Annotated in this window: 39 protein-coding genes and 1 tRNA gene; 34 read left to right on the top strand and 6 right to left on the bottom strand. The window is 42.3% G+C overall.

Features of this window, described 5'->3' with window-relative positions; genetic code table 11:
- The 17 genes from PG418_RS00405 to PG418_RS00325 all read left to right on the top strand — a co-directional run.
- Positions 1-934 (top strand): hypothetical protein (locus tag PG418_RS00405; RefSeq protein WP_498836921.1); only part of this gene is annotated, 934 nt, incomplete at its 5' end.
- Positions 935-968: 34 nt separating this feature from the next.
- Positions 969-1,184 (top strand): hypothetical protein, encoded by a 216-nt coding sequence (locus tag PG418_RS00400; protein WP_498836920.1) that lies wholly within the window; start codon positions 969-971, stop codon positions 1,182-1,184.
- A 628-nt stretch (positions 1,185-1,812) separates the two neighbouring features.
- Positions 1,813-2,001 carry a hypothetical protein gene (locus tag PG418_RS00395; RefSeq protein WP_044998872.1) on the top strand — a complete coding sequence of 63 codons (189 nt, stop codon included), beginning with the start codon at positions 1,813-1,815 and terminating at the stop codon, positions 1,999-2,001.
- Between the two features lie 12 nt (positions 2,002-2,013).
- On the top strand, positions 2,014-6,585 hold the full coding sequence (locus tag PG418_RS00390) for a SpaA isopeptide-forming pilin-related protein (RefSeq protein WP_498836919.1): 4,572 nt from the start codon (positions 2,014-2,016) through the stop codon (positions 6,583-6,585).
- 110 nt (positions 6,586-6,695) lie between these two features.
- On the top strand, positions 6,696-8,237 hold the full coding sequence (locus PG418_RS00385) for a SpaH/EbpB family LPXTG-anchored major pilin (RefSeq protein ID WP_498836918.1): 1,542 nt from the start codon (positions 6,696-6,698) through the stop codon (positions 8,235-8,237).
- An 88-nt stretch (positions 8,238-8,325) separates the two neighbouring features.
- A complete protein-coding gene (locus PG418_RS00380) occupies positions 8,326-9,195 on the top strand; it encodes a class C sortase (RefSeq protein ID WP_498836917.1) in 870 nt (289 codons plus the stop codon).
- A gap of 33 nt (positions 9,196-9,228) precedes the next feature.
- The gene (locus tag PG418_RS00375) at positions 9,229-10,095 is read left to right on the top strand and encodes a class C sortase (protein ID WP_055261867.1); all 867 of its coding nucleotides are present in this window, start codon (positions 9,229-9,231) and stop codon (positions 10,093-10,095) included.
- Between the two features lie 28 nt (positions 10,096-10,123).
- The gene (locus tag PG418_RS00370) at positions 10,124-11,137 is read left to right on the top strand and encodes a DUF5979 domain-containing protein (protein WP_498836916.1); all 1,014 of its coding nucleotides are present in this window, start codon (positions 10,124-10,126) and stop codon (positions 11,135-11,137) included.
- A gap of 15 nt (positions 11,138-11,152) precedes the next feature.
- Positions 11,153-11,653 (top strand): hypothetical protein, encoded by a 501-nt coding sequence (locus tag PG418_RS00365; RefSeq protein WP_498836915.1) that lies wholly within the window; start codon positions 11,153-11,155, stop codon positions 11,651-11,653.
- A 12-nt stretch (positions 11,654-11,665) separates the two neighbouring features.
- A complete protein-coding gene (locus PG418_RS00360; RefSeq protein ID WP_498836914.1) occupies positions 11,666-12,421 on the top strand; it encodes a hypothetical protein in 756 nt (251 codons plus the stop codon).
- A gap of 13 nt (positions 12,422-12,434) precedes the next feature.
- Complete coding sequence (locus tag PG418_RS00355; RefSeq protein ID WP_498836913.1) at positions 12,435-13,190, top strand: sortase B protein-sorting domain-containing protein; 756 nt, start codon at positions 12,435-12,437, stop codon at positions 13,188-13,190.
- 4 nt (positions 13,191-13,194) lie between these two features.
- Complete coding sequence (locus PG418_RS00350) at positions 13,195-14,193, top strand: hypothetical protein (protein ID WP_498836912.1); 999 nt, start codon at positions 13,195-13,197, stop codon at positions 14,191-14,193.
- Positions 14,194-14,223: 30 nt separating this feature from the next.
- Complete coding sequence (locus PG418_RS00345) at positions 14,224-14,751, top strand: signal peptidase I (protein ID WP_498836911.1); 528 nt, start codon at positions 14,224-14,226, stop codon at positions 14,749-14,751.
- A 141-nt stretch (positions 14,752-14,892) separates the two neighbouring features.
- A complete protein-coding gene (locus PG418_RS00340) occupies positions 14,893-15,996 on the top strand; it encodes a PucR family transcriptional regulator (RefSeq protein ID WP_117835936.1) in 1,104 nt (367 codons plus the stop codon).
- 11 nt (positions 15,997-16,007) lie between these two features.
- Positions 16,008-18,299, top strand: coding sequence for a hydratase (locus tag PG418_RS00335; protein ID WP_498836910.1), 2,292 nt, complete (start codon positions 16,008-16,010; stop codon positions 18,297-18,299).
- Between the two features lie 119 nt (positions 18,300-18,418).
- A complete protein-coding gene (locus PG418_RS00330; RefSeq protein WP_008371152.1) occupies positions 18,419-18,886 on the top strand; it encodes an RNA polymerase sigma factor in 468 nt (155 codons plus the stop codon).
- 28 nt (positions 18,887-18,914) lie between these two features.
- Positions 18,915-20,924, top strand: coding sequence for a beta-propeller domain-containing protein (locus PG418_RS00325; protein WP_498836909.1), 2,010 nt, complete (start codon positions 18,915-18,917; stop codon positions 20,922-20,924).
- Positions 20,925-21,209: 285 nt separating this feature from the next.
- Here the strand turns inward: PG418_RS00325 and PG418_RS00320 are convergent, their stop codons facing one another.
- Positions 21,210-22,619, bottom strand: a complete 1,410-nt coding sequence (locus tag PG418_RS00320; RefSeq protein ID WP_022219923.1) for an amidophosphoribosyltransferase — start codon at positions 22,617-22,619, stop codon at positions 21,210-21,212.
- Positions 22,620-23,934: 1,315 nt separating this feature from the next.
- Between PG418_RS00320 and PG418_RS00315 the strand changes: the two genes are divergently transcribed.
- Both PG418_RS00315 and glgB read left to right on the top strand, forming a co-directional pair.
- Complete coding sequence (locus tag PG418_RS00315) at positions 23,935-26,649, top strand: tetratricopeptide repeat protein (protein ID WP_498836908.1); 2,715 nt, start codon at positions 23,935-23,937, stop codon at positions 26,647-26,649.
- Between the two features lie 180 nt (positions 26,650-26,829).
- Positions 26,830-28,875 carry a 1,4-alpha-glucan branching protein GlgB gene (gene glgB, locus PG418_RS00310; RefSeq protein ID WP_227084805.1) on the top strand — a complete coding sequence of 682 codons (2,046 nt, stop codon included), beginning with the start codon at positions 26,830-26,832 and terminating at the stop codon, positions 28,873-28,875.
- A gap of 60 nt (positions 28,876-28,935) precedes the next feature.
- Here glgB and PG418_RS00305 read toward each other — a convergent pair whose 3' ends face one another.
- On the bottom strand, positions 28,936-29,259 hold the full coding sequence (locus PG418_RS00305) for a thioredoxin family protein (RefSeq protein ID WP_055248763.1): 324 nt from the start codon (positions 29,257-29,259) through the stop codon (positions 28,936-28,938).
- 342 nt (positions 29,260-29,601) lie between these two features.
- Positions 29,602-30,258, bottom strand: a complete 657-nt coding sequence (gene trmB, locus PG418_RS00300) for a tRNA (guanosine(46)-N7)-methyltransferase TrmB (protein WP_008371128.1) — start codon at positions 30,256-30,258, stop codon at positions 29,602-29,604.
- Between the two features lie 215 nt (positions 30,259-30,473).
- On the opposite strand from trmB, the gene PG418_RS00295 reads away from it, so the two are divergent.
- From PG418_RS00295 to PG418_RS00250, 10 genes are all read left to right on the top strand, one after another.
- The gene (locus PG418_RS00295; protein WP_008371126.1) at positions 30,474-30,785 is read left to right on the top strand and encodes a hypothetical protein; all 312 of its coding nucleotides are present in this window, start codon (positions 30,474-30,476) and stop codon (positions 30,783-30,785) included.
- Positions 30,786-30,788: 3 nt separating this feature from the next.
- Positions 30,789-31,835, top strand: coding sequence for a V0D/AC39 family V-type ATPase subunit (locus PG418_RS00290; RefSeq protein ID WP_498836907.1), 1,047 nt, complete (start codon positions 30,789-30,791; stop codon positions 31,833-31,835).
- Complete coding sequence (locus tag PG418_RS00285; protein WP_498836906.1) at positions 31,832-33,766, top strand: V-type ATP synthase subunit I; 1,935 nt, start codon at positions 31,832-31,834, stop codon at positions 33,764-33,766. The genes PG418_RS00290 and PG418_RS00285 overlap by 4 nt, the downstream gene beginning before the upstream one ends.
- 25 nt (positions 33,767-33,791) lie before the next feature.
- On the top strand, positions 33,792-34,226 hold the full coding sequence (locus PG418_RS00280; RefSeq protein WP_008371120.1) for an ATP synthase subunit C: 435 nt from the start codon (positions 33,792-33,794) through the stop codon (positions 34,224-34,226).
- A 2-nt stretch (positions 34,227-34,228) separates the two neighbouring features.
- Positions 34,229-34,537 carry a V-type ATP synthase subunit F gene (locus PG418_RS00275; RefSeq protein ID WP_008371119.1) on the top strand — a complete coding sequence of 103 codons (309 nt, stop codon included), beginning with the start codon at positions 34,229-34,231 and terminating at the stop codon, positions 34,535-34,537.
- Positions 34,538-34,562: 25 nt separating this feature from the next.
- Positions 34,563-35,153 (top strand): V-type ATP synthase subunit E, encoded by a 591-nt coding sequence (locus PG418_RS00270; protein ID WP_008371117.1) that lies wholly within the window; start codon positions 34,563-34,565, stop codon positions 35,151-35,153.
- The gene (locus tag PG418_RS00265) at positions 35,104-36,915 is read left to right on the top strand and encodes a V-type ATP synthase subunit A (RefSeq protein ID WP_498836905.1); all 1,812 of its coding nucleotides are present in this window, start codon (positions 35,104-35,106) and stop codon (positions 36,913-36,915) included. The genes PG418_RS00270 and PG418_RS00265 overlap by 50 nt, the downstream gene beginning before the upstream one ends.
- 14 nt (positions 36,916-36,929) lie before the next feature.
- On the top strand, positions 36,930-38,303 hold the full coding sequence (locus PG418_RS00260; protein ID WP_008371111.1) for a V-type ATP synthase subunit B: 1,374 nt from the start codon (positions 36,930-36,932) through the stop codon (positions 38,301-38,303).
- A gap of 12 nt (positions 38,304-38,315) precedes the next feature.
- Positions 38,316-38,933, top strand: coding sequence for a V-type ATP synthase subunit D (locus PG418_RS00255; protein ID WP_008371109.1), 618 nt, complete (start codon positions 38,316-38,318; stop codon positions 38,931-38,933).
- 121 nt (positions 38,934-39,054) lie between these two features.
- The gene (locus PG418_RS00250; RefSeq protein ID WP_008371107.1) at positions 39,055-39,669 is read left to right on the top strand and encodes an adaptor protein MecA; all 615 of its coding nucleotides are present in this window, start codon (positions 39,055-39,057) and stop codon (positions 39,667-39,669) included.
- 188 nt (positions 39,670-39,857) lie between these two features.
- Here PG418_RS00250 and PG418_RS00245 read toward each other — a convergent pair.
- Positions 39,858-39,930: transfer RNA gene (locus PG418_RS00245), tRNA-Lys, on the bottom strand.
- A 215-nt stretch (positions 39,931-40,145) separates the two neighbouring features.
- Entirely contained in the window at positions 40,146-41,513 is a 1,368-nt protein-coding gene (locus tag PG418_RS00240) for a sodium-dependent transporter (RefSeq protein WP_055155987.1), read from the bottom strand.
- Positions 41,514-42,335: 822 nt separating this feature from the next.
- Between PG418_RS00240 and PG418_RS00235 the strand changes: the two genes are divergently transcribed.
- Together PG418_RS00235 and PG418_RS00230 are read left to right on the top strand one after the other, a co-directional pair.
- Positions 42,336-43,568, top strand: a complete 1,233-nt coding sequence (locus PG418_RS00235; RefSeq protein ID WP_498836904.1) for a replication initiation protein — start codon at positions 42,336-42,338, stop codon at positions 43,566-43,568.
- A 335-nt stretch (positions 43,569-43,903) separates the two neighbouring features.
- Positions 43,904-44,476: an HD domain-containing protein gene (locus PG418_RS00230; RefSeq protein WP_498836903.1), complete on the top strand. Its 573-nt coding sequence runs from the start codon at positions 43,904-43,906 to the stop codon at positions 44,474-44,476.
- Between the two features lie 181 nt (positions 44,477-44,657).
- On the opposite strand, the gene PG418_RS00225 is transcribed toward PG418_RS00230, so the two are convergent.
- Positions 44,658-45,422, bottom strand: coding sequence for an IclR family transcriptional regulator (locus PG418_RS00225; protein ID WP_498836902.1), 765 nt, complete (start codon positions 45,420-45,422; stop codon positions 44,658-44,660).
- Between the two features lie 314 nt (positions 45,423-45,736).
- On the opposite strand from PG418_RS00225, the gene ilvD reads away from it, so the two are divergent.
- Genes ilvD through PG418_RS00210 form a run of 3 tightly spaced genes read left to right on the top strand, consistent with a single transcriptional unit; the run spans position 45,737 to position 49,665 of the window.
- Positions 45,737-47,416 carry a dihydroxy-acid dehydratase gene (gene ilvD / locus PG418_RS00220; protein ID WP_498836901.1) on the top strand — a complete coding sequence of 560 codons (1,680 nt, stop codon included), beginning with the start codon at positions 45,737-45,739 and terminating at the stop codon, positions 47,414-47,416.
- A gap of 48 nt (positions 47,417-47,464) precedes the next feature.
- A complete protein-coding gene (locus PG418_RS00215; RefSeq protein WP_498836900.1) occupies positions 47,465-48,382 on the top strand; it encodes a dihydrodipicolinate synthase family protein in 918 nt (305 codons plus the stop codon).
- Between the two features lie 17 nt (positions 48,383-48,399).
- The gene (locus PG418_RS00210) at positions 48,400-49,665 is read left to right on the top strand and encodes a GntP family permease (RefSeq protein ID WP_498836899.1); all 1,266 of its coding nucleotides are present in this window, start codon (positions 48,400-48,402) and stop codon (positions 49,663-49,665) included.
- The last annotated feature ends 1,030 nt before the right edge of the window (positions 49,666-50,695 follow it).

The raw sequence follows: 50,695 nt of genomic DNA, 5'->3' as shown, positions 1-50,695 counted from the left end.
AAAACAAAAGAAGAAATCTCGCCATAGCAAACAAACCCACAACCGGCAATATAAGGACCGGTTATGGAGAATGGTCTTTAATAACAAAGAAGATCTGCTGCAGCTTTATAATGCGATCAACCACACGGACTATCAGAACCCTGATGACCTGGAAGTAAATACATTGGAAGATGTCCTTTATCTATCCATGAAAAATGATGTATCCTTCCTGGTCGGCGGAACCATGAATCTGTATGAACATCAAAGCACTTTTAACCCAAACATGCCGCTTCGCGGAGTCTTTTATTTCTCCCGGTTATATGAAGGGTATGTTGCAGATAATAATCTGATGATCTACCATGAAAAAAGAGTCCGGCTTCCAAAACCGAAATATATTGTCTTTTACAATGGTACAAAAAACCAGCCAGATTCCATGGAGTTAAAGCTTTCAGACTGCTTTGAAAATACAGATAACGAAGCACCTTGCCTGGAATGCACCGCAACCATGTTGAATATCAACTATGGTCACAATCAGGAACTGATGAAGCACTGCAGAAGGCTTGAAGAATATTCCATATTCGTCCAATGTGTCAGGGAATATATACAGTCGGAACCTTCTGTGGAAGATGCATTAGAAAAAGCAATTGATATCTGTATTACTCAGGACGTGTTGGCAGATTTTCTCAAGAAACATCGAGCGGAGGTGACAAATATGATTCTGACGACATATGATAAAGACTTATATGAGAAAACCTTGAAGGAAGAGGCCAAAGAGGAAGGCAGAGAGGAAGGTCTTACGAAAGGACGCGCTGAAACCAGAGCAGAATTAAACCAGTTAACCATATGTCTTCTAAATGCCAAACGCTACAACGATCTGGAACATGCCGCAAAAGACATTGAATACCAAAAGAAACTATTAAAAGAATTTGGCATTGAATTGAATGAAACTAAGTAATTTATCTACGTTCTGCCAAACGGAGGTGACAAATATGATCCTGACGACATATGATAAAGACTTGTATGAAAAGACTTTGAAAGAAGACGCAAGAGAGGAAGGTTTTAAAGAAGGCTTTAAAAAAGGCTTAGATGAAGCACGTGCTTTAAACAAATATCTCCTAAAAGCCAAACGCTACAGCGACCTTGAACGTGTTGCCGAAGACATCGAATACCAAAAGAAACTATTAAAAGAATTAGGCATTGAATAAAAACTAAATAACCCTTACCCCCATCCCGTGACTGATCACCGTCTAAGATGCAGTGCATCTCCCCCCTATATCAGTCACGGGATCTTTTTGTCCGGAAAATCCCTCTCCCTCACCGCTATAACCAGCTTACTCCTTTTCTATGCGCTCCCCACAATCTATTCTTTTTGCACTTCCATCACATTATTCCCCACTTTTACTTCTATTCTAATATCCCAATACATATAGTAGAGTCAGACACAAATATTACGCACTCCTACAAATCATGATGTTGGGGTAAAAGGTATTTTGCCCCCTTTGATACCAGATTACTACGTGCTTTGCACTCTCGCAATCCTCAAAAGCATTCGTAATCCGCTCATTTTTCTTTGAAAAATGGCTACTTACTCATGTTTTTAGCGGATCAAGAGGTCAAAAATCCTCTCGCAAGCAAGCTTGCATCGGCTTTCTGACCTTTTGACCCTGATATCAAATCATTATATTATTACAAAAACATTACTATTTCTTGTTATAACTTAAAAAAGTTAATATTTTCCGTTATTGGTAATGATTCACGTAATGCTTTGTCAGATACAATACCTATATAAGATAAAAAAGTCTAAATAATTAGGAAGGGCAGATGAAAACTGACATGAATAAAAAGCAAAAAAATACAAGAACTTTTTTAATAAAAATCATGGATCAGCAGAACGGTACCTGGCAGGGCAGTGTTACTTGGGTGGAAGAGCAGCGAGAGCAGCATTTCCGCAGTGCCCTTGAATTATTGAAGCTGATAGACGGAGCACTTGATAACAATTATGAAGTCAGAATTGAGGAATAGAAGGAGGACGCCATGAAAAGTAATACAAAGAAACGTTTAATAGCATTCATGCTTTGCATGGTACTTGTGCTTAGCAGTGCGACATCAGCATTCGCTGATGAGCCACAGAACACAGACAGCCAGAGCCAGACCGAAGCAGTAGCAGAACCGGCGGCAGATGAGGCTACAGGAGATGAGGCAGCGGTGAACTCCTCAGAACAACAGCAACAAGAGGAACAGCAACCGGAACAACAACAAGAACAACAGCAACCGGAACAACAGCAGCCTAAGACAGAAGCTCCTACAGTTGAGGCACCGGCTGAACAGCCGGCAGCTGAAGAGGCACAGCCGATCCAGCAGCTTACTTATGAAGATGATAATGTAAAGATTCATGTATCTGCAAAAGCAGAAGGAATTATTCCTGAAAATGCATCCTTGAAGGTTGTACCACTTGTAAAACAGGATGTTACAGCTGGTATGACAGAAGAAGAAGTACAAAGCATTAATGAAATCAATGATCAGTATGATGTAGTTGAACAGAAACTGAACGAAAAAGCAGACGAAGAAGAATATGACATTGGTGGTTTCCTTGCTTATGATATTTCCTTCGTAGATGCAGACGGAAACAAAGCAGAACCCAATGGTGATGTAAAAGTCACTATGGAATATAAAAATGCAGTTCTTCCGGAAACAATAGAAAAAGAAAATGCATCAGATATGGATGTAACTGTTATGCATTTGGAAGAAGATGCACAGGGAAACGTAAAGCAAGTTGTAGATATGTCTCAGGAAAATAATAAAATAGAAACAATTGAGACAACCGATACCCAGGAAATAAAACAGGCAGTATTTGAAACAAATAGCTTTTCAGCATATGCAATTACATGGAAGAACGGTATAACAGATGTTGAAGGCAACAGAATTTATGAGAATACATATAGGCAATATCTCAATGCAATGAAAGCTGAAGTTGAAGGAACCCAAAATGGTAACCTTCCAATAACAGACTGGAAACGATCATCTAAATATATGAATGCGGATGTGGATCTGACGACAGAAGCACAGGACGTCAGTGCATCATCAGTAAATCAGAGTTGGTGGAAAAAAGTTTCTGGATTGGAGCTGGATGTATCAGATCAATCTCAAGTATGGGATGGATCCCGCAATTCAAAGCATAATTATACAGGATATTTAGCTGATAATAAGTTGTCAATATATCGGGGAAAATTATATGATTCAGCAACTTGGAAAGATTATCATAATGGAAAAAATAATGGATCTGTATATCGCTTTCAGGGAACATTTAATATAGGAAACGGTAATCCTAATAATTATGCTTATACTATTCAACAGGTAACAGGAAATGACAGACTATACATAAACGATGATATGTGGGTATTCATATATCCCAAAGGTACTACTTTAAATGAAACAAACTTTATGAATTATCTGGCATTCTGGACAGGAACAAGAAACCAAAATAATTCTGTAAAATATTTTAATACCCGTTTGGGAACGGCTGCAACAAGAGATGGAAATGCTAATTCAAACAATAACTTGACAAAGTTAACAGACGGTTGGAACATGGTTTCTGTAACAGATAATGCGGGAGCAATTATTCAGAGTATTTATAACAGCGGAAATCATGCAACAGAATATGTGATGGATGTCTTTGTAGATGATAATGCCGCTGGTGGTGGAACATATCGTCTGACAGTCAACAAGCAACAGGTAGTGAAAACACCGGTACAGATTAAGAAGATATCTTCCACAGGTGTAGCACTTCCAGGAGCCGAATTTTCTATAGATGATGCTTCAAATAGCTTACATTACACAGCAACATCTGATGCGAATGGTATAGTTAGTTTTAGCTTGATGGATGGAACATATACACTGAAAGAAACAAAGGCGCCTTCAGGTTATGTTAAGACATCAGGTACATGGACGGTTACGGTTAGCAATAACAGCTATGAAATTTCAGGTTTAACAAAAGGAACTGACAACCTTTATACCGTTACAAATAATTCTGAAAAAGAAGAGGCTTTGAAAGGACTTGAAACTTCCAAAACAGCAGAGGTAACAGATTACGATAACAGAACTTACAAAATAAAATTAAATGCTTCCACAACAGGTCAGAGCCCTGACGAAGATGCAACAGGCGCAAGCGTAGTTCTTGTATTGGATAAAAGCGGATCTATGGGAAGTTTAAATACGATACAAACCGCTGCAAAGAGTTTTGTTGATGAATTAAAAAAATCATCAGATAAAAGTGAAGTGTCTGTGATTTGGTATAGTGGAACAGAGGGAAATTCTCCTACTGTTACAGACTCTGGTTTTAAGGAGATTAAGAGTAATTATCAGCAAATTAATGATGCAATTGGAAGCACGGGGGATGGCTCCGGTGGAACACCAATGGGTGTAGCTCTACAAACAGCAAAGACAAGGTTGGGGTCTGCTAAGTACAATGATAAGTATGTAATATTGTTTACGGATGGAATGCCTGGTCATCTAGATAACAACGATAATTTTAACTGTATGGTTGCAAACAATGCATATAACGCAGCACAGGAGATAAAAAAACAAGCTGTGTTATACACCGTAGGGTATAAACTTTCAGGAACATTGACATGGGAGCTCGGCCACAGTGCTGAATCGACGAGTGGCTATGATCATAATGGAAAATACTGGGGTGGATACCATACGAAAAATACATCTGCACCTGATTTCCTTAAAGAGTACATTGCGACGGAGAAAAGTGGAAAACATGAGTATGCATATACCACAAGCGACACCACCGAGTTGCAGAAAATTTTTAAAAGTCTTGCCGGAGATGTTGGTGCTCTGTATTCGATTCAACCATCAAAGATTGTAGATGTAATTGATGCAAGATTCAAACTTACGGATGAACAGAAAAAAGAGTTTGATAAAAACGATGAAATTACCTACGAAGAGAACAATGATGGCACAACCACCATAACATGGACAGGATCGTCAGCACACATAGGTAATAAAAACAGTACTGATAACACTAATAAACCTTGGTCAGCCACAGTTGATGTTGTAGCGAAAGATGATTTCATCGGTGGTAACGCAGTTCCAACCAATACAGGAACTTCTGGAATCTATATTACCGACACGGATGTAAGGCATTTTGATAAACCAACAGTAAATGTCAAGCTCTTAAGTATGGAAATGACCGGTAAAGAGATAACAGTATATAAAGGTGATCCGGTAAACAGTTCTGAGTTCTATTCTGAATTGGCAAAGACATTAACTATTAAAAAGCTGGGTAAGGGTGAAACTCTCACAGCTGTACAGCCAGTAATCAATGGAAAAGTTACTTTACCGAATTTGGAAGCTGCTCAGTTGGCTACTTTAAATGGAAATAAAACCTTAGTACTTGGCATAGATCAAATAGATCAATCTTATAAGTACACTTATCCAGGAACTACAGATGCAGTCGGATATTTCACATACACTTATAAAATTTCGGATAATCCAGGTGGAAATGCAAGTAATCATACAGCTGGAGATCCTGGAACACCTGCAGAACAGTACACCTTAGAAGTGACATTTATTCCGTATACTGTTAATGAAAGAACTACAGCAAACGGAACATCTACACCAGCAGCAAATGGTGGAACTGTTGTATCACAAAACTTGACCGCATCAGCTGATTACAAGGTGAACATCATAGCAGGATCAATTGAGATAACAAAAATTCTCGATGTTGACAAAAATCAGAATGTGCCAGCAGGAACAACATTCACATTCCATGTAGATGGCCCTGATAATTTCAGTAAAAATATTGTATTAACTGTCAGCCATGATGAAAGTACTGGACAATACAAAGTAACTTATACGGGCGATGAATTAAAAAATCTTGCCAGAGGTGCTTATACAGTAAGTGAAGTTGCGACAGATAATTATCAGGTCAAAGATAATCCGATAATTGGAAAAGGTACAAATACCTGGTATACAGAAGATACTGAACATGACAAGGTGACATTTGAACTTGGATATCACAAGGGTGAGAAGGACAAGAAAACAGATGTAATTGTGAATCAGAAGTATAACTCCTCAGATGGGGGTGTACTTGGTCAGGTTACTTATACCAATGAAGCAGTATACAAGAATTGGTCTGTGATTAAAGTTAGTAAATCAAGCAATGATCAGAAGTTGCAAGGAGCAGAATTTACACTTTCAAAAGACCATACTACATACTACGGTAGATCTGGCAAAGATGGAAAGGTACAGTGGTATAAAGATGCTAAGTTTGAGAAACCGGCTGATTCAATTTCAGCAGGAACTTATACATTAAAAGAAGTTAAGGCTCCGGCTGGATATGTATTGACAGAAGATACTTATACATTTGTTATTACAAAGAATGGAGCACTGAAGGAAGTTACAAAAGATAATCAAAAAGTGCAACTGACTGCTGATAATAATGAATATAAAATTTATATTCAAAACCAAACACTCTATTCCCTCCCATCAGCCGGAGGCACCGGAATTTACTTGTATATGATTGGCGGCATGTTACTTATGTTTGCGGCCGTATGGATCTTATACAAAACCAAATGCAAGGAGGTGCTGGAAAAATAATTGTAAGAATTAATTTTTCAGTGGCTTCTTGCCACACAAAAACGTTATTATCCCATATGAGGGGACAATAAAAAATGGGCAAAGCCCTTAAAAGAAAAGGAGACAAAAATATGAAGAAGATGAGAAAAATCTTTGCAGTGTTATTAACACTGGCAATGGTACTCGGAATGAGCATGACATCATTTGCAGCTGATCCAACTGCAAAAATTACAGTTAGTGGATTAGATACAAATGCAACTGTAACCTACAAACAGATTATTAGACCGAATACTCAGACAGCAACCGGTTGGGAATTCGTAGATAAAGCAGATATTATAGCATTTGGCTATACACAGGCTGACGAACAGACAGTTCTCTGGAAACTGATCAAAATGGTAAGTGGAGATACTCCTGTACAAAATATGCCAGCTAATACAGTTGCTTTTTCTACATCAGAATTTCAGACAGCTGTAGGCGAGATTACTACTAACAAAACTCCTGGAACTACTGAGAATGTAAATACTGTTAACGCAGCTGATGGTAAAAGTAAAACTATTAGCTGGGATGTTACATCTGCTGGTGTATATGTAGTAAATGCAGATTCTAAAAATAACGAGGAAAAACCTACCGCATATACATACAGTCCAATGGCTGCATATATTTCCTTTGGTGGTTATGATACAACAACAGGCGTTCCTTCTTCATTAGAGGCTGCAAATATTACTGCCAAAAGTACCACTGTAGATATTACAAAGAGCGATAGTGAAACAGACAAAGTAGTTGAAGTTGGAAAAACCGTTACTTATGATGTAACAACAAAAATGCCTTTTGTAAGCGCAACTAATAATATTACATCCTTTAAATTAATTGATACAATTGACGGTGCTGAATATGTTAAATACAACAACCCTGATAACGAAAACGATCCTAATAATGGCAAAGTTCATGTAACAGGAACTATTGGAACAACAACATTTGATCAGTATGTAGACATTGTAAAAGATAAAAATGATAAAGATACTATTACCATAGATTTATCAAAGTATCTTGAAAACAATGCTCACGCAAACCAGACTGTTAATCTTTCTTATGATGCCACAGTTACTTCTCTTGAAGTAAACAACTCAGTTATTCCAGCTGATGGAAAGAATAATTATAAACCAGCAGAAGATAGACTTTATACAGGTACTGTTACTTTAACTAAAACAGGAAAATCTAACGAAAAGTTAAAAGATGCTAAATTTGTATTAAAGAGAACTGACAAAAAAGAATATGCTATAGTTTCTAAAAATAATGACGGTACTTATTCAGTAACTGGTTGGACTTCAGCTCTTGCAACAGCAAAAGAAAGTGGTTTAATGGTTACAGATAAGAATGGTAAAATCGTATTAAAAGGTCTTGATGATAGCAAAAACTACGAATTCAAAGAAATTGAAGCTCCAAAAGGATATTCTATTAACGAAACAAATTCTACAGTTTCTTGGGATACTGAAGGTACCGGTAAAAATGCTGCTACACGTGCAGGTTCTGCCTCAATGGTAGATAGCAAACTTTCCGCATTACCGGCAACCGGTGGTATCGGTACAACAATCTTCACAATCGCTGGATGCGTTATCATGATCGCAGCAGCTGGTCTGTTCTTCGCAAGCCGCAAGAAATCAGACAACAAATAATTGCAATAATTATTTATAATCAGATATTGAATCCGGGGCAGGTCGCCCCGGATTCCTAAAAAATAATACAACAGCAAGGAGAGTTCGGATGAAACGCAAAACAAACAAACTTATTATTGGCATCATATTTTTAGCCGGGTTGTCCTTACTGCTGTATCCATTCGTTGCAAACCAGTGGAATAACTACAGGCAGAAGCAATTGATCAGCAGTTATGAACAGACTGTATCCGAAAAGGATGCAGCACATGAGATTGATTATGACGCAGAACTGCAGAAAGCAGAAGCTTACAACGAAGCATTACTTCCAAGTATCCTTCCTGATTCATTTGCAGTAGCCGCAGCCAGTGACAAAGAAGACCAGTCCTACATGGATGCTCTGAATATTGCCGGTGACGAGATGATGGGAATCGTGGAGATCCCGAAGATTGACATCAAGCTTCCGATCTACCACACTACCGACGAAGATGTTCTCAAACAGGCAGCCGGACATCTGGAAGGAAGCTCTCTTCCAATCGGCGGTAAAAGTACACACGCCGTTATCTCCGCACACCGTGGACTTCCGAGTGCGTCTCTTTTTACCGATCTGGATCAGCTGGAAGAAGGCGATCATTTTCTGATCCATGTATTAAACGAAACATTAAGTTATGAAGTCGACAAGATTTCCGTGGTCAAACCGGAGGAAACTTCCTCTCTTGCAGTAGAAGAAGGAAAAGATCTTGTAACACTTCTTACCTGTACTCCATACGGAGTCAATACCGAGCGGCTTCTGGTCCGTGGTCACAGAGTACCTTATGTGGAACAGGAAGTTGCCGATGAGAAGACACCGCTCAGCGGAATCAGTCTTCATACAAATTATCTTTTATGGGTAATTATTGGTCTTGTAATTACCGCAATCTTCATCCTTGTGTTATACTTAAAGGAGAAGAAGCTTCAAAAGAAGAAAAATGAGACCTCTTAAAAAGAGAATAAGAACGAGAAAGGGAATATGCCTATGAAAAGAAAAATCTCAACCTTCCTTTTCGGTCTGTTATTCTTGATAGGATTTGGGATTCTGATCTACCCGACGGTATCCAACCAGTGGAACACCTACAGACAGAATCAGCTGATCAGCAGCTATGACAATACAATACAGGACATGGAATCAGAGGACTTCACATCCGAGTGGGAGAAAGCAAAAGCTTTCAATGATACCATTCAGCAGAACAACCTCTACGGAGATGTATTTGGTGAAGATGAAAATGACATCAAAGACACCGAATACTGGAAGATCCTGAACGTTGCAGATGACGGAGTAATGGGATATCTTTCCATTCCGAAGATCAACATCAAGCTTGCCATTTACCATGGTACCGGTGACAAGGATCTGCAGACCGGTGTCGGACATCTGAACGGCACAAAGCTTCCGATCGGAGGGGAGAGTACCCACAGTGTTCTCGCAGCTCACCGTGGACTTCCAAGCGCAAAGCTTTTTACCGATATCGATCAGCTTGAAGTTGGCGATAAATTTTACATCCATGTACTGGACGAAGTCCTTGCCTACAAGGTAGACCAGATTCTTCCGATGGTAGACAAAGACGATCATGAAACACTGGAGAAAGCACTCCAGATTGAAGAAGGAAAAGACCAGGTAACTTTATTTACCTGTACACCATATGGAGTCAACTCCCATCGTCTTCTCGTAAGAGGAACCAGAGTTCCGTATAACGGCGAAGAAGATGCTACCGAATCAGTTACAGATTCTATGGTAAAATCCATTCAGAATTATTATATGCTCTATTTAATTTTAGGACTTTCAATCACGATTCTTGTGATCATTCTCTTGCGATTCCTTTCCAAGAGAAAAGCTCACAAAGAATAACCAAGATTTTTAAGGAGGACATGAGGCGATGATGAATAAACGATTAAAACAGGGAAGCACTTTTCTCTTAGCTGTCGCTCTTACATTTCCACTGCTCACTCTTCCGGGTGCGAAAGCCGCAAGCGCGATCAATACCGGACAGAAGTGTTCTATCGAATTCGACATTAGTGGGAACAGCAGTGAACTTCTAAGCGCAAGCATTCCGGTAAACCTGTATAAAGTTGCTTCGGTTGATGAATCCGGCAACTATACCGGAATCGGTGCATTTTCAAAACTGGATCTTTCATCCGTAAGTGCTGATAACCTGGATGCGGCAGCTGCTACCTGGGCAGAACGTGCAGCAGAAGCGAAGAAATTGCTGAAGGATGACACAGAGCCAACTACAACCACACTGACACAGGGAAGAGGTACTGCAACAGGACTGGATACAGGACTTTACCTTGTAGATACACCAAAAGTAATTACACCAAATTACACTTATACTTTTACTCCTTACCTTGTATCACTTCCGACCAATAATTACTACAGTGGTAACGGTGCAAGTGATGACTGGATCTACGATCTGACCAAAGAATACAACAGTGCAGTTGGTCTGAAACCGGAACAGCACGTAAGATACGGTAATCTGGTGATCAACAAGGAACTGGTAGATCACAATGCTACCTTCGGTAACAATGCAACGTTCGTATTCCAGATCGATATCACAACACTGGATAAGAAGACCGAAACCAGAATCGAAGAGCTTACCTTCAATGCAGCAGGCAGCGATTCTGTAACAATCAAGAAGATTCCGGCAGGATCTAAAGTCGTTGTAACAGAGATCTACAGCGGTGCAAGCTACAAACTTACTTCTGAAAATAAAGTGAAAGCTACCATCGTTGCCAATGATGAAAAAGAAGCAGGTCAGGCAGGCGAGACAGCAGTGGTTTCATTTACCAACGAACATGATGGACGTACCAATGGCGGATACGGCGTAAAAAATAATTTCAAACTCGATGAAAATGATCAGTATCAGTACACCAAACCGGCAGAAAAGAACTAGAAAGGGGGAATCGGAATGAGAAAGTTACATAAAAAACCACTTATCATGGCAGCAGCAACACTTGCTCTTACCGGAACCCTGGCAGTTGGAAGCGCGATGGCGTATTTTACAACTTATTCGACAGCCGGTGGCGGTGTGAAAATGAATATGGGATTTACTGAGACAGTCCCGAAAGAAGAAGTTGATGAAAACGGAAAGCACATTACAATTAAAAATACCGGTGATTATGATTGTTTCGTAAGAGTCAAAGCATTCGCACCGGTAGAGCTTACTTATAACGCACCAGACGGCGGATGGACAGACCGCGGTGACGGCTACTGGTATTACGATGAAGTACTTCCGGCAGGAAAAGAAACGGAAACGGAACTCAACATCAAATACACATTCCCGTCAGGAGATGACAAACCGGAAGAATTCAACATCGTAGTCATCCAGGAATGCACACCTGTTCTCTACGACGAGAACGGTAATCCAGTCTATGATTTTAAAGACGACAGCACACAGACGACAGAGTAGGAGGTAATGAGAATGAAAAAGAAAAAGAAATCATTTCCAAAGAAACCTGCCCTGATCCTGACAGCCGCAGCACTCCTGCTGGTTGGAAGCACTGTCGGCAGTACACGCGCCGCACTCACTTACTACAGTGAGAATTATTCCGCACAGATGAATATGCAGAGTATCGGCGTATCTCTTCTGGAAAATGACAAAGTAGTCAGCAGCCGGGATTATGTATCGAACAATGAATGGAAGGGAACCTCAGAGGGTACACTTCTCACAAACCTTCTTGGAAAGGATGAGACATTTACACCCGGCAAGAAATATAACGAAGCAATCAGCGTCAAGAACAGCGGTACGATCGACACCTTTGTACGTGTGATCATCACAAAAAGCTGGCAGGACGAAAAAGGCAATAAGAACAGGAACCTTTCACCGGATCTGATCGAGCTGAACTTCCTCACAGACAACGGATGGCAGGTTGCAGATGCACAGTCCACGAGAGAGCGTACCGTTCTTTATTATACCAAAGCTCTCAAAGCGGGTAAACCGACACCGGCATTATCCGATACACTCCGTATCAATCCTTCGATTGCATCGGATGTAAAGCAAAATGTCTCTGAGGATGGCAAAACCATCACTTATACTTATAAGTACAATGGCTACACCTTCCACATTGACGCAGAGGTGGATGCAGTTCAGACACACAACGCAAAGGACGCGATCAAGAGTGCCTGGGGCGTGGACGTAAATGTATCAGACGACGAAACAACAATGAGCTTACAGTAGGGAGGTACAGAGTATGAAAAAGAAAATTTTGTGCCTCGCCATGACAGTGATAATGGCAGCAGGGGTACACACAACTGCATTTGCAAAGGATTATCAGGGAGCCGACGGATGGCAGGTTAATTTCACCGGCGGCAAGATGGGAAGTAATTTTAAAAGCTCCGATGTGACTGACGAGCTGGCAAATATCCAGCCGGGCGACAGCATCGAGCTCAAGGTTCAGCTTAAGAACTCCGACAGTACGGATACCGATTGGTACATGACCAACGAAGTGATCCAGACGCTGGAGGATGCACAGTCTTCCGCAGAAGGTGGTGCTTACGAATACAAGCTGACCTATGTTGGAAGTGATAATGCCGAAAAGGTACTCTATGACAGTACAACTGTCGGAGGGGAAGGCGCTTCCAAAGCCGGAGAAGGTCTGAAGCAGATTGATAACTCAACCCAGGAATATTTCTACCTCGGAAGACTTGCTTCCAATAATACCGGAACGGTACACCTTACCGTCGGTGTTGAAGGTGAGACACAGGGCAACGGTTATCAGCTCACACTCGCAAAGCTCCGTATGAACTTTGCAGTAGAAAAGGTTTCAGCCGGCAAAACCATCACCAAGAATAAGATTGTTAAGACAACCAACACCGTTAAGACCGGTGATACCGCAAGAGTTCTTCTCTTCTGTGTGCTTGCACTCATCAGTGGACTGATCCTTCTTGCATATGGTATCTACACACTCAATAAGAACACAAAAAGACGCAGACAGAAAGGAGAGTAAGCAGATGAAAAAATGGAAAAGATTACTGGTTTCTCTTCTGACTGTATCCATGACACTCGGTGCATCCACAATGAGCGTTATGGCAGATGATACTACACCGTATACCTACAAGGTAACATTATCCGCAGGTAACAAAGGAACAATTAACGGACAGAACAAGTTCGAGCAGGCAGACATCGCTTCCGGTTCTACCGTTACTTTCAATCTGAATGACATCCAGGTAACAGACGACAAGTATTATGTCAAGGGAATCCGCCTCAGCGGACGTGACAATGACGAAGCACTTGCGGCTCCTTCCTTTACCGTTGATAAAGATGCCGACTATGTAGTCGCTTACGGAATCAAAGGCAACATGGTTGCCTATACCGTAAATTATCAGGATGCATCCGGCAATTCACTGGCAGAGAGCCAGACCTTCTACGGCAATGTCGGTGACAAACCGGTCGTTGCTTACCGTTACGTTGAAAATTATATCCCGGATGCTCTTGCACTTACGAAGACTTTGAGTGATAATGAATCTGAGAATGTATTTACGTTTACCTACACACCGGGAGCTACAGACCGTATCGTTGAGACAACAACTACCGTCACAACAACAGTTCCTGGAACCGCAACTCCTGCCGGTGCAGCAGGTACAACCGGAGCTGCCGGTACAACAGGTGCAGCCGCCGGTACTGGTACAGGTACTACAGCGGGTGGTACTACAGTAGGTGGTACTACAGCAGGTGGCACTACAGCGGGTGGTACTACAACAGGCGGTACTGCCGGTGGTACAACGAATGCAGACAATTCTCAGGATACGACAGACGATACGACCACCGCACCGGATGAACAGACACCAAAGTCTCTGGTAGATCTGGATGATGAAGACACTCCAAAAGGAAATATCGATGCGAAAGACAAGACGAGCAAAACTCCGATCGCAGCAGGGATCGGCATTATCGTTGTTGCGGTAGCAGCTCTCGCAGGACTGATCGTATTCTTGAAAAAACGTGCAAAATAAAAAAGCGCGGCACTAAAGGAGAAGTCTTTTTTGAAGAGAACGAAGAAAAAGAAAAGCCCGGTGGCTGCATTTTGCAGTGCACTGGGCACTGTTTTACTGACAGTACTGATTCTTGCCTGTATTCCGCTGACGCTTCCGAAAGCTTTTGATTTTCAGATATACACCGTGATCAGTGGGAGCATGGAACCGGCGATCCCGACGGGAAGCCTGGTCTATGTCCGGCATGAAGAACCAGACACGATCGTCAAAGATGATGTCATTGCTTTTTACAGCAACAATGCAGACGGCTCGATCATCACCCACCGTGTAGTATCCAACAGCCCGGCGATGGGACAGTTTATCACCAAAGGGGATGCCAATGAGGAAAAAGATATGAATCCGATCCCTTACAACAACTACATTGGAAAAGTAAAGCTTTCTGTTCCGGTTGTCGGCGGTATCGCACAGGCAGCCACCGGTACATCCGGCAAGATTGCTGCCGCATCCATCATCGGTCTTGCTGTGATTCTTGAAATCGTTGCTGCCATGCTTGACAGATGCGATGACGAAGACGAATAAGAGAGAACGTTTTTCATTTTAGCTTGCTAAAGTGTGAAACATTTGCTAAAATAATATCAGATTGTATTGTCAGAAGAAGATGGGGGAATTTCACAATTCTCCCATTTGTCATATATTGAAAAGAATGGAGAGGTGAACGGATTGTTATCCAACCAGATTTTACAGAGAACAATCAATGAAATAGGGGATATCATCGAGTGTAACTGTTCCATCTGGAACACAGACGGAGTGATGCTTGCAGCTGTAGGTAAGGAGAAGCCTGCAGTAAAAAAAGCTGTCTGCTCATTTTTAAAAGAGCTGGAGGTTACCGGCGTATCGGAGGAGCACCTGGATGAATGCTATGGTCTGTTTCCGGTTTATGATGATGATGAACTGACTTATATTTTCGTGATCGAGCACAATAATGAGATTGATGTGCATACCAGCGGGCGCTTAAGTGTCTGCCAGCTGGAGAGCCTTTTAAGATCCGGAAGCGAACGTCTTGACCGTAACCGTTTTATCCAGAACCTGCTCCTGGATAACCTGCTTCTCGTAGATATCTACAACCAGGCGAAAAAGCTTGGTATTACAGTGGAGCAGCGCAGAGTCGTCTATCTGATCGAACCGAAGAATCCGGATGACACGATCGTCCTGGATATGATCCGTGGGATTTATTCCTCGGGAACCGGTGATTTTGTTACTGCCGTAGATGAGGGACATATTATTCTGATCAAGTCCCTTGACAGTACGGATGATTATGATACGATCCGTTCGACTGCCGATATGCTAGTGAATGCGATCAACACCGAAGCTATGGTCAATGTCCGGCTTTCCTTCGGAACCATCATTCCCGAACTCAAAGAGGTCTCACAGTCTTACAAAGAAGCTGGCATGGCTCTGGATGTGGGACGTATCTTCTATCCGGAACGTAATATTTTATCCTACCGCGAACTCGGTATCGGACGGCTGATCCACCAGCTTCCCGTTTCCTTATGCGAGATGTTCCTGGAAGAAGTATTTGCCGGAAATACCGTTGATCAGTTTGACGAAGAAACCTTATCCACAGTTGATAAATTTTTTGAAAACAGCCTGAATATTTCGGAGACAGCGAGACAGCTTTTCGTCCACCGGAATACGCTCGTCTACCGGCTGGAGAAGATCCAGAAGCAGACCGGGCTGGATGTCAGAGTCTTTGAGGACGCCCTGACATTTAAAATTGCTTTGATGGTCGCAGACCACATGAAATTCATAGAAAACAGAAAATAGGAGGACATAATATGGTGAAATTATACGAAGGCGGTGCTTATCTTTTACACGGTACTGAGGTAATTGCAGATGCACCCGATGCACTTGCTGCCGTAAAAAGCAAGACAGGGATTGAGACAACAAAAGAAGCTGCTGCAAAAGAGACAATGGCTTATGGGATTTTAAGTGCGCATAATACTTCCGGTAATATGCAGCAGCTTCAGATCAAATTTGACAAGCTGACTTCGCACGACATTACCTTTGTCGGAATCATCCAGACTGCGAGAGCATCCGGACTGGAGAAATTCCCGATCCCTTATGTTCTGACAAACTGCCATAACTCTCTGTGTGCAGTCGGCGGTACGATCAATGAAGATGACCACATGTTTGGACTGACCTGTGCGAAGAAGTACGGCGGTGTCTATGTTCCGCCTCATCAGGCCGTTATCCACCAGTTTGCCCGTGAAATGCTTGCAGGCGGAGGCAAGATGATTCTTGGCTCTGACAGCCACACTCGTTATGGTGCCCTCGGTACAATGGCAATGGGCGAAGGTGGACCTGAGCTTGTAAAACAGCTTCTGAATAAGACCTACGATATCAAGATGCCGGGCGTTGTCGGAATCTATATGGACGGCGAACCGGTGAAAGGTGTCGGACCGCAGGACGTTGCCCTTGCGATCATCGGCGCAACATTCGGCAATGGCTATGTCAATAACAAGGTCATGGAATTTGTCGGACCTGGCGTTGGCAAATTAAGTGCAGACTTCCGTATCGGAATCGATGTTATGACGACAGAGACAACCTGCCTTTCTTCTATCTGGAGAACCGATGACAAGATCAAAGAGTTCTACGATATCCACGGAAGAAGTGATGACTTCAGGGAACTGGAGCCTGGCGCAGTCGCTTACTATGACGGTCTTGTATACGTCAACTTGAGCGAGATCAAGCCTATGATCGCCATGCCGTTCCATCCGTCCAATGTCTACACCATCGAGGATGTCAATGCCAACCTTGCAGATGTTCTCCATGATGTAGAGCAGCGCGCGCTGGTAAGCCTGGACGGTGCTGTGGATTACTCTCTTCAGGACAAGATCGTAAATGGTAAGCTTTATGTCGATCAGGGTATCATCGCAGGCTGTGCCGGCGGCGGTTTTGAAAATATCTGTGCTGCCGCAGACATCATCCGTGGCAAATACATCGGATCAGATGAATTTACCTTCAGTGTTTACCCGGCAAGTACACCAATCTACATGGAGCTTGTGAAAAATGGTGCGGTTGCTGACCTGATGGAAGCCGGTACGATCGTGAAGACTGCCTTCTGCGGACCATGCTTCGGTGCAGGGGATACTCCGGCAAACAATGCATTTTCCATCCGTCACTCTACCCGTAACTTCCCGAACCGTGAAGGAAGCAAGCTGCAGAGTGGACAGATTGCATCTGTTGCCCTTATGGATGCACGTTCCATTGCCGCAACTGCTGCGAACAAAGGTTTCCTTACTCCGGCAACAGATTTTGATATTGAATACAAGAACCCGACCTACCACTTTGATTCCAGAATTTACGCCAACCGTGTATTTGACAGCCACGGCGTTGCTGATCCTTCGGTTGAGATCAAATTCGGACCGAACATCAAAGACTGGCCGGCAATGAGCGCTCTTCCTGAGAATCTGATCCTGAAGGTCGTATCTGAGATCCACGATCCGGTTACAACGACAGACGAACTGATCCCGTCCGGCGAGACTTCTTCTTATCGTTCCAACCCGCTTGGACTTGCTGAATTTGCACTTTCCAGAAAGGATCCTGCCTATGTAGGACGCGCGAAAGAGGTCCAGAAAGCCCAGAAAGCGATTGAAGCAGGTACTTGTCCACTGGATGTACTGGATGAATTAAAACCGGTGATGGCCGCAATCCAGAAGTCTTATCCGGAAGTCGGCAAGGGAAATATCGGTGTCGGAAGTACCATTTTCGCGGTCAAACCTGGTGATGGTTCTGCCCGTGAACAAGCTGCTTCCTGCCAGAAGGTTCTCGGCGGCTGGGCGAATATTGCGAATGAGTACGCAACCAAACGTTACCGCTCGAACCTGATCAACTGGGGCATGCTTCCGTTTATTACCGAAGAGGAACACACAAAGCTTTCTTTCAGGAACGGTGACTATCTCTTCGTGCCGGATATCCGCAAAGCAGTAGAAGATAAAGCTTCCACGATCAAGGCTTATGTCGTAGGCGATGATCTGAAGGAGATCGATCTGAAGCTCGGTGATCTGACGGATGCAGAACGTGAGATCATCCTCAAAGGATGTCTGATCAATTATTACAGAGGTTAATTTTTCTCAGACAATGATATGATTTAAAAGGGACGGAAATTTTTCTGTCCCTTTTTGCAACACTTCCGACTTTTTTATACTCTTATATACAAAGAACCTGTTATGAGAGGAGGGACTTTATGATCGATGCAATTGCATTTAAAGAATTATATAAAACGGTTTATCAGGATCTGTATCGTTTTGCGCTCTGCATGATGCATCATCCGCAGGATGCAGAAGACGCCGTCAGTGAAGCCGTTCTTTCCGCCTATGAGAACATACATAAATTACGCAAAGAAGAAGCATTCCGTTCCTGGATCTTTCAGATTCTGGCAAATGTGTGCCGCCGGAAGTTAAAGAGCCGTGAACGAACCGAGACCGAGCTGAAAGAAGATCATGCTTCTGCCACATACTGTGACGGACTCCGCACAGATGTCGAACGTGCTTTTCTTATTCTCGATGAAGACGATCAGCTGATCATCGGCTTATCCGTCTATGGCGGTTACAACAGTAAAGAGATCGGAAAAATGCTAAGGCTGAACCCGAATACAGTCCGCTCCCGCAGAAAGCGTGCCCTCGAAAAGATGAGCTGGCTTCTGAAAGAGTAGGATAAAAGAGTAATAGGAGGTGTTTCATATGACAGATCACGAAAAAGAAATACTGGATAAAATAAAACAATCTACGGAAAAAACTCCTGTTCCGGAAAGCCTTGCACCGGATCAGATTATGAAAATGCTGGAAGAGCATAACAGCACTCAGGCTTCCGGACATATCCCGAAAAAGCATGGATTTTCCCGCGGTCACCGGATGCGCGGAGGACTTATTGCTGCCGCACTGGTACTGGTTGTCGGCATTGGTGCCCACATCCGCCAGCAGAATCTTTCTTCAAACTCAGCCACTTCTTCCACAAAAGGCAGTTCTTCAATCGGTACATCCTCCGGTAGGCTTGCCTCTTCCGATACTTTAGAGACGGCAACCGATTATGATGAAGTCTACACATACCTGCAATCTTATCAGGATGAGTTGGATTCTTCATCTGTTACCGGTTCAACCGACAGCGGAATTGTCATGTATTCAACTGAAACAGCCGACAGTGGTGCACGTACCGATAGTTCCAGCTCCTCTTCGGATTCTTCAACAGCCTCTGCACGTGCTGTGGATACTTCATTTTCCGATACCAACGTCCGCACAGAGGGCGTCGGTGAAGCAGACATTGTAAAAACGGATGGAAGTTATCTTTATACACTGAAAGCAAACTCACAGGAAATTTCCATTGTAGATATCCGGTCTGATCAGATGAAGGTTGTTTCCGGTATTTCGCTGAATGAGAATTTTCAGGCATCCGAATTTTACCTGAGTGACCAGAAGCTTTTTGTCCTTGGCAACATGCAGAACACGCAGGTTGATTCTGACAGTAAAACCTTGTACCGCGGCAGCTGTACCCGTATCCAGACTTATGATCTGGCAGATATCAACAATCCGAAATCCATCGGAACCGTGGATCAGAGTGGTTACTACCGCACTTCACGTTTTAAAGACGGATATCTGTATGTATTCAGCGACTATTATATTTACGATACGATCACCAAAAAAGATTATCCTTCCTATGTTCCGCTTGTTGGTGACAATCTTCTGAAGCAGTCGGATATCTACCTCCCGACGAACCATGCAGCAGACCAGTACCTTGTTGTCAGCTCCGTTTCCGCTTCCAGTCCGGATAAGGCAGCAGACCAGAAAGCAGTCATGTCTGAGAATGGCGAAGTCTATGTGAGTGAGAACAACATTTATATTTACGAGTATGCGAACAGCAGTATCCTCGCAGATAATCTTGCGGCAAAGAATCAGACGATCCTCCGCAAACTGTCTTACAATAAAGGAAAACTTTCCGGCTCTGCCCAGGGCAAAGTAAAAGGATATCTGAACGATTCCTTCAGCATTGATGAGTATGACAATACGCTGCGGCTGGTGACAACGGTTACGCATAATGTCGGAAGCTCTTCACAGTCCAATTCAGTCTATGTGCTGGATGCAGATTTGAAAACAATCGGTAAGATCGAGGATCTTGCCAAAAATGAACAGGTCTATTCCTCAAGATTTTTGGGCGATACCGGTTACTTTGTAACTTATGAACAGACAGATCCTTTATTCTCCGTAGACTTTTCCGATCCGGAGAATCCGAAGATACTTGGCAAGCTGAAAATTCCCGGCTTTTCGGAATACCTGCATTTTTACAGTGATAACCTGCTTCTTGGCATCGGTATGGATACCGATGAAAATGGCATTACAAACGGGGTAAAGATCTCCATGTTTGATATCAGTGATCCTTCGGATGTGAAGGAAGTCAGCAAGTACACACTGGATCAGTACTATTACTCGGATGTTTTTTCTGACTACCGTGCAGCACTGGTTGATCCGGAAAAGAATCTGATCGGCTTTCCGCTTTCCGGATCTGCCAACCAGTATGTGATCCTTTCTTACGATAAAGATCAGGGTTTCCAGGTACAGATGCAGGAGGAAGTCAACGGTAATTCTTATCTTGGAACCCGCGGTGTGTATGCAAACGAAAAGTTCTATGTGATCAATGGAAATGCAATTGAAGCATACCGGATGGGAGACTATGTGAAGATAGATGATCTGCTGCTATAGTGCAGCTTTGCAGAAGGAGCTGCCACTCCGCATGCTTTGTACACCATTCCACATCACCTTATACACCAAAATCGTATATAATCGAGTAGGCTGACTCCTACTCGATTCTTATACTTTGTACATCATCTCGCTTAACAGCTCGATGATGTACATTCGCCAAATGCAGATCCTTGTGCAAGCACAAATCTGCACTTGGCTCATCGTATACACAAAAACAGGTGCCCACTGGGATATATCACTAAGATATACTTACGTGGACACCTGTTTTATATTTTCATTTACCTGTTATTCCACACCGTTAAAGCAGTAGGTACATACCTGGCATGCATCAATCCCGATTGATTTGATCAGATCATCCAGTCTGTGATAACGAAGTGAAGTGAAATTCTGTCTCTTGCGGATTTCCTCCAGCATTGCTGCATACCGGTCACTGTTCGGATCCGCATATTCACTCAGTACATTGACATCATTGTCGCCTTCCCACTCACGGATGATCCTTCTTGTGATCAGATCCAGGTCTGATTTGGAACGGGAGAAGTTCAAATATTTGCATCCGTACAAAAGCGGTGGACATGCCGGGCGGACATGCACTTCTTTTGCGCCACTCTGATACAGGAACTCTGTCGTCTCACGGAGCTGTGTGCCACGCACGATAGAATCATCGATCAGCAGCAGGCTCCTGTCTTCGATCAGACTATGTACCGGGATCAGTTTCATTCTGGCGATCAGATTACGCTGACTCTGTGTTGTCGGCATGAAGGATCTTGGCCAGGTCGGAGTATATTTGATAAATGGTCTTGCATACGGAATACCTGATTCATTTGCATAACCTATCGCATGAGCAATACCCGAATCCGGAACTCCTGCAACAATATCCACGTCGATCGAATGGTCATCTCTCTGTGCTAAAAGCTTTCCACAGTTGTAACGCATTTCTTCTACACCAACCCCTTCATAAGAAGAAGTAGGATATCCATAGTATACCCACAGGAACGAACAGATTCTCATCTTTTCACATGCAGGACTTACAGTCTCCACAGATTCCGGTGTCACGTAGACGATTTCTCCAGGTCCCAGCTCTTTGTAATCTGTGTATCCAAGGTTGATATATGCAAAGCTTTCAAAGGAAACGCAGTATGCATTCTCTTTCTTTCCGATCACAACCGGTGTACGTCCGAGAAGGTCTCTGGCTGCATAAATTCCATTCTCTGTCAGAAGCAGAAGTGTCATCGAGCCTTCAACTACTGACTGCACATAACGGATTCCCTCAACAAACGAATCCTTTTTACAGATCAATGCCGCAACCAGCTCTGTAGAATTGATCTGTCCATTGGTCATAGACTGAAAATGTGTATGTCCATTTTCATAAAGATTCCGGATCAGCTGATCCGCATTATTGATCTTACCTACTGTCGTAATTCCAAAGCACCCCAGATGCGACTGGATCAGAATTGGCTGTGGATCATAATCTGAAATACATCCAATTCCAATATTTCCCTTCATTGTATCAACATCTTTTTCAAATTTTGTACGGAACGGCGAATTTTCAATATTATGAATTGCTCTCTTCCAGCCATCACTTCCGTAAGTAGCCATACCTCCACGGCGGGTTCCAAGATGCGAATGATAATCTGTTCCATAAAAAAGATCCAGATTACATGCTTCTTTTGATGCAACGCCAAAAAATCCTCCCATATCTGTAGATCTCCTTTCTTTATCCCAATGCCATAGCCTGTATTTTTCATCTATTTTTTAGTGTATCATGTATTTATGGACGGAAACAATAGCAAAACCCCGAATATATTGCAAATGGCTATAACTATTTCTAATCGTATTTATAATTGTTTGAATTTTCTGATATATATATTACAATTTCAATTCTTTCTAATTTTATCAAAATTATTTTAAAATTATATTGACAAATAAGTATTTGAGTGTTATTATTAAATCAATCCAAAAGAAAAGAAGTTCCTGACGAGAAAGGGAATTTCAAAAAGATATTTTTTTAATCTGTTACATAGTTTCATATATACTCGCCAAGAGTATAAGATGAAGAACCAGATCAGAAAAGGGTAACAAGAATAATTGTTATTTGAAGGTTAGAAAGTTTTTAAAAAGCAACTATACATTTTGGTTATGAGCGTTTTGTAAGCGGAGTGTGTAGAGAACAATTTTTAAAATTGATAATTTATAATAATAAGAGAAAATTGATATCTGACTTCTGAACAGAAAAAAGTATAAGAGAAAAAGAATATCCGGATAAAATTTTGGAACGAGAACGAAAGGAAGGAGGCTTTGACCGTTGGATATTTCATCATCTAAAACTCAATATGTTAATGGTATGGCAAATGTAAATTCCTGTGAGATGAGCCTTAACCATAGATTATAATCCGGTAAGAGAAAAGTTAATGATAAAAAGGTCGGAGTAGTAGATAAACCGGAAGCGATTATAAGATATAAAAAGATTCAGCATTTGTTGACATATTGAAGTAAATACCACAGTAATTCAAGATCAGAAAATGTGTAAAGAAACATTCATTGATAAGTAAATTTAACAGTGACGAGAAAGCTGATAAATACCAAAATTGGATTACCTGATTATATAAAATAACGAACGATCAGAATTGATCAAAATCGATTCATATGATTTCATTTTTATAAATTTTATAAAATCTGAATATCATATGAAATGCTCAAAGAACTTACAGGAATAAGAATTACTTAATTCCTCCGATATAAAAATAAAAATTACAATTGAATATTCCGAGACAGCCATTCAAAAGATGGCTGTCTCCTTTTTTTCTGTTACCAGCTCCCAATTTGTGAATTTTTTGTAATATTTTTTTAACATTTCTGAAAAATATCAGCCGTAATTTTTGACATTGACAACGCTCTATGATACACTTAGTAAGTAAAATTATAAGACTTTTGTTTTCCGTTTCTGGTACAAAAGTCAGACTTACTGAGGAAAAGTAAAATAATTAATAATAATCATATGAGGTGAGAAACGTTGGATAAATATGAATATCGCGCAAAGACAGAGCAGATGCTTGCGTATGCCGAACAGAAGTCTTACCAGAAAGCGATGTCGATTGCAGATACGATCGACTGGCGTAAAGTAAAAAATACCGCCATGCTCTCTACCGTAAGCGAAATCTATGAAAATGCGGGGGAACTTGGTAAAGCACGTGATACCTTATTTATTGCGTATGATAAAGCACCTTCCAGCAGAAAGGTTGTATACCGCCTGGGAATTATTTCTCTGAAGCTGGGACATTTCGATGAAGCAGCTGATTGCTACGAAGAATTTGTCAAGCTTGCTCCGAAAGATCCAAACCAGTACATTCTCCGGTATAAGATCTTAAAAGCACAGAAAGCGCCAGTCAAAGAACAGATTGAAGCTCTTGAAGATTTCAAGCATTCTGAATACGTTGAAAAATGGGCATATGAACTTGCCAGATTATACGCTGAAGCTGGTATGACTTCCGAATGTCTTGATGAATGTGATGATCTGATTCTCTGGTTCAGCGAAGGTACTTATGTATACCAGGCAATGGAACTTAAAATGAAATACAAACCGCTGACTCCACTTCAGCAGGAAAAATACGATCATCGAAATGATGGTATCGACCGTAAGGATTCTTCCAAGAGAAAACCTTCCTTCCGAAAATCCAAAGAACGTCCGGCACCGAATCCACGAATTGCAGACAAGGTCTGCAAAGATGTACATGTCACAGACAGTATTGATCTTCCGGATCTTCCAGAACCAATGGCCCGGACACATGCTTCCGAACCAGAAGCTGAGTCACAGCCAAAAACCCGGATTCGAAGCACTTCCGATATTTCCACAACCATTTCCGGTGCTTCCCTTTCAGATGCCCTGAAAGCCGGTGTTGCCGTTGCAAGTGGTGCAGTTGCTCCTGAATCTGCTTCAGACGATTCACAGATGACCGGTAAGATGAAGATTGAAGAAATTCTTGCCAACTGGGAAGCAACTCAGCGTGAAAATGCAAAGATTCTTGAAAAGAGCCAGGAGGAAGCTGAGAAAGAAAAAGCCCTGCGCGAGAAGAAGAAAGAAGAAGAAGAGGAAGTTCTTGGAGCTACAAAACCAATCCTTTCTGATGATATCCGCAAACTGATGGAACAGCTTGAAAATGGTGAAGAGCCTGAAATAACCGATGAAGATGCTGAAGATTTCGTTGATGATGAAGAGGATGAAGCGACTGAAAGCCCGGAAGATTCATCCAAAGAAGCTTCAGACACTGACGAGGAAGCTCCGGAAGAAAATGATTTTGAAGAAATCGTTGACTCCGAAGAAGATGATGAATCGGATGCGGTTTACGATGAAGAAGCTGAATACGAGGATGAGGATGATTCCGAGTATGACGACGACGAGGAATACGAGGATGAAGACGATTCCGAGTATGATGACGAGGAAGAATACGAAGATGAGGATGATTCCGAGTATGATGACGACGAGGAATACGAGGATGAAGATGATTCCGAGTATGACGATGACGAGGAATACGAGGATGAAGATGATTCCGAGTATGACGATGAGGAAGAATACGAGGATGAAGACGAAGATGACTACCAGATCGATGATGAATTAGATGAAGATCATAAAGAGGATTTTGATTTTGAAAAAGAATCTACTCTCGATATCAATGATCATGATTCTGACGAAGATGATGGTGATTTTGCAGACCTTGATTCCTTTGAAGATGAAGAAGAATTAGATAGCAGTGATGATTATCTTGATCTTGAATTTGACGAGAAACCGGCTCCTGAGCCAGAGAAAGAAACTTCAAAATCAGCGCCAACTCCTGATATTGACGAAGTTCTTGAAATCGAAGAACCGTCAGAAGATGAAATCACCGAACGCATGGGTAAATTCGATACCGGATTCGTTGTACAGGGTCGTTACGATCTGAGTGCAACAAGTGAGATCGGACTGAAGCTTGGACTTACTGAAGAGCAGAAGCAGCTGTTCTCTTACTTTGTACCGATCCGTGGTGTCAGTGAACAGCTTGTAGAAATCCTTGATAACGACAAACGTTGCCGTAACCGTTATGGAACTTCCCGCACAGGCAACATCCTGATCCTTGGCCGCAAGGGAAGCGGAAAAACAGTCCTCGCAGTTGATATTGTAAAAGCAATCCAGAAACAGCGCAGACTCAAACAGGGTAAAGTTGCAATCGTAACCGGTGATTCTCTGAACAAAAAGGACATCGGAAGTATCATCGATAAACTGAACGGTGGCGCACTGATCATCGAAAAAGCTTCCAAGATGAATGACAGAACCATCCGTGAACTGAATGACATGATGGATGAACAGACCGGCGAACTTCTCTTCCTTCTGGAAGACCAGAAGAAACCGCTGGAAAGAATGTTTGCATCCCATCGCGAATTCAAACGTAAATTTACTTCCAGACTGGAGCTTCCGGTATTCATCAATGATGAACTGGTTACATTCGGTCAGACCTATGCTAAGGAAAACGGATACCGTATCGATGAAATGGGAATCCTTGCATTATACAGCCGGATTGATATGATGCAGAGAGAAGATCATGCGGTTACTGTTGCAGAAGTAAAAGAGATCATGGATGAAGCAATTTCACATTCCCAGAAAGCAAATGTAAAACATCTTGTGAAACGGGTATTTGGAAGAAGCACTGATAATTCAGACCACATCATCCTGAAAGAAGAAGATTTTAAAGCATAAGATTTCTACAAAGAACGCGCTTCCGGCGCGTTCTTTTATATATGCAGACAAAACCGATAACTATAAACAAAGAGTTTTAGACATCTTACATAAGAAATGTATAAGTTGTCCAAAACTCTTTCTTTTTATCGCTATTTCTAGTATAATATTCCTAAATATCTTTGATAGAAGGTGAATGGGATGGCAGTAAAAAAAACAACAGCACAACAGACCAACACGACCCGCAAGACGGCCGTAAAAAAATCTACTGTAAAAAAACCGGCAGCTGCTAAAACTGCTGCTAAAAAGTCTACAGCTAAAAAGTCTGTAAAAACTGTAACAACAGATAAACCCGCTGATTATAGAATCGGCGAATTAGATCAATATTTATTCGGACAGGGAACCCATTATGAAATCTATAAAAAAATGGGTGCACATTTTGTAAAAGATGGAAAAAAAACCGGCGTATATTTCGCAGTATGGGCTCCACACGCCAGATCAGTTGCCGTAGTCGGTGAATTCAACGGCTGGAGTGAAGATGCAAACGTTATGAAGCGTCAGGAACCACTTGGAATCTATACCGCATTTGTTCCGGAAGCACAGCTCGGACAGCTTTACAAGTACTGTATCGAGACACAGACCGGAGATAAGCTTTACAAAGCTGATCCATTTGCGAACAGTGCAGAGTTGAGACCGGGAACTGCCTCAAGGATTGCTGATATCTCCCATTTAAAATGGAGTGACAGTGTCTGGATGAAGCACCGGGCAGAATGGGATTTCCATTCCTCACCGATTTCCATTTATGAAGCACATATCGGTTCCTGGATGCGCCATCCGGGACGTGAAGATGATGGGTTCTACAGCTACCGTGAATTTGCGCATGCAGCTACAGACTACATAAAAAAGATGGGGTATACTCATATCGAACTGATGGGAATTTCAGAATACCCATTTGACGGCTCCTGGGGATATCAGGTGACCGGATATTATGCTCCGACCTCCCGTTATGGTACGCCGGAAGATTTCGCATATATGATCAATTACTTCCATAAGAATAAGATTGGCGTAATCCTTGACTGGGTACCGGCACATTTTCCACGCGATGCACACGGACTCGCTGACTTTGACGGCACAGCTACCTTTGAATATGCAGATCCTAAGAAAGGGGAACATCCGGACTGGGGAACCAAGATCTTCGATTATGGTAAAGCAGAAGTTAAGAACTTCCTGATCGCCAACGCACTGTTCTGGATCGAACATTATCACATCGATGGTCTCCGCGTAGATGCTGTTGCTTCCATGCTGTATCTTGATTACGGTAAAGAAGACGGTCAGTGGATCGCCAACAAATACGGCAGCAATGAGAATCTGGAAGCAATCGAATTTTTCAAGCATCTGAATTCCGTTACTACCGGACGTAACCCTGGCGCACTGATGATCGCAGAAGAATCCACCGCATGGCCAAAAGTAACAGGCAAACCGGAAGATGATGGTCTTGGATTCAGCCTGAAGTGGAACATGGGATGGATGCATGACTTTACCGAATACATGAAGCTGGATCCATATTTCCGCAAAGGCGACCACTACGGTATGACATTTGCCTTAACCTATGCATACAGCGAGAATTATATTCTTGTATTATCACATGATGAAGTAGTACATCTAAAATGCTCTATGCTCAATAAGATGCCTGGTCTTGGATTTGAGAAATTCGCCAACCTGAAGGTCGGTTATGCTTTCATGATGGGACATCCTGGAAAGAAACTTCTCTTCATGGGACAGGATTTCGGACAGCTCCGCGAGTGGAGCGAGGCGCGTGAGCTTGACTGGTATCTCCTTGCCGAGCCGGAGCATCAGGCACTCCAGAATTTTTACCGTGACCTGCTGCATCTTTACACACACAACAAAGCCATGTATGAACAGGATACCTGCATGGAAGGCTTTGAGTGGGTCAATGCAGATGACAGCTCACGAAGTATTTACAGCTTCATCCGTCATTCAAAGGGCGCAAAAAAGAACCTTTTATTCGTATGTAACTTCACACCGATCGAACGACCGGAGTACCGTGTCGGCGTACCGCGCGGCAAACAGTACCGCCTGGTACTGAACAGTGATGAATTGCAGTATGGCGGAAGCGGAAAAGCCCGCCCGGCAGTATATAAAGCAAAGAAACAGGAATGTGATGGAAGACCATATTCATTTGGTTATGATCTTCCGCCATACGGTGTTGCTGTATTCGAATTTTAACATAGCAAGTCAATGCAATCTGCGCAAAATATTCATCATACGAATAATTGATTCCACCAATTATTTTCTTAACATTTCCCGGATTCGTTCTTCCAGAGTTTCTTCTGGAAGAACTCCGGTTGTATATCCACAGATTTTTCCATCTCTGTACACCACAAACGTCGGTACAATCTCAATGCCTATATACTCTGCAAGCTCTTTCGATATATCAATATCAATCTTATAAAAAATCCATTTTCCCTGATACCGGCTGGCAATCCTTTCCACAACAGGATACATCATTCCGCACTTTGGACACCATGATGCGTAAAACTCCACAATTACCGGCATCCTCTGCTTTCCGACTGTATTTTCATAATCCTTCGTGATCAATGCGATACCCATACACTTTCCTCATTTCTGCCATCTCAGGCTATGTAAAAAGGACTGGATTTAGTGGCATCCGCATTTCGGGTTTAAGATTTTATAGACTTCCTGAAAAGAATTTCTGAAACATATCAGCTTTTTATTAAATCTTGGATTCTTATAGCAAAACCCCCGCATACAATTCTGAAAATGATGCTTTTTCCGCATATCTGTTCCTTCCTGACTTCCTCTTTCTACAATATATGCAAAAAGACAGCCGATGTGCGGATTGCTCCGTATCTGCTGTCTCTTATATTGCCAGGAATCATCTTACGCACTCAGCGCCTTTATGATCTGCCTGTTGCATTTTATTCAATTGTCTTACTGGCGCATTGCGATCAGTTTATGGATCGGATGTCCCTGCCCGGAAAATTTCTCCTCGTACTCAGTCATAACATTCCCTCTGCTGAGTGTCGGATCATTGTGAAGATCATAGGTCTTCGCCAGAAGTACCCAGCCTGCCAACTCCACCTGCTCCAGTGAAAAGTCAAACAGCTCTCTGTTGTCTGTCTTAAATTCAACGACTCCGTCAAAAGCAAGGATCTTGTCATACCGCTCAAAAAACTGCTTGGAAGTAAGTCTGCGCTTTGCATGACGTGCTTTCGGCCACGGATCTGAAAAATTCAGATAAATCTTGTCAATCTCTCCGACAGCAAAAACCTCCGGCAGATTTGTCGCATCCATACAGATAAAACGAATATTGTTGACATCCTTGTATTCCTCGTCATTGTCAAAGCGTTCCAGCGCCCGAAGCAGTACGCTTGAATAACGTTCGATACCGATATAGTTGATGGATGGATTCTCCTTTGCAAGCGTCAGAAGAAACTGTCCTTTTCCCATCCCGATCTCAATATGGATCGGATTCTCCGGATTCTGAAAAGTCTCTTTCCAGGTGCCGCGATATCTGGTCTCATTTTTAATTACAAGGGGATGAGCTGTCAGATAAGCATCTGCTCCCGGTACATTTCTTAACCTCATATATCTTTCTCTTCCTTTAGTGAAAATATGTATAACCTTATTTATTTTATACTATTCTGAAATATTTGAAAACCCAAAAATATATTTTATAAGTTTTGTATAAAATATTCTTATGATATTCTCTTATTTTTTAGTAGATTTTTCCAATTTAAAGTAGTAGAATATGTATGCATTATTAAAAATGTATAAATTATTTCTAAGAAAGGAGTCGGACAATGGATCATATTGTTAAAAAGCTCTCCGAAATCGAACACGCAGCCGAAGCTGTTGTGGAACACGCGGAACTGGAAAAATCAGAACTGGAAGAACGCATTCAAAATGAACGCAATCAGTTCGACAAACAACTTGAAGATCACACCCAAAAGGAGCTGAACGATATCCACAAAGGATTAAATCGTCAGATGGATGAGATTCTTGCAAGGCAGAACCGTAAGAACCAGACAGCGATCGAAGAACTTAAAAAAGATTTTGAAGAGAAGCATACGGCATATGCCGAGAAAATTGTCAGACGTATCATAGAGGGATAGCATATGGGAAATTTACTTGCATACAGTGGCATCGTAACAAAAGTACGCGCCATGCAGGCGAAACTGCTCACTGATGAAGATTTCCGGAATATCGCCGCATTTCATACAGTAACCGAAGTTGCTGCTTATCTCAAAGAACATCCCGGATATCGGAATGTCCTTGCAGATATGGACGAAAACCGTCTTCACCGCGGTGAGATTGAGAAGCTTCTTGTGCAGTCACTTTACAGTGATTATACACGCCTGTACCGTTTTTCCGGAATGGATCAGAAAAAATTCCTGGAGCTTTATCTGAAGCGCTACGAGATGAATCTGATCAATTACTGCCTGCGTATCGTATTTAATCATTATGAAAAGCCTTTTGATCTGGATCATAAGAAAATATTCTTCGACAAATATTCGGATCTCTCCATCGATAAACTGATCACTTCGGGGAATATCGGTGAGCTGGTGGAAAATTTAAAGGGCACAGAATACTATGCGCCGTTAAAACGTCTGGAAAATGCGGAGAACCCTACTCTTTTTGATTACGATCTGGCACTGAATCTGTACTATTTTACAACCATGTGGAAGAAACGCAAAAAGATTCTGAAGCATAAGGAACTGGAAATTTTCACCAGAGATGCCGGAGCAAAGATCGACCTGCTGAACCTGCAGTGGATCTACCGTGCAAAAAAATATTACAACATGCTTCCGCCGGATATTTCCACACTGCTGATCCCGATACACTACCGGATTCATGTAGATCAGCTGAAGGATCTTGTAGAAGCACCGTCTGTCGATGAATTTTTAAAGCTGGTTACCAGAACGCCTTATCTGCATCACACCGATACTCAGACACCAGCGTCCATCGAGACGATTTACAAAGACTGCCTGTACCGTCTCTACCTGGCAGACAGAAGAAGTAACCCTTATTCCATCGCAACCGTGAATACCTATCTTTTTCTGAAAGAGGAGGAGCTTGATAAGCTTACAACTGTGCTCGAATGTGTTCGCTACGGACTTCCTGCACGTGAGACATTAACTTATATAGGAGGAACAGCGAAATGATTGTTAAGATGAAGTTCCTGAGCATTACCGGACCACGCGCCGACATCGACCGCATGACAAACCGGTATCTTTCCAAATATGAGATGCAGCTTGAAAATGCACTCACGGAGCTCAAGACAGTAGATAATCTGATGCCATTTCTGGAAATGAACCCTTACCGTGATCCACTCGCAAAAGTGACACAGTTTCTGGGATATATGAAAGACATGCCAGCAGAGCCATCCTTTGATCAGAGCGAAGACGAGATCCTTGAGATGATTCGTTCTATCAATCATGACTACATGGATCTGCAGCAGCAAAAAGAAGAACTGAAAAAAAAGAGAGAGCATATCCAGGCACGTATGAAAGTCCTGGAACCTTTTACTTCTCTGGATTTTGACCTGCATGAGATCATGCAGTACAAATACATCCGCACAAGATTTGGAAAAATCAATGTGGATTATTATCACCGGCTGGAAAAAGCGCTTCTTGAAGACATTGATGCATTATTTCTGGAAGGCTCCAGAGATGCCTCTTATGTCTATGGCGTTTATTTTGTATCGGATGCTGATGCAGGAAAGGTCGATTCGATCATGCGGTCTCTCCACTTTGAAAAAGTCGATCTGCTGGAAGACTTTGGCGGAACCCCGCTGGAAGCTTACCGGAGCCTGGATAAAGAAATCCAGAATCTGACCGATGAAATCCAGGCAGTGAAGGATAAACGTCAGGAGATGTTCCGCAAGAACGCTTCCAGACTACTCGGTGCAAGAATTCAGCTGGAACGTTTTTCCGATAACTTTGATATCCGGAAATTTGCGGCACGAACCGAGACAGACGAGCAGGAAGAATACTACATCCTCTGCGGCTGGATGTCCGAAGAAGATGCAAATGCATTTATCAAAGAGGCACAGGGAGATGACAAGGTTTATATCGTAGTAGAAGAGGACCGGGAACAGTATTTTGGAGAACCTCCTACCAAGCTTGAGAATCCAAAGCTTTTCAAACCATTTGAAATGTTCATCAAGATGTACGGACTTCCCAAGAGCGGTGAGATGGATCCGACCATTTTTGTAGGTATCATGTACAGCTTTATCTTCGGCGCCATGTTCGGGGATGTCGGTCAGGGGCTGCTGCTCTTTATCGGCGGTGCGATCCTGTATTTCACAAAGAAAATGAACCTTGCCGGAATCGTATCACTTGCCGGAATCTTCTCCACCTTCTTTGGATTTATGTTTGGAAGTGTGTTTGGATTTGAAGACATTATAGAAGCCAAATGGATCCGACCGATCAATCATATGACCACCTTACCGTTTATCGGAAAGCTGAATACCGTATTTATCGTATCGATTGCTTTTGGTATGGGAATCATCCTGATTTCTATGATCTTCCATATTATCAACGGCATCCGTGCCAAAGATACCGAAGCAACCTGGTTTGATGCAAACGGCGTGGCAGGGCTGATATTCTACGGGGCAGCAGTTACCTGCATCGTTCTTTTCATGACAGGTCACTCTCTGCCGGGTGGAATCGTTCTTGCAGTGATGTTCGGAGTACCGCTTCTTCTGATCGCACTGAAGGAGCCGCTGACGAACAAGATCAAAAAGAAAACCGAAAAAATGGAACAAAGCAAAGCAATGTTTGTCACCCAGGCATTCTTTGAATTATTTGAAACCCTGCTCAGCTATTTTTCAAATACGCTTTCCTTTATCCGTATCGGTGCATTCGCAGTCAGCCACGCTTCCATCATGGAGGTTGTACTGATGCTTGCCGGTGCCGAAAGCGGGCATATTAACTGGGTAGTGATCGTACTCGGCAACCTGTTTGTATGTGGATTCGAAGGACTGATTGTTGGAATCCAGGTCCTGAGACTTGTCTATTACGAGATGTTCAGCCGCTTCTACAAAGGCAGCGGCCGCGAATTTAAACCTTATACAGGTACTGCAAAAAATTAGTTTTTCATTTTAGGAGGAAATTATCATGACTTTAGCAACTAAACTTATTCTCATTGCCGCACTGGTTTTAAGCATTTTCATTCCATTCGGATATTACCTGCTCGGAGAAAAAAATAAAGGACGTTATAAATGTGCACTTGCCTTCAATGTTCTTTCTTACTTTGGAACCTTCCTTGTAGCAGGGATCATGCTCTTTGGAAGTGTACCGGTACATGCGGCAGATGCCGCTGCCTCAGGCGCAGGCCTTGCAACCGGTCTTGGTTACATTGCAGCAGCTCTTGTTACCGGTCTTTCCTGCATCGGTGGCGGTATTGCCGTAGCAAGTGCAGCAAGCGCAGCTCTTGGAGCTATCAGCGAGGATTCCAGCGTCCTTGGTAAATCCCTTATCTTCGTAGGTCTTGCAGAAGGTGTATGCCTGTACGGTCTTATCATCTCCTTCATGATCATCAGCAGACTGTAATCATGAAAATGTATCTGATCAGTGACAACGTGGATACTTATACCGGAATGCGGCTTGCCGGCGTGGACGGTGTCGTAGTTCATGAAAAGCAGGAGCTGCGTGATGCGCTGGAAACTGCCATGAACGACAAGTCGATCGGTATCATTCTTCTGACGGAACGCTTTGGAAGAGAATTTCCGGATCTCATCGATGAGATCAAGTTAAAAAGAAAGATGCCTCTTCTGATCGAAATTCCGGACAGACACGGAACAGGACGTAAAAAGGATTTCATTACCTCATACGTCAATGAAGCGATTGGACTGAAACTTTAACTAGAAAGGCATAGAAGGTGAGACAATGACGCTTGAAGAGAAAATAGCGCATTTACAGGAAACGGTCATGACTGAAGCCCGTTCTGAAGGGAATGCGATCATTGACAATCACAAAAAAGCGCTTGAATCTTTATTTGAAAAGCATAAAAAAGAAGCGACCGCACAGTCTGAGGTCCGTATCAAATCCGAGACCTTAAGAGCCAGAAGGCAGGTAAATCAAGCTGCGGCAAAAGCCGAAACCGAACTGAAACGTGCTCTTGGCCAAACACAGAATGAATTAAAAGTCAGGCTGTTTGATGAAGTAAAGGAGCTTCTTTCTGACTTTACAAAAACAGACGAATATCTGGACTATCTCTGCAGCAAAATCCGCGAAGCCGCACGCTTTGCAGATGGCGAGGAGATGACCATTTATATTTCTCCTTCTGATAAGGAGAAACAGACAGAACTGGAAAAACGTACCGGCATGACGATCACCATCAGTGAATATGATTTTATGGGCGGTATGCGTGCTGTAATCCGAGGCCGTAATATTCTGATCGATCACAGCTTCCAGGCGGCAGTCGATTATGAATATCATCAGTTCAGTTTTGCAGCAGGAGGTGCAGGAATTGAATAAGACAGCAACTATTTATGGAATAAACGGTCCGGTCATCTATCTGAAGGGTGACACCGGATTCATGATGTCGGAAATGGTCTATGTGGGAAAGGAAAAGCTGGTTGGCGAAGTCATTTCCCTGGACAAAGACATCACGACTGTTCAGGTCTATGAAGAGACTTCCGGGCTGAAACCGGGAGAAATCGTAGAGGCTTCCAGAAGTCCGGTATCTGTAACTCTGGCACCCGGAATCCTGAACAATATTTTTGACGGAATCGAACGCCCGCTTGAGCAGATCGCAAATGTGGGCGGCGGTGCATTTATCACCCGCGGCGTCAGCGTTGATTCGCTTGACCGCGACAAATTATGGGATACCCACATCACCGTGGCCAAAGGAGATTACCTTCATGGCGGAGATATTATAGCAGAGGTTCCGGAGACCAGTGCGATCGTACACAAATGTATGGTTCCGCCGGATGTGGAAGGTGAAGTAATCTGCTGCGCGTCGGACGGAGAATACCGGATTGAAGATACACTTGTCACTCTGCGGCTTTCCGACGGAACAGAAAAACAGCTCAACATGATACAGCACTGGCCGATCCGTAAGGCGCGCCCGACAAGCTACCGTTTCCCGGCAAGTGTCCCTCTGATCACCGGACAGCGGATCCTGGATACCATGTTCCCGATCGCAAAGGGTGGAACTGCCGCAATCCCAGGCGGATTCGGTACCGGAAAAACCATGACCCAGCACCAGATCGCCAAATGGTCTGATGCCGATATTATCATCTATATTGGCTGCGGCGAGCGTGGAAATGAAATGACACAGGTGCTGGAAGAGTTTTCAGAGCTTGTGGACCCAAAGAGCGGCAATCCGCTGATGGACAGAACCACTCTGATTGCCAATACCTCCAACATGCCGGTAGCTGCCCGTGAAGCAAGTATTTATACCGGGCTTACCCTGGCTGAATATTACCGTGACATGGGCTATGACGTAGCGATCATGGCAGACTCTACTTCCCGCTGGGCGGAAGCCTTACGTGAGCTTTCCGGCCGTCTGGAAGAGATGCCGGCAGAAGAAGGTTTCCCGGCTTACCTTGCCAGCCGTCTGTCTGCTTTCTACGAGCGCGCAGGCATGATGCATAACTTAAATGGCAGTGACGGATCCGTGACCATTATCGGCGCCGTATCGCCTCAGGGAGGCGATTTTTCCGAGCCGGTCACACAGAACACAAAACGTTTCGTCCGCTGCTTCTGGGGCCTGGACAAGAGCCTTGCCTACGCAAGACATTTTCCGGCGATCCACTGGCTGACCAGCTACAGCGAGTATCTGACCGATCTCGCCGCCTGGTACCACGACAATGTATCACCCAAATTCGTTGACTACCGCAACCGCATCATGGCACTTCTGAACCAGGAGAGCAGCCTGATGGAAATCGTAAAGCTGATCGGAAGTGATGTACTTCCGGACGATCAGAAACTGGTTCTGGAAATCGCAAGAGTCATCCGTCTCGGATTTTTGCAGCAGAATGCATTCCACAAGGATGATACCTGTGTCTCTCTGCAGAAGCAGTACAAAATGATGGAAATCATTTTATATTTATACAAACGCTGCCGCGAACTGGTAGCCATGAATATGCCAATGTCTGTCCTCAAGGAGGAAAATATTTTTGAACGTGTCATTGCGATCAAATACGATGTTCCAAATGACAATCTTCAGCTTCTTGACCAGTATCTGGCAGACATTGATGCTTTCCATGACCGCATCATGGAAAAGAACGCGTAAGGAGGGAAAATAAAATGGCAATTGAATATTTAGGCCTCAGCAGCATTAACGGCCCTCTGATCGCGCTGGAAGGCGTTCAGGATGCTTTTTATGATGAAATCGTAGATTTTGTCGTAAACGGCAAAGAACACAAAATGGGACGTATTGTGGAGGTCTACAAGGACAAAGCAATCATCCAGGTATTTGAAGGCACGGAAAATATGTCTCTTAACAATACCCACACCAGACTTACCGGACATCCGATGGAAATCGGTCTGTCCGAAGAAATGCTTGGAAGAACCTTTAACGGAATCGGTGAACCGATCGACGACCTTGGACCGATCACGGTTGAAGAGGTGCGCGATGTCAACGGACTTCCGTTAAATCCGGTCAGACGTGAATACCCTCGTAACTATATCCGCACCGGAATTTCTGCGATTGACGGACTGACCACACTGATCCGTGGACAGAAGCTGCCGATCTTTTCCGGCAACGGTCTTCCGCACGACCAGCTTGCCGCACAGATCGTAAAGCAGGCTTCTCTGGGCGGCAGCACGAATGAGGATTTCGCCATCGTATTCGCCGCAATGGGTGTCAAGCATGACGTAGCTGATTTCTTCCGCAGAACCTTTGAGGAGAGCGGTGTTGCAAACCATGTGGCAATGTTCCTGAACCTTGCCAACGATCCTGTCGTCGAGCGTCTGATCACCCCGAAGGTTGCGCTGACCGCCGCTGAATACCTTGCATTTGAAAAAAATATGCACATTCTGGTCATTCTTACCGATATGACTTCCTTTGCCGAAGCCATGCGTGAGGTTTCTTCTTCCAAAGGAGAAATCCCAAGCCGTAAAGGATATCCGGGATATCTGTACAGTGAACTTGCCACCTTATATGAACGTGCAGGAATCGTAGAAGGAGTAAATGGTTCTGTCACACAGCTCCCGATCCTGACCATGCCAAATGATGACATTACCCACCCGATCCCTGACCTGACCGGTTATATCACCGAAGGACAGATCGTACTTGACCGGAATCTTCACGGACAGGCAATCTACCCGCCGATCAGCGTTCTTCCGTCCCTGTCCCGTCTGATGAAAGACGGTATCGGAAAAGGATATACCCGGGAAGACCACCAGGATCTGGCAAACCAGCTTTTCTCTGCATATGCTAAAGTAGGAGAGGCTCGGAATCTTGCTTCCGTTATCGGAGAAGACGAGCTTTCTCCGATTGACAAGAAATACCTGGAATTCGGAAAGGCATTCGAGGAGCGTTATATCGGCCAGGGACCGAATGAAAACCGTACCATCGAGGAAACCCTGGATCTTGGCTGGGAACTGCTTAGAATCCTTCCAAAAGAAGAACTTGACCGTGTCGATACCAAGATTCTTGACGTATACTACAAAGGCTAAGGAGGGAAGTCTATGGATCCACGTTCATTTCCCACCAAGGGAAATCTGATACTTGCGAAAAATTCACTGACACTTGCCAGACAGGGATATGAGCTGATGGACAAGAAGCGGAACATTCTGATCCGCGAGCTGATGGGCTTAATCGATGAAGCAAAGGATATTCAGGAAGAAATCGATAAAACCTTCACCTATGCCTATCAGTGCCTTCAGAGGGCGAATATCGAGCACGGGATCAGTACAGTAGAAGAACTTGCCTATACAGTTCCGATCGAGGATTCTATCCGCATCCAGACGCGAAGCATTATGGGAACAGAAATCCCGAAAGTGAAGTACGAAAAAGAAAATACCAGACCAACCTATGCATTCAGTACTTCCAGAGAATCCATCGATATCGCCCGTGATGCATTCTGCCGTGTAAAGGAGCTGACACTCAAGCTTTCTGAGGTAGAAAATGCAGCGTACCGGCTGGCTTCAAGTATCAAAAAGACACAGAAAAGGGCAAATGCCCTGAAAAATATTACGATTCCGATGTATGACAATCTCGTATATACGATTACAAATGCACTGGAAGAGAAGGAACGGGAAGAATTTACCCGACTGAAAGTGATCAAACGAATGAAAAACAAATAATATTTCTGAAAAAATCATAAAATATAGAAAATATATTGACAATACACCCGTTTTGTTATATAACTTATAGAACAAATAAGATTACAAAAGCAATAGATTTTACAAATCAGGGGGTGAGCATATGACTTTTTGGAAAGTATCCGACACCAGAATGAACTGCCTTATCACAGAAGCAGAGATTGCCGCACTTGGCTACTCACTGGAAGATCTGACACAAGACAGGGAGCGTACCGAAGAATTTTTGAATCTTCTTCTCAAGAAAGGGAAAGAAGTTCTTGGGCTTAACACAGACAATGGAATCCAGGGATTTTACGGTGCATTTCTTCCTGACCGGAGCCTGATGCTGTCGATCTCCTGCCAGGCTGAGAATTCTCTGGAATCCATCCAAAAAGATGGTTCTGAAGCTTCCGGTATGTTGATCGAGCCTGACAGCAGTGAAAAAGAGACCGTTCGCTGGCAGATTCTCTTTCCAAGTCTGGATAATGCAATCGACTTCTGCAAGATCCTTGGATACGGCCAGGCATCAGAAAGCCGTCTGTATAAAGATGACGGTGTCTACTACCTGATGGTAGACTTCCCGAATACAGAAGACGGCAATAAAAAGGCTCAGCGCATCGTATCCGCCGGTGAATTCGGTGGCATGGTCGAAAAAGATGCAATTTCTGAAGCTTATCTGAATGAACATGAAAAATGCCTCCTGAACAAGGATGCAATCAATATTTTATGCAAGATGTAGTAGAAGGGGACTAAAATAGTCCCCTTTTTAGTACACGAAATAGATTTTCCTTTATTTTTCCACAGATCCTGTAACTTTCCGCAAATGAAATAAACGATTACTTTTACATATGTCTCCATCTGTAGAAACAGATCGTGAAAAAAAGAGCACCGTCCCCGATGCTAATTCATCAAAAACAGTGCTGATACTGCGCCTTCAGGGATTCGAACCCTGGACAAATAGATTAAGAGTCTACTGCTCTACCAACTGAGCTAAAAGCGCATACATTATTCGGTTTTCCGTAACGCAAGATTTATTATATAAGACAGCTATAAAAAATGCAAGCTTTTTTTTCATAAATTTTAAAATTTTTTTAAATAGATTTTTTTGCTGAAAAAGAATGTGCCAAAGCACATATAAAAAAGATCATGTGTACCGTCCAAAATTCGAACACATGATCTTTTTTGTGTACCTTTTAGGGTGGTTTTTTTCTTATCCTACATAAATTTACTGATATATCCCTGTACAAAGATAAATAATACAATCAGCGGCAGGATATAGCTTACATAAAATTTCGCCCATTTCGGGAATTTCAATCCTTCTCCGGTATCCGCTTCTTTCAGGAAGTTCTTCCATCCCCATCCATAACGGCTTGTACAGAACAGAAGATAGATCAGACTTCCAAGTGGAAGCAGGTTATTACTTACCAGGAAATCCTCCAGATCCAGTACTCCGGAACCTTTTCCGAACGGCATAAATCCACTCCATACATTAAATCCGAGAACACAAGGCATGGAAAGTACCGCCACAACCACGATATTGACGATTACAGCCTTTTTCCGGCTGCATCCGGTCAAATCAATGGCAAAGGATAAAATGTTCTCAAAAACGGCGATTACGGTCGATACCGCAGCAAAAATCATAAATAAGAAAAATAAGGCTCCCCAGATTCTTCCGCCTGCCATGGAATTAAATACATTCGGAAGTGTGATAAAGATCAGACTCGGACCTTCTCCCGGATCCACCCCATATGCGAAGCATGACGGGAAAATGATCAGACCCGCGATCAAAGCAACAAAGGTATCCAGAAGTGTTACCAGGACTGCTTCTCCTGTAAGACTGCGGGATTTGTCGATATAGCTTCCGAAAATAGCAATTGCGCCGATTCCAAGGCTTAATGTGAAGAAAGCCTGTCCCATAGCGGCAAAAATCGTGTCAAATAAGCCATATTCCACGACTTTGTGGAAATCCGGTGCCAGATAGAAGTGAAGCCCCTCAGAAGCCCCATCAAGCGTTACAGAACGTACTGCAAGGATCAACATCAGTGCAAGCAGAAGCAGCATCATAACCTTTGTGATCTTTTCCACTCCATTTTGAAGCCCCATTCCACAAATTGCAAAACATCCAACAACAACAATGATCATAAAGAAAGTCATTGTTCCGGGTTTTGCAAGCATATCGGAAAACACACCTGCAACAGCGGCAGTATCCTTTCCCTCAAATTCACCAGTCATCATCTTGATGAAATACTGGACCATCCAGCCTGCAATTGTTGTGTAGAACATCATCAGCAGATAGTTTCCGGCCATAGCTCCATACTTATACCAATGCCATTTCGTTCCTTTTGGCTCCAGCCGGTCAAAGGAAAGCGCCGCACTTACTTTACTGGCTCTTCCGACAGAAAATTCCATTACCATGATCGGAAGTCCAAGAATCAGTAAAAATGCAAGGTAAATAAGAACAAAAGCTGCTCCACCATATTTTCCTACAATATAAGGAAAACGCCAGACATTACCAAGACCGATCGCACATCCTGCAGAAATAAGGATGAATCCGAGTCTTGAAGAAAATTTTTCTCGTTGCATAAAAAATCCTCTCATTCTATTAAATTGTGGATAACTTGCCGAAATGATACTTATCCACATTTTTCGACAAGCTTGTGGATAACTTTTTTTCAGAATATCCACAGAGGAATTATACTGAATTACTGGGAAATTGTCTATGATTGTTTATATTTTTATTGGCGAAGCCACCTGACAATTTTAATTTTCCCCTTTTTAGTACACGAAATCGCCAGATGTGTACCTTTTGGGGTGAAAATTTGTATGTATATATATATTAAAGATAACAACAGCTTATTAAAATTCCTTTGTTTATATTAGGAGGGCTGAAAAAGCCCGTGGTTGACGCATTTCGGGGCATATTTTGTGTACGGAAACGGGGGAGGTTGTTTACTTCAAAGGGCAAAGAGGTGTACATATATGGGGGTTGTTGTTTACTTTGCGGGGTTACGCAGTGTACTTGAAGGGTTGGCGATTTTACCTTTTCTGTACACAAGTGTCGAAAAAATTAAAAAAAAGGCTTTACAAGAGGGGGGTTCTTGTATATAATCAACCTAGACGTACCGTTTTGGTACACAATTTTTATCAAAAAAGGTACCTTAATGGTACACGAAAAGAACAATACACACCTTAAACGTACACAAAACGTAAAAAAAGACAGAAACCCCATTTTATGGGGTACTTTTTAGGGGAGGGTGTTCCTTTTTGGTACACAAATCCCCAATATAAAGGGGTTGGTTACCCCGAATGGTACACAATAAGGGATTATATGGGGCGTAGAGGGGATTTTAATACACCTCAAAAGTACACAATAATACAGAAGAAAACAATTAAGGGGTATGAGCGATGAAGGAAACACAGAAAAAACCAAAAGAGAAACAACTGCTGGATCATGATACGGTCTCCCGGTCCAATGTGCTGATCGAAAGTAAATCCAGTACATCATTATTTGAAAGAAAGCTTCTTAATATTGCAATCGCAAAAGCATATGTAGAAGACGGTGAGCTGATCGCAAAGGTTTCCACCAAGGATGTTAAGAATTATCTTCATATAACAGGAAACTCCATCTATTCTCGTCTGAAAGAAGTATCAAAAGAGACATTGGGACATGTAGTAAGTATCGAGGACGACGAAAAAGAGAACTTCATCATGTTCAATGTAGTGAATAAATGTGAATATAGAGATGGCGTGTTTACAACCAGATTTACTAAAGAGATGAAACCTCATATCTATAACCTGAAAAAAGACTATACCCGTATGAGTCTTGATGTATTGTGCTCTTTTAAATCCCTGTTCACAACCCGTGTTTACGAAATCCTGAGAACCCAGTATTATCGTTTTGACAGGGAACAGTGTGACCAGCTGATCGTACCGAGACCGCCGAAGAATCCATACACGATCGCAGAGCTTAAATTTACACTGAATGTAGTGGATGCAAATGCATCTAAAGCAGTAAAACGTCTTGTTGAGCAGGGACGTTTTGAAGAAGCGCTTGCAGAGATTAAGGATGCACCGTTTGAAGATTGGCGTAATTTTCGTAGAAAAGTACTTGAAGTTGCGAAAAAAGAGCTGGAAGAATCCGAGTATTCCGAGATCTGCTTTGATTATGAGCCGGTTAAGAGCGGGAAGGGCGGAAAGGTTACAGGAATCCGTTTCTTTGTGAAGAAGAATCCGAAGTGTATCCATCATTCAGATCTTCAGCGTATGCCATCCGGAGAAGACGAGGGCGAAGAGATTGCGCCAAATGTACTGGCTGCAAAGAAAACTCCGGTTAATGAAAAACTGATTTTAGAAGTTGCCGATATTTTTGGAAATGAACCGATCACGATTCAAGAGATTAAGGTGCTGCTTCAGGTATCCGATAACCAGCCGGATGTGATCCGGAAAGCTTTTAAGCTGTCACAGGAGCAGGCATACATCAATAATCTGGTCGGATGGCTCAGAAAATGTATCGAAGAAAAGTGGTATGAGAACGAAAAAGTATCCAAGTTCAAAGGAAAGACGCTGGAAGAAGCGCAGATGACACTGGATCTTTATCAGGAATACATAGAAGAGCGCGAAAAAGTGAAAAAAGAGTAGGGTATTTTCTGCGAAAAGCAGAGTTATTACCTAAATGGTACACAAGTTAAGTGGAAGAATGTGTCCCTGGGATGCTATTTGCAAAGAGGCAGGTAGCATCCCGGGGATTTTGTGTATACGATGAGCCAAGTACAGATTTGTGCTTGCACAAGAATCTGTACTTGGCGAATGTACATCATCGAGCTGTTAAGCGAGATAGTGTACAAAGTATACGAATCGAGTAGGAGTCAGCCTACTCGATTGTCTTATTTTATGATGGAAAATTAAATTAGATGTTGGGGTCCAAAGGTATTTTGCCCCTGGTATCTTAAATTATGGAGGAACGGAAGAAGATTATGGAAATAAGAAGATTACTGGATTTTTTAAAGACAGCGGAACAACTGAAATGTAACACCAGACATTCGTATACTTCAAGTGGCAGGTTGGAGAGTGTGGCAGAGCACAGTTGGCGGCTGGCTTTGATGGCAATGCTGGTTGGGGATGAATTTCCGGAGCTGGATATGGATAAGGTGATAAAAATGTGTCTGATCCATGATATGGGTGAGGCGATCACCGGAGATATTCCGGCATTTGAAAAGACGGATAAAGACCGAAAGGTTGAGAATAAAAAGGTGGAGCAGCTGACGGATATACTTCCGGAACCGGTCCGTGCAGAATGGAAGGCATTATTTGAAGAGATGGAAGCGATGGAGACACAGGAGGCGAGGCTTTATAAATCACTGGATAAGCTGGAGGCGCTGATCCAGCATAATGAGGCGGATATCTCGACATGGATTCTGTTGGAGTATGATCTTCAGATGACGTATGGGAATGAAGAATGTAAGTTTACGGAATATATCCAAAGGCTTCGGGATGAAGTGAGGAAAGATTCCAAGCGGAAGATTGAAGAAAGCAAACAGAAAGACTAATAAAAAAGAACGTAACAGATTATATCAGGAAAGATAAAATTTGTTACGTTCTTTTCAGTTTCTGGGAAGTCAAAGAGATTACATGCTTAAGATGCACATTTTTTCGCAGAAACTTAGATTTTATGAAATAAAAAATTTTCATAATAGTTGCATTGGAAATGTAATACTGCATATTCATGCTTTATCCGTAAATTTTACGGGACAGCTGGTTTGCAGTATTTTTCATATATTCCAGTAAATCCGTATTTTGTAATTTATCGGTAATACGGGAAGTTGCACCGGATACACTGATTGCAAAACCTGGTTTTCCAGGTGCCTGAAATACCGGAACTGAAACACAGGTAAGACCGATTTCTATTTCGTCGTTATCCATTGCATAACCATTGTGGCGGATTTTTGCCAGTTCTTTATAGAGTGGCTCGCGCTCTGTAAGTGTGTTGTAAGTACGCGCTGCAAGTGGAAACTGAAGAATCCGATCACATTCTTCTTCTGATTTGTAGGCAAGAAGACATTTACCTACACCTGTACAGTGCATATAATTTTTGACGCCCATTTTTGTGTTGATGATAATAGATGAGTCGGATTCGACTTTGTCCAGATAAATCACACTTGCATTTCCCGCATCAATCGCACTGTGAACTGTTTCCTGATAACGGCTGGCAATACTTTCGAGATAAGGATGAGTGATTCGTACAATAACATTATTCATACGAAGAGCTGTGGAAAGTGAAAGAATCTTAGGACCAAGACAATATTTCTGATTTTCGTTGTTCTGCATAAGATATCCTAATTCCGTAAGACTGTTTACGATACCAAAAGCCGTGCTTTTGTTTAATCCTGTTTTTTCTACAATCTCCTTTAATCCCAATTCCGTAACTTGGTTTTGAAACAGTTCTAAAATCATGGCAGCGCGTTCTAATGACTGAATCATTTTTGTTGTTGCCATAAAATTTTCCTCTTTCTTTTTCTTAAACCGTATCACGATTAGAAAAAAATATCAATGTTTTTCCAAAAAATATTAAAAATATTTTTGTGAAATATATTCAAAAAAAACATTTTACTTTAGTAAAAAATTAACATTGACGACAAATAAAAAACGCAATATTATTTAAAACGTAGAACAGAGTTCTATAATGCAGAACACAACGAGGAGCAAACTGCGCAGGCTCTTTGGTGTTATAGATTCTTAAATGAACCGATCATTTAGGAAAAAATGGATAAGAAACTCATATATTTGACAAGCAAACAGGAGGACAAAAAATGGAATTCAGAAGTAATGAAATCATGCACGGAGAGGATGCTCCTTTTTATCGGTCACTTTTTAAATCAATGGGATATTCAGATCATGAACTGGATCATCGCCCTCTGATCGGAATAGCAAATACATGGAATACATGTGTTCCGGGACATTTTAATTTAAATCAGGTTAATGAATTTGTAAAAAAAGGTATTTACAGTGCAGGCGGAACGGCAGTTGAATTTGGTACGATCGGATGTTGTGATGGTGTTGCTCAGGGACATATCGGAATGAACTATATTTTACCATCCAGAGAAATCATTTGTAACTCAGTTGAAGTAATGGTACAGGCGCACAGACTTGACGGTATTGTACTTTTAGCTTCCTGCGATAAGATAGTTCCGGGAATGCTGATGGCTGCTGCAAGACTTGATATTCCTGCAATTGTATGTGTCGGTGGACCAATGCTTGGTGGAATCGAATTTGATGGACGTAAATCAGACCTGACTTCAATTGATGAAGCAAAAGGAATGTGTGCAGCTGGGAAAATTGCAGAGTGTGAATACAAAGCACTGGAAAATACAGCATGTCCAAGCTGCGGATCCTGCTCATTCCTTGGAACAGCAAATTCAATGTGCTGTGTATCAGAAGCATTAGGAATGAGTCTTCCGGGCAGTGCATTAATCCCGGCACCGTATGGAGAACGTCTGAGATCTTCATTTGCAGCAGGCGAGGCAATTGTAAATCTGGTAATGAAAGGCATTACAGCAAGACAGGTAATCACAAAAGAATCCATCCGGAATGCAATCAAAGTTACAATGGCAATCTGTGGTTCAACAAATGCAGTTCTTCATCTTTCCGCAATTGCAAATGAAGCAGAGCTGGATATGAATGTTGTGGAAGAATTCCGTGCCCTTAATAAGACAACTCCTCAGATAGCAAAGGTCAACCCGGCGGCAAAATGGGATATGGAAGCATTCTACAGAGCAGGTGGAATCCCTCGGGTAATGGATCATCTGGGAGAACTTCTTGATACAGAGTCTATGACCTGTACAGGAAAAACAATTTCAGAAAACCTGAAAGAGTATACATACAGCTATCCGGAAAATCCGGAGATCATCAAAACAGTAGAAGAACCATTCTCTACAACAGGCGGTGTTGCAGTACTGGATGGAAATCTTGCCCCGCATACAGCAATTTCAAAACCGGGAGCAATTGATCCGGCATTGCACCGTTTTACAGGAAAAGCAAAATGCTATAACTCAGAAGAGGAAGCAGAAGAAGCAATTCTCGGAGGAAAGATCGAAAAAGGTGATGTTGTCGTAATCCGTTATGAAGGACCAAAAGGTGGACCTGGAATGCGTGAAATGTTCAAGGCTATGAAGTACATGTATGGAATGGGACTTGCAAAATCAGCAGCTCTGATCACAGACGGACGTTTCTCCGGTACAAATAATGGATGCTTTGTCGGACATATTTCACCGGAAGCAGCAGAGGGAGGACCTCTTGCAATCGTAGAAGACGGTGATGAAATCAGCATTGACGTAATCGATGGAAAACTGGAGCTTCATGTTTCGGATGAAGAAATTGAGAGAAGAAAGAAAGCCTGGGTAAGACCGGAAAAACCAATTCCGAACGGTTATCTCAGATTATATTCAAAGGTTGCATCTTCAGCAGACAAAGGCGCAATTATCGAGTGTTAATTTGACTGGGGAAGCCAGGGAAAAGCTTCCCCACATAAAGAGAAATAGATGGACGAGACAGGAAAGGAATATAGTGATATGGCAAAATTTTATACGGCAGTGGTAACAGTTTTTCATGAAGATGGAACACTGGATTATGAGGGAAATAAAGCAGTATATGAACATTTGATCCAGGCAGGAAGTGACGGTATTGTTCTGATGGGAAGTACCGGTGAGTTCTGCAGCATGACAATGGACATGGCAAAAGAGCTTACAGATCTGGCACTTGATACCATCAAAGGACGGATGGATGTCATCGTTGGCGCATCAAGAATGATCCCGGAAGAGAGTGTCGAGCTTGCAAATTATGCAATGGAAAAAGGTGCAGATGCAATTATTATGATCACACCATATTACTTTAAACTTTCAGATGCAAGCATTGAAGCATTTTATGATCAGACAGTTCCGAAGATCACTGGACCGGTTTATCTTTATAACTTCCCGGGCTGTACAGCGCATGAATTATCACCGGAACTGGTACTTAAACTGCGTCGTAAATATGATAATATCAAAGGCTGCAAGGATACGGTAAAGAATTTTGAACATACCCGTAAGTTATGTAATACATTGCTTCCGGAATTCCCGGATTTTGAGATTTACAGTGGATTTGATGAATTCTTTGTTCATAATGTGTTATCCGGTGGATGTGGATGCATTGGTGGATTAACCAACATGTGTCCGGAGCTTTTTGTGGAATGGACAAAAACCCTGAATGAAAAAAATTGGGATAAAGTCGCTGAAATCCAGAAGAAAGTAAATCGGATGATGGAAATGTTTGATATTTCAGCACCATTTCTTACTGCGGTAAAGAGAGCAATGCAGATCAGAGGAATCATTTCAGAAGAATACGGAAAAGCACCGCTTGTAATTGCATCTGAAAAGGAAGATGAGAAAATAAGGCAGCTTTTAAAAGAACTTGATATCTAAATACGGAGGGACAGAAAATGACAATAACAACTTTGGGGGCTATATTAGGATTAGTTGTTGCAATTATCCTTATTATTTACAAAGTACCACCGGTATATGGAATGATGGTGGGCGCTCTTGTCGGAGGTCTTGTAGGTGGAGCCTCACTGGCTGATACGGTATCTTATATGGTAAGTGGAGCGAGTGGTATGGCATCCGGAATTATGCGAATCATTGCAGCAGGTATGCTTGCAGGTTTTCTTATAAAATCCGGATCTGCAGAGGCAATTGCTCATACAATTGTAAAGAAAATGGGAGAAAAATATGCGCTTCTTGCAGTTGTACTTGCAGCCTGGGTTTTACAGGCAGTGGGTACATTCGGAGATGTAATTGTAGTAATTGTTGCACCTATTGCACTGGATATTGCGGTACGTACAAAATATTCGAGAGCAGCAGCTTCAATCGCACTGATCGGTGGTATCCATGCCGGAAATATTGTGTCGCCGAATGCAAATACAATTGCACTGGCAGAGAACTTTAATATTCCGCTTACAACAGTAATGATCGGTGGATTGATTCCATCAGTTGCAGGACTGGTATTCAGTTATATTTTTATGAAAGTTCTTAGAAATAAAGGAGAAATGATTGATCCGTCAACGATTGAACATTCTGAAAATACAGAAAATCTTCCTTCTTTTGGACGTGCGATCATTGGACCTGTCTGCACGATCGTACTGCTGATGCTTCGTGCGCTGGTTGGAATTACAATTGATCCAATCATTGCACTTCCGGTTGGTGGTATTGTTGGAACGATTGCAACCGGACAGGCAAAGAAGATGATGGATTTTGCATCAACAGGTATTTCACGTATGAGCAGTATTGTGTTACTTCTCCTTGGAACCGGTACGATTTCAGGAATTATTGCAAACTCTGCATTAAAGACAACACTTGAAAATCTGGTACAGGCATCTGGAATGCCGGGATATTTGTTAGCACCTATTGCCGGTATTGTTATGGGTGGTGCAACTGCTTCATGTATCGCGGGTGCGACCGTAGCATCTCAGGTATTTGGATCTACGATCGTTTCATTTGGTGTGACAGGAGTTCAGGCTGCAGTTATGATCCATGCTGGATGTTGTGTATTCGACTGTCTGCCTCATGGAAGCTTCTTCCATATCAGTGCAGGAACATTGAGAATGTCTATTAAAGAAAGACTGAAAGTGATTCCGTATGAATCTTTAATCGGATTTGGAATGACAGTTGTGGCGACAATTGTATATGGTGTAATTGGATTTACATTTTAAAGTATTTGAGCCGGGGCGAATGTCCCGGCTTATTTTCTATATATGATAAGTAAAAATTTAATTATAAATCGGGGTAACAGGATTCGAACCTGCGACCTCACGGTGCGCAGTTGGCAGAAAAAATGGCGTAAAATCAATGGTTTTAAGACATGATATTTCAAAGGTAATAAAAAAGGTAATAAATCATATTTGAGAAAGGAGAGCTTTTGTATATATGCTAATAATAAGGAATGATGCAAGGATATTGTAAAACAGTGTATTTACATGATTCTTTATATAAAAATTAAACTATATAGAGTAATAAAGAAATATGCTTTAAATTGGAAAATACGAGCTTATAAAAGCATTATAAGAATAATATATATTTAACAAAAAATTATATCATATTATTTAAAAAAAATCAAGAATAGCTATTGACAGTTTTTTTGTTATCTGATATAATACATTTATATTCAAAATATACTATCTTTCTTTAGATAGTAAAGTAAACATCTTTGATACTATTCAGTATCACAATTTCCAAACAAAAGGTTGTATAAAACAGAATAAATAAAATAACAGAAACCCCATGGTAGTGTGCTGTTCTGTATTTTTGGTGTTTGCAAAGAGAGCAAACAAAAAAGACCACTCGAAAAACGCCAAAAGAAGATTGTTTCTCCGTAAAAAAATCTTTTTAAAAAAGGAGCTAATGCTTTCTACAGGGATTTACCAACTCTGTACTTTAAGTATTGGCTTTTTTTAATGCAATAAATAAAAGGAGGCAGAACAGAAAAAAAAACATGGGTAGAAAGAAGAAAAATAGAGTTTATGTCGGTTTGGATGGACTGGACATAAAAGTGAATACGACAAAGATTTTAGAACAAAATTATATATGTCTTTTTGACTATCTTTTTATATCTTCTTAAATGTCCGCAAAGCCTTATTTTATAGGCTCTACGGGCATTTTGCTTTTGTGGTAAACCTCACATATCTAGGTCTATCTTCTTATATTTTCGCTATCAAGCGTGGTTAAAATCGTGGTAAATACTTC

This window comes from Bariatricus sp. TF06-38A (genome assembly GCF_027690675.1).
Taxonomy (GTDB): domain Bacteria; phylum Bacillota; class Clostridia; order Lachnospirales; family Lachnospiraceae; genus Allocoprococcus; species Allocoprococcus comes.
Note: the sequence above shows the minus strand (reverse complement) of the source record. Positions and strands in the feature narration are given on the sequence as shown.

Excerpts from the sequence above, each read along its gene's own strand:
- PG418_RS00400 (WP_498836920.1), top strand. The coding sequence starts at position 969 with ATGATCCTGACGACATATGATAAAGACTTGTATGAAAAGACTTTGAAA.
- PG418_RS00395 (WP_044998872.1), top strand. The coding sequence starts at position 1,813 with ATGAATAAAAAGCAAAAAAATACAAGAACTTTTTTAATAAAAATCATG.
- PG418_RS00390 (WP_498836919.1), top strand. The coding sequence starts at position 2,014 with ATGAAAAGTAATACAAAGAAACGTTTAATAGCATTCATGCTTTGCATG.
- PG418_RS00385 (WP_498836918.1), top strand. The coding sequence starts at position 6,696 with ATGAAGAAGATGAGAAAAATCTTTGCAGTGTTATTAACACTGGCAATG.
- PG418_RS00380 (WP_498836917.1), top strand. The coding sequence starts at position 8,326 with ATGAAACGCAAAACAAACAAACTTATTATTGGCATCATATTTTTAGCC.
- PG418_RS00375 (WP_055261867.1), top strand. The coding sequence starts at position 9,229 with ATGAAAAGAAAAATCTCAACCTTCCTTTTCGGTCTGTTATTCTTGATA.
- PG418_RS00370 (WP_498836916.1), top strand. The coding sequence starts at position 10,124 with ATGATGAATAAACGATTAAAACAGGGAAGCACTTTTCTCTTAGCTGTC.
- PG418_RS00365 (WP_498836915.1), top strand. The coding sequence starts at position 11,153 with ATGAGAAAGTTACATAAAAAACCACTTATCATGGCAGCAGCAACACTT.
- PG418_RS00360 (WP_498836914.1), top strand. The coding sequence starts at position 11,666 with ATGAAAAAGAAAAAGAAATCATTTCCAAAGAAACCTGCCCTGATCCTG.
- PG418_RS00355 (WP_498836913.1), top strand. The coding sequence starts at position 12,435 with ATGAAAAAGAAAATTTTGTGCCTCGCCATGACAGTGATAATGGCAGCA.
- PG418_RS00350 (WP_498836912.1), top strand. The coding sequence starts at position 13,195 with ATGAAAAAATGGAAAAGATTACTGGTTTCTCTTCTGACTGTATCCATG.
- PG418_RS00335 (WP_498836910.1), top strand. The coding sequence starts at position 16,008 with ATGGTGAAATTATACGAAGGCGGTGCTTATCTTTTACACGGTACTGAG.
- PG418_RS00330 (WP_008371152.1), top strand. The coding sequence starts at position 18,419 with ATGATCGATGCAATTGCATTTAAAGAATTATATAAAACGGTTTATCAG.
- PG418_RS00325 (WP_498836909.1), top strand. The coding sequence starts at position 18,915 with ATGACAGATCACGAAAAAGAAATACTGGATAAAATAAAACAATCTACG.
- PG418_RS00320 (WP_022219923.1), bottom strand. The coding sequence starts at position 22,619 with ATGGGAGGATTTTTTGGCGTTGCATCAAAAGAAGCATGTAATCTGGAT.
- glgB (WP_227084805.1), top strand. The coding sequence starts at position 26,830 with ATGGCAGTAAAAAAAACAACAGCACAACAGACCAACACGACCCGCAAG.
- PG418_RS00305 (WP_055248763.1), bottom strand. The coding sequence starts at position 29,259 with ATGGGTATCGCATTGATCACGAAGGATTATGAAAATACAGTCGGAAAG.
- trmB (WP_008371128.1), bottom strand. The coding sequence starts at position 30,258 with ATGAGGTTAAGAAATGTACCGGGAGCAGATGCTTATCTGACAGCTCAT.
- PG418_RS00295 (WP_008371126.1), top strand. The coding sequence starts at position 30,474 with ATGGATCATATTGTTAAAAAGCTCTCCGAAATCGAACACGCAGCCGAA.
- PG418_RS00290 (WP_498836907.1), top strand. The coding sequence starts at position 30,789 with ATGGGAAATTTACTTGCATACAGTGGCATCGTAACAAAAGTACGCGCC.
- PG418_RS00285 (WP_498836906.1), top strand. The coding sequence starts at position 31,832 with ATGATTGTTAAGATGAAGTTCCTGAGCATTACCGGACCACGCGCCGAC.
- PG418_RS00280 (WP_008371120.1), top strand. The coding sequence starts at position 33,792 with ATGACTTTAGCAACTAAACTTATTCTCATTGCCGCACTGGTTTTAAGC.
- PG418_RS00275 (WP_008371119.1), top strand. The coding sequence starts at position 34,229 with ATGAAAATGTATCTGATCAGTGACAACGTGGATACTTATACCGGAATG.
- PG418_RS00270 (WP_008371117.1), top strand. The coding sequence starts at position 34,563 with ATGACGCTTGAAGAGAAAATAGCGCATTTACAGGAAACGGTCATGACT.
- PG418_RS00265 (WP_498836905.1), top strand. The coding sequence starts at position 35,104 with ATGAATATCATCAGTTCAGTTTTGCAGCAGGAGGTGCAGGAATTGAAT.
- PG418_RS00260 (WP_008371111.1), top strand. The coding sequence starts at position 36,930 with ATGGCAATTGAATATTTAGGCCTCAGCAGCATTAACGGCCCTCTGATC.
- PG418_RS00255 (WP_008371109.1), top strand. The coding sequence starts at position 38,316 with ATGGATCCACGTTCATTTCCCACCAAGGGAAATCTGATACTTGCGAAA.
- PG418_RS00250 (WP_008371107.1), top strand. The coding sequence starts at position 39,055 with ATGACTTTTTGGAAAGTATCCGACACCAGAATGAACTGCCTTATCACA.
- PG418_RS00240 (WP_055155987.1), bottom strand. The coding sequence starts at position 41,513 with ATGCAACGAGAAAAATTTTCTTCAAGACTCGGATTCATCCTTATTTCT.
- PG418_RS00235 (WP_498836904.1), top strand. The coding sequence starts at position 42,336 with ATGAAGGAAACACAGAAAAAACCAAAAGAGAAACAACTGCTGGATCAT.
- PG418_RS00230 (WP_498836903.1), top strand. The coding sequence starts at position 43,904 with ATGGAAATAAGAAGATTACTGGATTTTTTAAAGACAGCGGAACAACTG.
- PG418_RS00225 (WP_498836902.1), bottom strand. The coding sequence starts at position 45,422 with ATGGCAACAACAAAAATGATTCAGTCATTAGAACGCGCTGCCATGATT.
- ilvD (WP_498836901.1), top strand. The coding sequence starts at position 45,737 with ATGGAATTCAGAAGTAATGAAATCATGCACGGAGAGGATGCTCCTTTT.
- PG418_RS00215 (WP_498836900.1), top strand. The coding sequence starts at position 47,465 with ATGGACGAGACAGGAAAGGAATATAGTGATATGGCAAAATTTTATACG.
- PG418_RS00210 (WP_498836899.1), top strand. The coding sequence starts at position 48,400 with ATGACAATAACAACTTTGGGGGCTATATTAGGATTAGTTGTTGCAATT.